Source organism: Rhodoferax sp., from assembly GCF_012927445.1.
In the GTDB taxonomy this organism is placed as follows: Bacteria; Pseudomonadota; Gammaproteobacteria; order Burkholderiales; family Burkholderiaceae_C; genus Rhodoferax.
This window is the reverse complement of the sequence record NZ_JABBPD010000010.1, coordinates 1-52,420: the sequence shown is the minus strand read 5'-3', so window position 1 is coordinate 52,420 and position 52,420 is coordinate 1. Positions and strand designations below refer to the sequence as shown.

42 protein-coding genes are annotated in these 52,420 nt (G+C 56.1%); 26 read left to right on the top strand and 16 right to left on the bottom strand.

Annotation, left to right across the window (positions count from 1 at the left end; translation table 11 throughout):
- Positions 1-144: 144 nt before the first annotated feature.
- Complete coding sequence (locus HHJ17_RS18760; RefSeq protein WP_296502334.1) at positions 145-1,818, bottom strand: asparagine synthase-related protein; 1,674 nt, start codon at positions 1,816-1,818, stop codon at positions 145-147.
- Between the two features lie 67 nt (positions 1,819-1,885).
- A complete protein-coding gene (locus HHJ17_RS18755; protein WP_296502331.1) occupies positions 1,886-4,444 on the bottom strand; it encodes a hypothetical protein in 2,559 nt (852 codons plus the stop codon).
- 98 nt (positions 4,445-4,542) lie between these two features.
- Between HHJ17_RS18755 and HHJ17_RS18750 the strand changes: the two genes are divergently transcribed.
- From HHJ17_RS18750 to HHJ17_RS18680, 15 genes are all read left to right on the top strand, one after another.
- Positions 4,543-5,823, top strand: a complete 1,281-nt coding sequence (locus HHJ17_RS18750; protein WP_296502328.1) for a glycosyltransferase — start codon at positions 4,543-4,545, stop codon at positions 5,821-5,823.
- Between the two features lie 328 nt (positions 5,824-6,151).
- Positions 6,152-7,138 carry a glycosyltransferase gene (locus HHJ17_RS18745; protein WP_296506877.1) on the top strand — a complete coding sequence of 329 codons (987 nt, stop codon included), beginning with the start codon at positions 6,152-6,154 and terminating at the stop codon, positions 7,136-7,138.
- Positions 7,135-8,085: an NAD(P)-dependent oxidoreductase gene (locus HHJ17_RS18740; protein ID WP_296502322.1), complete on the top strand. Its 951-nt coding sequence runs from the start codon at positions 7,135-7,137 to the stop codon at positions 8,083-8,085. The genes HHJ17_RS18745 and HHJ17_RS18740 overlap by 4 nt, the downstream gene beginning before the upstream one ends.
- Positions 8,086-8,106: 21 nt before the next feature.
- On the top strand, positions 8,107-8,943 hold the full coding sequence (locus tag HHJ17_RS18735) for a glycosyltransferase (protein WP_296502319.1): 837 nt from the start codon (positions 8,107-8,109) through the stop codon (positions 8,941-8,943).
- Between the two features lie 2 nt (positions 8,944-8,945).
- Positions 8,946-9,566 (top strand): class I SAM-dependent methyltransferase, encoded by a 621-nt coding sequence (locus tag HHJ17_RS18730; RefSeq protein WP_296502316.1) that lies wholly within the window; start codon positions 8,946-8,948, stop codon positions 9,564-9,566.
- Positions 9,563-9,982: a GtrA family protein gene (locus HHJ17_RS18725; RefSeq protein ID WP_296502312.1), complete on the top strand. Its 420-nt coding sequence runs from the start codon at positions 9,563-9,565 to the stop codon at positions 9,980-9,982. The genes HHJ17_RS18730 and HHJ17_RS18725 overlap by 4 nt, the downstream gene beginning before the upstream one ends.
- Positions 9,979-11,658 carry a glycosyltransferase family 39 protein gene (locus tag HHJ17_RS18720; protein ID WP_296502309.1) on the top strand — a complete coding sequence of 560 codons (1,680 nt, stop codon included), beginning with the start codon at positions 9,979-9,981 and terminating at the stop codon, positions 11,656-11,658. The genes HHJ17_RS18725 and HHJ17_RS18720 overlap by 4 nt, the downstream gene beginning before the upstream one ends.
- Complete coding sequence (locus HHJ17_RS18715) at positions 11,655-12,503, top strand: AAC(3) family N-acetyltransferase (protein ID WP_296502306.1); 849 nt, start codon at positions 11,655-11,657, stop codon at positions 12,501-12,503. The genes HHJ17_RS18720 and HHJ17_RS18715 overlap by 4 nt, the downstream gene beginning before the upstream one ends.
- Positions 12,496-14,403, top strand: coding sequence for an HAD family hydrolase (locus HHJ17_RS18710; RefSeq protein ID WP_296502304.1), 1,908 nt, complete (start codon positions 12,496-12,498; stop codon positions 14,401-14,403). The genes HHJ17_RS18715 and HHJ17_RS18710 overlap by 8 nt, the downstream gene beginning before the upstream one ends.
- A gap of 20 nt (positions 14,404-14,423) precedes the next feature.
- Positions 14,424-14,660, top strand: coding sequence for an acyl carrier protein (locus HHJ17_RS18705; protein WP_296502301.1), 237 nt, complete (start codon positions 14,424-14,426; stop codon positions 14,658-14,660).
- Between the two features lie 29 nt (positions 14,661-14,689).
- Positions 14,690-15,922, top strand: a complete 1,233-nt coding sequence (locus HHJ17_RS18700; protein ID WP_296502298.1) for an SDR family oxidoreductase — start codon at positions 14,690-14,692, stop codon at positions 15,920-15,922.
- Between the two features lie 9 nt (positions 15,923-15,931).
- Positions 15,932-17,218: a hypothetical protein gene (locus HHJ17_RS18695; RefSeq protein ID WP_296502295.1), complete on the top strand. Its 1,287-nt coding sequence runs from the start codon at positions 15,932-15,934 to the stop codon at positions 17,216-17,218.
- Entirely contained in the window at positions 17,215-18,687 is a 1,473-nt protein-coding gene (locus HHJ17_RS18690) for a lipopolysaccharide biosynthesis protein (protein ID WP_296502292.1), read from the top strand. The genes HHJ17_RS18695 and HHJ17_RS18690 overlap by 4 nt, the downstream gene beginning before the upstream one ends.
- Positions 18,688-20,592 (top strand): aminoacyl-tRNA hydrolase, encoded by a 1,905-nt coding sequence (gene pth / locus HHJ17_RS18685; RefSeq protein ID WP_296502290.1) that lies wholly within the window; start codon positions 18,688-18,690, stop codon positions 20,590-20,592.
- 82 nt (positions 20,593-20,674) lie between these two features.
- On the top strand, positions 20,675-22,459 hold the full coding sequence (locus HHJ17_RS18680; RefSeq protein ID WP_296502286.1) for an asparagine synthetase B family protein: 1,785 nt from the start codon (positions 20,675-20,677) through the stop codon (positions 22,457-22,459).
- A gap of 81 nt (positions 22,460-22,540) precedes the next feature.
- Here the strand turns inward: HHJ17_RS18680 and HHJ17_RS18675 are convergent, their stop codons facing one another.
- The 6 genes from HHJ17_RS18675 to HHJ17_RS18650 all read right to left on the bottom strand — a co-directional run bounded on the left by HHJ17_RS18675 (position 22,541) and on the right by HHJ17_RS18650 (position 28,509).
- Positions 22,541-23,293, bottom strand: coding sequence for an ABC transporter permease (locus HHJ17_RS18675; RefSeq protein ID WP_296502283.1), 753 nt, complete (start codon positions 23,291-23,293; stop codon positions 22,541-22,543).
- A gap of 99 nt (positions 23,294-23,392) precedes the next feature.
- The gene (locus tag HHJ17_RS18670) at positions 23,393-25,717 is read right to left on the bottom strand and encodes a GNAT family N-acetyltransferase (protein WP_296502281.1); all 2,325 of its coding nucleotides are present in this window, start codon (positions 25,715-25,717) and stop codon (positions 23,393-23,395) included.
- Positions 25,660-26,367, bottom strand: a complete 708-nt coding sequence (locus HHJ17_RS18665) for a hypothetical protein (protein ID WP_296502279.1) — start codon at positions 26,365-26,367, stop codon at positions 25,660-25,662. The genes HHJ17_RS18670 and HHJ17_RS18665 overlap by 58 nt, the downstream gene beginning before the upstream one ends.
- Positions 26,368-26,479: 112 nt before the next feature.
- Entirely contained in the window at positions 26,480-27,364 is an 885-nt protein-coding gene (locus HHJ17_RS18660) for a hydrolase 1, exosortase A system-associated (RefSeq protein WP_296502277.1), read from the bottom strand.
- Positions 27,361-28,251, bottom strand: coding sequence for a hydrolase 2, exosortase A system-associated (locus HHJ17_RS18655; RefSeq protein ID WP_296502276.1), 891 nt, complete (start codon positions 28,249-28,251; stop codon positions 27,361-27,363). The genes HHJ17_RS18660 and HHJ17_RS18655 overlap by 4 nt, the downstream gene beginning before the upstream one ends.
- Positions 28,252-28,257: 6 nt before the next feature.
- Positions 28,258-28,509 carry a phosphopantetheine-binding protein gene (locus tag HHJ17_RS18650; RefSeq protein ID WP_296502275.1) on the bottom strand — a complete coding sequence of 84 codons (252 nt, stop codon included), beginning with the start codon at positions 28,507-28,509 and terminating at the stop codon, positions 28,258-28,260.
- 123 nt (positions 28,510-28,632) lie between these two features.
- On the opposite strand from HHJ17_RS18650, the gene HHJ17_RS18645 reads away from it, so the two are divergent.
- The 11 genes from HHJ17_RS18645 (at position 28,633) to HHJ17_RS18595 (ending at position 43,427) form a co-directional block, all read left to right on the top strand.
- Positions 28,633-30,249, top strand: coding sequence for an acyl-CoA ligase (AMP-forming), exosortase A system-associated (locus tag HHJ17_RS18645; RefSeq protein WP_296502273.1), 1,617 nt, complete (start codon positions 28,633-28,635; stop codon positions 30,247-30,249).
- 41 nt (positions 30,250-30,290) lie between these two features.
- On the top strand, positions 30,291-31,535 hold the full coding sequence (locus HHJ17_RS18640; RefSeq protein ID WP_296502272.1) for a pyridoxal-dependent decarboxylase, exosortase A system-associated: 1,245 nt from the start codon (positions 30,291-30,293) through the stop codon (positions 31,533-31,535).
- Between the two features lie 233 nt (positions 31,536-31,768).
- Positions 31,769-33,148 carry a TIGR03013 family XrtA/PEP-CTERM system glycosyltransferase gene (locus HHJ17_RS18635; protein ID WP_296502270.1) on the top strand — a complete coding sequence of 460 codons (1,380 nt, stop codon included), beginning with the start codon at positions 31,769-31,771 and terminating at the stop codon, positions 33,146-33,148.
- 55 nt (positions 33,149-33,203) lie between these two features.
- The gene (prsK, locus tag HHJ17_RS18630; RefSeq protein ID WP_296502268.1) at positions 33,204-35,315 is read left to right on the top strand and encodes an XrtA/PEP-CTERM system histidine kinase PrsK; all 2,112 of its coding nucleotides are present in this window, start codon (positions 33,204-33,206) and stop codon (positions 35,313-35,315) included.
- A complete protein-coding gene (prsR, locus tag HHJ17_RS18625) occupies positions 35,312-36,673 on the top strand; it encodes a PEP-CTERM-box response regulator transcription factor (protein ID WP_296502267.1) in 1,362 nt (453 codons plus the stop codon). Before prsK ends, prsR begins: the two co-directional genes overlap by 4 nt.
- A gap of 37 nt (positions 36,674-36,710) precedes the next feature.
- Positions 36,711-39,485, top strand: coding sequence for an XrtA/PEP-CTERM system TPR-repeat protein PrsT (gene prsT, locus HHJ17_RS18620; RefSeq protein WP_296502265.1), 2,775 nt, complete (start codon positions 36,711-36,713; stop codon positions 39,483-39,485).
- 533 nt (positions 39,486-40,018) lie between these two features.
- Entirely contained in the window at positions 40,019-40,315 is a 297-nt protein-coding gene (locus HHJ17_RS18615; protein ID WP_296502263.1) for a hypothetical protein, read from the top strand.
- 21 nt (positions 40,316-40,336) lie between these two features.
- Positions 40,337-40,609 carry a hypothetical protein gene (locus HHJ17_RS18610; protein ID WP_296502261.1) on the top strand — a complete coding sequence of 91 codons (273 nt, stop codon included), beginning with the start codon at positions 40,337-40,339 and terminating at the stop codon, positions 40,607-40,609.
- Positions 40,609-41,520: an HprK-related kinase A gene (locus tag HHJ17_RS18605; RefSeq protein ID WP_296502259.1), complete on the top strand. Its 912-nt coding sequence runs from the start codon at positions 40,609-40,611 to the stop codon at positions 41,518-41,520. Before HHJ17_RS18610 ends, HHJ17_RS18605 begins: the two co-directional genes overlap by 1 nt.
- The gene (locus HHJ17_RS18600; protein ID WP_296502257.1) at positions 41,513-42,580 is read left to right on the top strand and encodes a nucleotidyltransferase family protein; all 1,068 of its coding nucleotides are present in this window, start codon (positions 41,513-41,515) and stop codon (positions 42,578-42,580) included. Before HHJ17_RS18605 ends, HHJ17_RS18600 begins: the two co-directional genes overlap by 8 nt.
- 61 nt (positions 42,581-42,641) lie before the next feature.
- Positions 42,642-43,427 carry a serine protease gene (locus HHJ17_RS18595; protein ID WP_296502254.1) on the top strand — a complete coding sequence of 262 codons (786 nt, stop codon included), beginning with the start codon at positions 42,642-42,644 and terminating at the stop codon, positions 43,425-43,427.
- Positions 43,428-43,435: 8 nt separating this feature from the next.
- On the opposite strand, the gene HHJ17_RS18590 is transcribed toward HHJ17_RS18595, so the two are convergent.
- From HHJ17_RS18590 to HHJ17_RS18555, 8 genes are all read right to left on the bottom strand, one after another.
- Positions 43,436-44,914 carry a mannose-1-phosphate guanylyltransferase/mannose-6-phosphate isomerase gene (locus HHJ17_RS18590; protein WP_296506875.1) on the bottom strand — a complete coding sequence of 493 codons (1,479 nt, stop codon included), beginning with the start codon at positions 44,912-44,914 and terminating at the stop codon, positions 43,436-43,438.
- Between the two features lie 20 nt (positions 44,915-44,934).
- Positions 44,935-46,038 (bottom strand): NDP-sugar synthase, encoded by a 1,104-nt coding sequence (locus tag HHJ17_RS18585; RefSeq protein ID WP_296502251.1) that lies wholly within the window; start codon positions 46,036-46,038, stop codon positions 44,935-44,937.
- A 52-nt stretch (positions 46,039-46,090) separates the two neighbouring features.
- Positions 46,091-47,110 carry a UDP-glucose 4-epimerase GalE gene (gene galE, locus HHJ17_RS18580; protein ID WP_296502248.1) on the bottom strand — a complete coding sequence of 340 codons (1,020 nt, stop codon included), beginning with the start codon at positions 47,108-47,110 and terminating at the stop codon, positions 46,091-46,093.
- A gap of 27 nt (positions 47,111-47,137) precedes the next feature.
- On the bottom strand, positions 47,138-47,683 hold the full coding sequence (gene rfbC, locus HHJ17_RS18575) for a dTDP-4-dehydrorhamnose 3,5-epimerase (protein ID WP_296502246.1): 546 nt from the start codon (positions 47,681-47,683) through the stop codon (positions 47,138-47,140).
- Positions 47,683-48,594, bottom strand: coding sequence for a glucose-1-phosphate thymidylyltransferase RfbA (gene rfbA / locus HHJ17_RS18570; protein WP_296502245.1), 912 nt, complete (start codon positions 48,592-48,594; stop codon positions 47,683-47,685). The genes rfbC and rfbA overlap by 1 nt, the downstream gene beginning before the upstream one ends.
- 2 nt (positions 48,595-48,596) lie before the next feature.
- Positions 48,597-49,505, bottom strand: a complete 909-nt coding sequence (rfbD, locus tag HHJ17_RS18565; RefSeq protein ID WP_296502244.1) for a dTDP-4-dehydrorhamnose reductase — start codon at positions 49,503-49,505, stop codon at positions 48,597-48,599.
- Entirely contained in the window at positions 49,502-50,575 is a 1,074-nt protein-coding gene (rfbB, locus tag HHJ17_RS18560) for a dTDP-glucose 4,6-dehydratase (RefSeq protein ID WP_296506873.1), read from the bottom strand. Before rfbB ends, rfbD begins: the two co-directional genes overlap by 4 nt.
- A gap of 291 nt (positions 50,576-50,866) precedes the next feature.
- The gene (locus HHJ17_RS18555; protein WP_296502242.1) at positions 50,867-52,162 is read right to left on the bottom strand and encodes an acetyl-CoA hydrolase/transferase C-terminal domain-containing protein; all 1,296 of its coding nucleotides are present in this window, start codon (positions 52,160-52,162) and stop codon (positions 50,867-50,869) included.
- Between the last annotated feature and the right edge of the window lie 258 nt (positions 52,163-52,420).

Genomic DNA, 52,420 nt, shown 5'->3' with positions numbered 1-52,420 from the left:
TGGTGCGGGCGATGGGCTTTGAGTATTTGGCGATTGGACGGTGAGCGCCGTGTGCGAATCCCGGGCTGAACCCGGGTTTCCAAGCTTTTAGCCCTCTAGCCCCCGTCTAGACTTCCTAAGCAGCTATAAAAACAGTAGCTTATCTCAGCTGCTCAGGCTGAACTGCGGTGCCTTGGCCCCGAGCCACTGCTCCAGCATCATCAAAATCCATACCATCTCGCCGTAGTAGCCGGGGTGCTCCGACAACCGCTGCGTCAGCAGGACCTGAACAAAGTCAGTGCGTACCACGCCGCGCCTGGCCAGACTGTGCAGCGAGTCGGTGGCCAGCGTCTTGAGGGCGGGATGGGTGTTGACCCAGACGCCAAATGGCAGACCAAAGCCCTGCTTCTTCTTGGCAAGGATCTCGTCCGGTAAAAAACCGCGCAGTGCCTCCTTGAAGAACCAGCGCAGCTTTTGCCCCTTGAGCTTGTACGCCGTCGGCAGCTTTTCAGAGAACGCCAGCAACCGGTCGTCCAGCATCGGAAAGCCGACCCCCACCCCGACCAGGCCGGTGGTGCCCAGCACCTTGGGCAGGTCACTCTCGGCCAGGGTAAAGCGCCAGTCGAAGGCCAGTTCCTGATTCAAGTGGCTGCAGCCCTGGGGGCTTTGCCACACCGCGCGTTCCAGCCGCAATGGGCCAGTGGTGTCGATTTGTGCCAGCAATTGGGGCGTCAGCACCTCGCTCACGCCCAGGCGGGTGATCAGGTTGTACATCTGCAGCCGGTCGGGCATCGGCACACGGGCCTGCTCCACATAGCTGCCCGCCTTGCGGGTCAGGGCAAAGGCCGCTGCGGCGCCTGTTCCCAGCAGTGGCTCCAGCAGGCCGTTCTTAATCAGGCCGGGGACATGGTCATACCAGCCAAACATCCTTTGCTTGGCATAGCGGGTGTTGCCACCAAACAGTTCATCGCCACCGTCGCCCGCCAGCAGTTTGCTCACGCCATCCTCGCGCGCCATCTTCGCGCAGTAGTAGGCGGGCAGGGCGGACGAATTGCCAAACGGTTGGTCGTAATGCGCCGCCACGGTCGGGATGCTGCGCACCAGGTCATCGGGCGTGACGTAGTACTCATGGTGCTCGGTCTTGAAGTGCTTGGCCGCGAAACGGGCAAATTCCATCTCGTCATAGCCCTGCGCGTCAAAGCCGATCGAGTAGGTGGCGGCTGTTTTTCCACTGGCCTGTGCCACCATCCCGGCGATGGTGGAACTGTCGGTGCCGCCACTCAAAAAGCAGGCCGGTTTGCTGCCGTCGAGTTGTGTCGCCACGGCATCGCGCAGCAGGTGTCTGAACTCATCTTTGAGCGTGTCGAACGAAACGCCGCGCTGCTCCTCAAACGTCGGCACCCAATACGGTGCCACGGTGAGTTCGCCATTTTCGAACAAGGCATAGTGGCCAGGCGGCAGCCGGTAAATACCCTTGTAGATGGTGCGCGGTGACGGGATGACATGGAAGTACAGATAGTCAAAAATCGCCTGCGGGTCAATTTCTGTATCGGTGCCGGCCAATTCATCGGCACCAGAAGCAAAGCGCAGTTGACCGTTGTCCACGCGATAACACAGCGTCCGAATGGCAAAACGGTCCACCGCCAGGAAGGTGCGGCCACCGGGCTCGCGCAGGCCCACCGCAAAGTCGCCGCTAACGCCTTGTGCCGCGGTCTTTGGCGTGCTTTGGAGCGCGGCATGCCAGGCGGCTGCAGGACCCTCTGTCAACGCCAGGGCGGCCAGTTTGCCGTCTGAAAATCGGGGGGAGCCACTAAGCAAAACGGTGTTGTTGTTTGGCATTTGGAGTGTCGTGTGGTTGTGAGATCAGAGGTGGTGGGCGGGTTGCGTGCTTGGGGCCGCTTCCGGATTATGCAAGCTGCCCTTGAGCGCCAGCGTGTTCGCTGGGGGATACATAGCCAGCCAGTGGCTGCAGACGGATGCCGTTGGCACGCATGACCCAAGTGGCCGGGTCCCGCAGTGTCAAAGCCAGCAGCAGCAGCAGGTAAAAAAGCCAACCCAGCCGCGGCACATCCAGCAAGCTGTCAAACAAGCCCACGACCGCAAACGCCGTCAGGCTGGCGGCCAGCGCGGGGGCCAGAGGGTGGCGGCGGGCCGTGCCCAGGCTGGTGCGCCACAAGGCGCCGGCCAGCAGCAGGCCCCAGAGCGTTGCGCCAAGCAGGCCCTGGTCAAACAACACATTCATGAACATGCTCTTGATATGCCAGGGCATGTGGTAGCGGTCGCTGGAAAAAAACCAGTGCGCCATGCCTTCGGAAAAGTTGCCGTTGGCCAGCAGCGAACGCCCGTCAGCGCCGGTCAAGGCCAGGTCGTCCAGGTCGGCTATGCCGCCGCGCGACTCCATGGCCATCGAGAAGGCCAGCAGCCGGGGGGCGTACCAGTCACCGCGGCTGGCACCGTCGCCCCGCAGCTCCAGGCGCACCAGCTGCCACACCCCAGGGGCACCCTTGACGACGGTTTGTCTGACGACACAGCCCTGGTTGTAGAGCAGGTGCTTTTCACACACTTCAAAATGCAGACTCACCTCTTTCTCGGCGCGCACCCGTGCGGTCACGATCGCTTGCTTGCCGGGCTCTGCGACGCGTTGTGTGACCCGGAACATTTCGCCCCAGCCGTTGGCGTGTAAACCTCCCGTCAAGGTCAGGTAAGTGTTGCCCGATTCCTGCTTGAGGCGGTAGTCACCCGGATGCGCCTGCGGGTTGCCTGTCAAGAAGTAGTTGGCCGGGAAGCGTCCTGATCCCTTGCCCAGCAACCAGTCGGCTGGGGTGCGCAGCATGTCGCGTCCCAGTTGCCAATGTGCCAGCCGAACGCTAAAGTCCTGCCCGCCAGTTGAAAACCGGTCACTCATGAAACTGCCGCCGCCAAAAATTCCTATAACGGCTGCCACTACGCCCATGAGGCCCGCCGTTGTGGCTTGCCAGCGCAATGAGTCGGGCCACAGTGGCCTCCGGGACGAACCAGCCGCCACGCACACCCCCAGCAAAACCAGTAACACGGGTGCAGCGTGCCGCCATCCTGCCGTTTCGCCCCAGTGATTTGCCACCAGGGCGACGCCCGCCACGGTTGCTGCAAAGCTGGCAAATGCCAGCGGGCCTGAGAGTGGCGAAGGCTTGATGCACTGCCGTAAAAGAAGCAGCATCGCTACGGTCAGGACCGCCGCTGAGCCCCAGGCCAGATAGGCTCCTTTGGGTAGCAGCCAGGCCATGGTGCCGGCTAGCAGAATCCCTGCTGTGCTTAGCACCACACCCCGTAACCACTGGCTGAAATTGAAACCCCGAAGCACCTGCGCCAGCGGCAGCATCAGCGCCACCGTGCCCAGCAGTGCCGCCATACCCCGGTAACCACTGGACTGAAATACCCAGGCTGCGCCCATACCAAACCCTGCAACCAGCAACAGTGTGGTGATCAGATGGATGGCGGTGCCTGTTTCCTCCGGGCGGCGTGTTGTTGCTGGCGAGCGCTGCTTTTTCTGCCATGCGTACAAGCCCAAAAAAACCGATGTGCCCACCGGAATTGCCAGATAGACCCCGCGTGAAAACGTGGTCAAGCAGGCATAAACTGCCAGCATGAGAACGATCGCGGCGGCGCTCCAGCGTGCGGGTGTTCGTGCAAGCAAAAACTCACGCAGTGCAAAGGGCACCGTCAACGCCAAAAAACCATCCAAAGCCGCACCGCCCACATGCATCTCCCAAAACAAGCCTGTGGTGCGGTAGTCGGAAGAAAAATTCAACAAATCGGTGAACGCCGCACGCTCCCACACGGTGCTCAGGGCGGCTGTCGCCAAGCCCAGCATCAGTCCCTGCGATAGTAAGTTCTGTGCCCGCTCAGGGTTTTGCCTGACTGCCGCCTGCCAAAGCGGAACCAGCAATAAAGCCTCGAAAAAGCTCTTGGCCAGCCGCACGCTATTCATCGGTTCGTGATAGCCCTGAAACCATCCAAAACTGAATCCCCCCGCATCCGCAAAGCCTCGGAACATTGACACGGCAGTAGAAAGCGCAAACAGCGCCACGAGCAGCCACACCAAAACAGGTCGACCATGCGGGGGATGACGAAGGGGGTCGATCTGCCTATTGGTCTGCCATTGCCACGCCATTCGCGTGTAGCCGCTAACCGCAGCGGCCAGAATGAGAATGTCTTGTTCCTCAAAAGTGATCCAGCCCGTCCAAGGGGCGAGGCCAATGACCGGCAGTAAAGCAGGAAGCAACAGCAGCCACAAGTGAGGCCATGCCCCAAAAGCAGCCCAGCACACAAGAACCATAGCGGTCACTATGGCAGGCGCCACCGGGTGGTGCACGGCCAGCGCCAAATCGGCAGCGCCCGAAATCAGCGCCAGGATGGCAGGCCGCCAAATAAATTTTATGGCGTTGCGTTGAGGTAAACGCGTGCTGTGTTGTGCATACTCTGCCATAAAATTATTTCCTAATTTTCTTGACTGCGCCGGTAGATGGCTGGCCAGCGCAGTTTGTACCACGCGTGAATCTAGAAAACGCAAAACCTGGAGCAGGCGTGAAACGAATCTTGATGATTGCCTACCATTTCCCGCCTTTAGCTGGCAGCAGCGGCATACAACGCACCTTGCGCTTTGTACAGCATTTGCCAGCACTCGGGTGGCAGCCCCTGGTGCTGAGTACCGACCCCCGTGCCTATGAAAAAACGAGTGATGATCTGCTGGCCGAGGTGCCGGTCGGGACGGTGGTGCGCCGGGCCTTTGCGCTGGACACGGCCCGCCACCTCCAGTTGGCCGGGCGCTACCTGGGCTGGATGGCCCGGCCCGACCGGTGGATCAGCTGGAAGTTCGACGCTGTCCGCGAGGGGCTCAAGCTGATCGAGGAATTCAAGCCGAACGCCATTTGGTCTACCTACCCCATCGCTACCGCGCATGTCATTGCTTCCGCGCTGCACCGCAAGACCGGAATTCCCTGGATTGCAGATTTTCGTGATCCGATGGCGCAGCATGATTACCCGGTCGACCCGCGTACCAAGCAGCGCTACCTGGACATAGAAGCCGATGCCGTTAGGCAGGCGCGCTATTGTGTGTTTACAACGCCCAGCGCGGCACGCATGTACCAACAGCGCTACCCGGCGGCGGCCGGCCGGATGGTGGTCTTGGAAAATGGCTATGACGAAGAAAGTTTTTCGCCTGCTGCGCTAGCGCCACACGAAGCCAGCGGCCCGGCAGCCGGCACGCAGCCGCTTCTCATGCTGCACAGCGGCATTGTTTACCCGTTGGAGCGTGATCCAACCCAGCTGTTTATTGCGCTTGCTCGTTTGAGGAGCGAGGGCACGCTGGGTCCAGCTGAGCTGCGCATCCGCTTTCGCGCGTCGGTGCACGACGACCTGCTGCGCCAGTTGGCCCAAACCCATGGTGCGCAGGATTTCATCGAGTTGAGTCCGGCAATTCCTTACCGCGAGGCGCTGGCAGAAATGATGGCGGCTGATGTCTTGCTGGTCATGCAGGCCAGCAATTGCAATGCCCAGATTCCCGCCAAAATTTACGAATACCTGCGGGCTGGAAAACCCATTCTGGCGCTGACCGATCCCGAGGGTGACACCGCCGGCGTACTGCGAAGCGCTGGGTTGAATGACGTGGCGCGTCTGGATTCCGTGGAAGAGATTGCCGCGCTATTACCTGCGCTGGTGCGTGACTGGCGTGAAGGTAAGGCCGTGCTGCCGCAAACACTGGCCGTGCAACAGGCATCCCGGCACGGGCGATCACAGGCTCTGGTGGCTTTGCTGGAGCAAGCGACAACTGCAGGTATCGTTGCCGCCAGCCAGCGCCAAGATTGAAAACGACGTTGTATTGAATCAGTCCAGTTTGATATGTCATGGCTGGATTGATATTGATCAACTAACGACCGAGCCTCCTCGCCAACAATGACCAGCAGTGGCGATTTGCCGTAACTGGCTTTTACTTTGGCCTTGGAGGTTCCTGGTGGAAAGACGCTTGAGTGTGGGGGTAAGACATGGGCTGACCACCGAGCTGCCGTTGAGCTTCCTATCCTTCATGTCATTACCCGCATGATTCTTCGCGAAATTGCGGCGTGCACGATCTTTCAAGTGCTGCACTGCATTCCGTGTGCTGGTAATTCTTGTTGTTTTGTAAAGATGCAGGGCTATGTTTATGGATAACCGTTCCATGCACCGAGTTTCCATTGTTATTCCCGTTTACCAAGGCGCACATACGCTTCCGACCTTGGTTAAAGAAATTGCTCCGTTGACTCAGCCGCAGCTCACCCCCGATGGCAACTCCTTCATGGTCTGCGAGGTCTTGCTGGTGCATGACTGCGGCCCGGACCGCTCCGATACAACCATGGAAGACATGCATGCGCAATATTCGTTTGTTCAGCCCGTGTGGCTTTCTCGGAATTACGGTCAACATGCCGCAACATTGGCTGGCATGGCAAGCGCCACGGGTGATTGGGTTGTCAGCATAGACGAAGACGGGCAGCAAGACCCTGCAGACATTGGTCGCATGCTTGACAGCGCCTTGGCATCATCACTGCAGCTGGTCTATGCGCAACCCATGAACCCGCCGCCACACGGCTGGCTTAGAAATTTATTTAGTCGAACTGCCAAGACGATCAGCACCAAACTGTTGGGGAACAGTGCGATTGGACGGTTTAACAGCTTTCGGCTGGTGGACGGCGAGATTGCCAGGACACTGGCGGCGTACTGTGGCAACGGTGTCTATCTCGATGTCGGACTATTCTGGGTGACCGGACGCATCGGTCATTGCCCGGTTCGACTCAGAAATGAACTGGCCCGTCCCTCGGGGTATTCGTATTTCAAACTGTTCGGGCACTTCTGGAACCTGATCCTGACAACTGGCACGCGTCCACTGAGATTGATTACGGTGGTGGGCTTTGGTTCGATGATTCTGGCTTTCGCCATCGCAGCCTATGCGCTGTATGGAAAACTATACGGCCAAGTGCCTGTCCAAGGATGGGCATCGATCCTGATCGTGGTTGCTTTTTTTTCCGGCAGCATCTTGACCGCACTCGGCGTGATTGCCGAGTACCTCGCGGTCACGATGGGTATCGTCATGGGTAAGCCTCTGTATGTTGTCAGCACCAAGCCGACGCGGCCGGCTGTTCGCTTATGACAATTGCCTGGGTCATCGGGAGCGGGGGGCTTTTGGGTACGGCGTTGCTTCGTGCGTTACGCCGCAACGGCACCGAGTTGTTTTCTCCTGTCGAACGATTTTGTTGGGATAGTGGACCTGCGCTTGAGTCTCAGATTGCGGCCGCAGTTCAGGCCTTCGCGTGTAAAGCCGGTGCGACCGATCGATGGGAAATCTACTGGGCTGCGGGCGTGGGTACCATGAGCAGTGCGCAAGATGTTCTGGCACCGGAAACACATGCGTTGGCGTTGCTTCTGCAGCTGCTCGAATCTGATCCGGGGCTCATGGCCAAATCCGGCGCCATGGCTTTCGCCAGTTCGGCCGGTGCCATCTATGCTGGATCACGCGATGACATCATTACCGAGAATACGTCGCCCGCCCCGACGACTTTCTATGCCCGAGAGAAACTGAGACAAGAAGACTTGGTCAGTGCATTCGCGCTTAAGAATTGCGGCACAACAGCGCTCATGGCCCGGATTTCCACTCTATACGGTCCAGGGCAAGCCGCGGGCAAGCAGCAGGGTCTCCTGACCCATATGGCGCGCCGCATCCTTCGGAATCAGCCGATACAGATTTACGTTCCGTACGATACGATTCGCGACTATATCGTTGCCGACGATGCCGCCGTCGCGATGGTCAACACGTTAGAAAGAGCAAGCGAAAAACCGCTCGCGCTGACCAAGATAATTGCATCGGAACATCCCACGACGATTGCAGAGATCATCTCGATTTTCAAGAGAATTGCGCGTCGCGCGCCGCGGATCGTAACCAGCGCGAGCCAATTATCTTGCCTTTATTCCCGGCGTGTGCAGTTTCGTTCGATCGTGGCACCAGAAAGCGCAAGGCTGACAGCCACGAGCCTCCCGGTTGGCATCGCCCAACTCATGATGGAAGAGCGAGCCAATTTCGTGCGGAGTTGCGCGAAATGAGCTGTTTCAATTAGTTAGGCCATGATGTTAAATCCGCTTGTCTCTGTCTGCATCCCAACGTACCGGGGTGCCGCTTTTTTGGCTAAGACGATCGATTCGGTACTGAGCCAGACCTATCCCCACTTTGAGGTCTGGATCCTTGATGACAATTCACCAGACAACACACAGACTCTTGTCGCGCACTATTCCGACTCCCGCATCAAATACATACGAAATACACAAAATCTCGGTCCGGAAGCAAATTGGAACCGATGCCTGGAACTGGCCCAAGGAAAGTATTTCAAGCTGCTCCCTCATGATGACCTGCTTGCTGCAGATTGCCTTAAGGAGCAGGTGGCCGTGTTAGAGAAAGACAGGACGGGCGAGATCGCGCTGGTATTTGGTTCGCGGCAAATCATTGATCCGGATGGTCGGGTATTAATGACGCGTGGTCTGACCCGGATGCAGCCAGGCCGAATTGAAAGACGCATGTTGATTAAACGCTGCATCCGAGCCGGAACCAACCTGATTGGCGAGCCGGGAAACGGGCTGTTTCGCCACGAACTCATCAAAAGAGTTGGCAGCTATGACGCAAGCCATCCTTACCTTGTTGATCTTGACTACTGGTTCAGAATTCTGGTGCATGGCGATGCCTACTACACCTCGACGCAAACGTCTGCGTTTCGTGTCAGTCCGGGGTCGTGGAGCGTTGAAATTGGTGACAAGCAGCATCGGGACTTCAAAGGTTTTATCGATAAATTTCAATCGGATAAAAGATTTCAAATATCACGAATTGACCGAATGATTGGCCTTGCCAAGGCTCGTTTGAATACTTTGGCCCGAGCACTTTTTTATCGTTATCTATTTTTTGGAAAATAAAAATGGCGCATGAGGAAGAGTTTGGATATGACTATGCTTGCAGGCAAATTGCCCGGCAGCGAAATCCATTTAGAAAACTAATAAAATCGTTTTATGTCTCCCGCGTCCTGCGTCATGTCAAGGGGCCCAGCATTGATTTAGGATGTGGCGCAGGTCAGATTCTTGAGTATTTGCCTAAGGGCTCTGTCGGTGTTGAGGTCAATCCCTACCTTGTTGAGGATCTTACGCAGCGTGGATTTCAGGTCTTGTCTGCGGCGGAAAGCGAAGCGGGTTTTAACCTGCGGGCGTTGAGCCAAAACAAGTTCTGCACATTGGTCCTCTCGCATGTCCTTGAACATTTCGGAAATGCAGATCAAGTTCTTCGTGGTCTGTTACAGGAATGTGCCCGCCTGGGGGTCTCGACGGTGATCATCGTGATTCCAGGTGCCACGGGCTATCGGTCGGACCCGACGCACAAAACGTTTGTCAATATGGACTATTTGCAGTCACATGAACTAGTGGACTGCGAGGGTTTCAAGATAGCTCACCATTCGTACTTTCCCGGAAATCTGAAGTTCATTGAGAATTTTTTTATCTACCATGAATTGATGGTTGTATATCAGAAGAGTAATCCAAACGTATGAGCTTTTTTGTTCCTGTTATAGCCAAGGTCAAGGCAAATAGTGCCGTTCGATTCGTCCTGGTCGGTGGGCTAAATACAACTTTCAGTTACCTGGTTTACGCGGGGCTGCTTTTCATCGGACTCGACTATAAACTGGCCAATTTGCTGACCCTGCTGGTTGGCATTTTGTTCAGCTTCAAGACGCAGGGCCATCTGGTTTTTAACAACCCGGATAACCGCTTGCTCGGTCGTTTTGTCTTGAGTTGGGCGTTGATCTATGTTTGTGTCATCACTTTGATTGGTCAGCTCATGGCTTTGGGTTTCAATGCCTACGCGGCAGGCGCGCTTGCCCTTCCGATGAGCGTGGTGTTGTCGTACCTGACCCAGAAATATTTTGTTTTCCGTCGGTCGGCCATAGACAAGACGAGGCTGTTATGACGAGCGCCACCCAACCCGCCCGTATGTCAGGTCTTTCGCTGAGGCGGACTGAATTTGCCTGGCGTCAATGGGGTGACTGGTGGTGGCTCGGGGCGCTGCTCCTTGTTGCGATCGTTATCCGCCTGTGGCTGTTCCGCGGTTTTATGGGATCAGACGACGTGATCTACGCAACCCGCGGGCTGGAGGTGCTGGCTGGGCTGTGGTCCCCTTCTGATTACAACGGCGCGCTGCGATACGGCATCAATCTCCCGATTGCCGCTGCGGTGGGTTTGCTGGGCCGGAGCGAAGGTGCCCTTGCGGCGTGGGGGTTGATCTGTTCGCTAGGGGAAATTGCGGTCATTTATGTTTACGCATTGAGAATCTGGGGCACGCGAGTGGCAGTCTCTGCAAGCCTGGTATTGGCGACAATTCCGCAGCACATTGATTCCGCGACCAACATCACGGCAGACGCTCCGTTTGCCGCCCTGCTGACGCTGTCAATGGTGCTCCTCCATTTCGGTGTTAGTAGCGGCAAGGCTGTTCTGCTCGTTGGAGCGGGGCTTGCTGTGGGCTTTGCCGGTTGGATAAAGCCTGAGGCGGCGATCGTATTCAGTATCCCTTTCGGAATCCTGGCGCTCGCATTCACGGCCAATCGACGCAAAATTCTTTGGCTTGTCTTCGGCGCCGCCGCCGCCGCCAGTCTGAATCTCATTCTGTTCACCTGGGCCTTTGCTGATCCTTTTTATTATGCGCACGTCTTGGCGCGGCAGATCAAGGCAGGATCGGCGAACCCAGCTTCCTGGCAGAGCTATGACGCTAATTTCTATTTCAGGCTGCTTTTTTTAGATGGAAGAACGTTGTGGCTTGCGCCGATTCTGGCGGTGCTGGGGGCCTGGTTTGCCGTCCATGCGCAAGGACGGGCGAAACGGCGAACGGGACTCTTCACGGTTCTTTGGGCCATCTTCCTGCTTGTTTTCTTTTCATTCTTTGTCTACTCGCTGTCGCCATTACGGTTGATTCCAAAGCAGACGAACTATGCGATCATTTTTGCGGCGCCGATCGCGGTACTCGCAGGCGTCGCGTTAGCAAGGATGAGAGCGGAGGTGTCAATCGCCCTGATGGCTGTGCTCTGCATCGGGGGCGTGTTACTGGCCGCCCTGGATGGCTATGGGCACAATTTGCATGCCGCTAGCCACCGCGACACGATCCGTTTCGCGCAGGCAAACAGGTCGTCGGTCGTTTATGCATCAGGTCAAACCTTGAACCTGAATCATGTACTGGGGCTCATGGGTCAAGAGAATGCGGGCAATCTTTTACCGTTGAAAGAAATGACAGAGGTGATCGCGGTGCCGCGTTCCTTGCCAGAGGGTTCCCCGATTATCGCGGCCTACCATCCCGCATGGCCTGAATGGCGTGGCGAGATGGCCGGCTTGTTGCCGGGGGCCGGCGCTCATTGCGTCCGACAGATCGCCCAAGCGGTCGGCGCGCCCAGTGTGACCGATCTTCTTGTTACAAGGATTGTCAGGGCGGTCCGGGCTTCTCTGCCATCGTGGGCAGACCGGCAGATGAGGTTTACCGACAAGCTGTTGTTGCCGGAGTCCGTGCAGTTTTATTCCGTCGACAGGGGCTGTCTCGCGCAGATTCGGAAAACGGCTTTGCTAAGCTCAAAAGCCAGTGGCGGGCTAGAGCCAAAATGACGTCTTGGACGCATGCGAAGACCCGTGCAAAAAAGCACATGAAGGCATTCCGGCGGCTCTTTGCGAACACCTTCAGATCATTTACGCCTGAGGATCTTCAACGTACGCTCCGAGGACTCGGCATTGTCCATGGCGATACCGTGCTGGTACACAGTTCATTTGACGCTTTTGAAGGGTTCCAAGGGAAACCGACCGACGTCATCTCGATGCTGCAAAGCGTTGTCGGTGACGAAGGCATCCTGATGATGCCGACCATGATGTTTTCCGGTACTGCAGTGGCCTTTGCAAAAACCAACCCTTTGTTTGATGTGGCGCGCACGCCGTCGCGCATGGGCCTTCTGACCGAACTGTTCAGAAGATCCCCCGGGGTCGTTCGCAGCATTCATCCGACCCATCCCGTGGCGATCTGGGGTCATGATGCCGAGGTGGTCGCTGCCGGACATCACCTCGCCGGCACACCCTGTGGTGCGGGTACGCCATTTGAAGCCCTACTCCAACGGCGGGGCAAGATCGTCTTGTTGGGTACCGACATTAGTGTGTTGACCTTCTTTCACACGCTGGAGGAAATTCTTGAACAAGAACTGCCCGTCTCACCGTTCACTGACGAGGTATTTCACTTGCGGTCAAAAACCCGTGATGGCCAAATTCTCGACACGAATTGCCGCCTTTTCGAGCCCGCGGTATCACGGCGCCGAAACTTGTACAAGTTGGTCCCTCACTTGAAGAAGTTCGGGGCGTGGCGCGAAGCGCAGGTTGGCGGGTTAAAAATTAACGTCCTGGCGGCGGCCGATGTGAATGCGGTTGCGCGCAGCATGAACAAACAGGGAATTAATTGTTATGACTGAACCCCACAATCAGCCTGTGCAACCGAGCAAGGAAGCGGATCACCCCGATCGGCGCGCCACCGTCCGCGCAAGCCTTGACGGTGGCGCGGTAGAGTCGGCAATGCAGTCCGCACGTCAACTTTTGCAGGAGCAGCCGAGTCTGATGAATTTCAGATTTTTGCGCCAACTTGTTGATGGCCTGAAGCCAGATGAGATAGGCCTCAAATCCTACAAAATCGCTTTGCTTTCGTCTTTCTCGATCGAGTTTATTCACGATTCATTGATCGCCTTGGGCTTTATCAATGGTCTGCGCATAGAGATCTACCAGCCCGGTTTCGGCTTGATTAACCAGGAAATAAGAGACGTTAAGAGCGGTCTGTATGCCTTTGCACCGGATGTCACGATTCTGGCCATTGAAGGCGAGGATTGGTTTCCTGAAATTTATACAGAATTTATGGACGCAGAACCGTCCGGCGGCAGTCTCGGGGCGGTCATCGATAGATGCAAGCAAGAGATTGGCTCGCTCGTGCGGGCATTCCGCAGCACGCTGACAACGCCGTTGCTCGTGCATAATTTTGCGCTGCCGCGCTTGCGGCGAGCGGGTATCGCCGATTTTCGTTTGCCCATCGGGCAAGCGAAACTTGTTGCGAATCTCAATCGCTCTCTTGATGAAGCGGTTGCTGATATCGTCGACGCTCACATCGTGGACTATGCCGCATTGGTCCATCATTTTGGTGCGCAAAACTGGTATGACGCAAGAATGAGACTGTATGCCAAGGCGCCCATCGCGAATGGCATGTTGGGGTACCTGTCGCAGGAATACATGCGGTATTGCAGGGCATTTGGCGGTTTGGCAAAGAAGTGTCTGGTCGTTGATCTCGACAACACACTATGGGGCGGCGTCATTGGTGAAGATGGAATTGAGGGTATTCAACTCGGCCCCAATTACCCTGGTAGTGCCTTCGTCGAGTTCCAGCGGGTGGTTCTGGACCTTCATCGACGCGGTGTCATATTGGCCATTGCCAGCAAGAACAATCCAGCCGATGTCGATGCCGTGTTTCTCAGCCACCGTTTCATGATGATTCGCAAAGAGCATGTTGCCGAAATGGAAATACACTGGAATCCGAAAAGCGATTCACTGAAGCGGATCGCCAAACGACTCAATATTGGTTTGGATCACATGGTGTTTGTAGATGACAATCCGGCTGAATGTGAACAGGTTCGCCGCGAATTGCCGATGGTCACTGTGATTCATCTGCCGCGCCGTCCCGAGTTGTATGTTGAAACGCTTTGCGCGGAGGGGCTGTTTGATGTTCTCGGTCTGTCGGATGAAGATCGTCATCGGGGACAGTTGTACCAACAGCGCGCACAGGCGGAAACGATGCGTTCTGCGAGTGGCAATATTGAAGACTATTACCGGGATCTCGATATGCAGCTCAGTATCGCCCGCGTCGATCAGGCATCACGCGCGCGTGCCGCCCAACTCACACAAAAAACCAATCAATTCAATCTCACCACCGTTCGCTATTCCGAGGCTGAGCTTGCGGGACGCATGGCCGATCCTAACTGGCTGGCGATCAGCGTCGGCGTTCGAGATCGGTTCGGAGACAACGGGATTGTCGGCATCATGTTGGCGCACATTGTTGAAGACCGGCTTGATGTTGATACCTTTCTTCTCAGCTGCCGCGTGATCGGTCGTACGGTCGAAACGGCGATGCTGGCATTCCTTTGTGACACGGCACAAGAGCGTGGGTTGAAGAAAATATGCGGGCTAGTGGTCCCAACTGAGAAAAATCTACCGGCGCGTGACTTGTACAAGAGACATGGCTTTTCCCTGCAGAGTGAAGACGTGTCTGGCATCACGCGATGGGTGTTGGATATGGAGTTCGAACTTGTGCAACGCCCCGCCTGGTTCGGTTAAATTCAATTTGGAGTTGTTAAATGCTAAAAAATGTTGAGCAGACCATCAAAGAGTTGATGTCGATTATCCTGAATGTTGATGTCGAAAAGATCGATGACAGCACGTCCATGGACAACATCCCGGGATGGGATTCGGCCAACCAAATCAACATTATTTTGGCGCTTGAAGAGGAATTTTCGATTTCATTCGAAGTTTCTGAATTCGAATTGATGGTCTCCTATTTCGATATCGTCCAGATCGTCGGGGCGAAAATTTAGCCTGCCTGCGCAATACAAGAAAGATGTGCATGAATGATGGTTTTCCGGCTGCCGCAGAACTCAAGTTCGACGATATTTCTCTCGGACAAACTTATGAAATAACCCGCTCGTTTTCGGTCCAGGATGTACTTGCATTCGCAGCGTTGAGTGGTGATTACAGCCCCTTGCATGTCGACCGCGAGTTCGCCGCCGGTACTGAATTCGGGGCGCAGGTCGTTCATGGCGTATTGCTGGCATCCCTGTTTTCCCAGTTGGTTGGCATGCGCGTGCCTGGCAAGCATGCCCTCTACCTTGGGCAAGACCTCACCTTTCGCCGCCCTGTAATGATCGACGAGACCGTTCGGGCTGTGGCCAAGGTCGTCGGCAAGAGTGATGCCACCCGGACCTTGGTGCTGAATACGGAAATACGCAGTATTGATGACAAAGTCATTGTTATTGGGACTGCAAAGGTCAAAGTGCGAGACGATTCACCGGTGGGGCAACGCGTCAGTTTGGCGGCAAGCATTCCGTTTGATTCAGGTCGCCGCGTGGCCATTGTTACGGGTGCATCAAGAGGTATGGGTGCGCAGATCGCCAAGACCCTGGCATTAAGAGGATTTGCAGTTGCCGTGAATTATTTTCGCAATGAGGAGCGTGCGCTGAGCGTGGTTCGGGAAATTGAACTTGGCGGTGGAGTTGCCTTTGCCGTACAGGCCGATGTGCGGGACGTCGAATCGGTTTCGGCTTTGATCACGCAGGTGGTTAAGACCCTAGGGGCGCCACGGGTGCTTGTCAATGCCGCCGTGGGGGAGTTCGTCAATCGCCCGATCAACGACCTGCGCTGGACCGATTTTGAAGCGCACATGGCTTATCAGGTCAAGGCCGTTCTTCAGCTTTGCCAAGGTGTGTATCCGCATATGAAATCTATGGGGGGTGGCGCAATCATCAACATTCTGTCGCAAGTTACGGCGGGGGTCCCGGCGACAGGCATGGCTGACTATGTGTGCGCCAAGAATGCGCTCATGGGTTTGTCGAAAGCGATGGCCGCAGAATGGGCCGAGGACATGATTCGGGTGAACATGGTGTCCCCAGGGCTGACGAGAACTGAATTAACGGAACACTATCAAGAACGCGTCTTCAAGATGGAGGCGGCAAGGACGCCACTGAAACGAATTGCCACCCCCGCTGATGTTGCGAGCGCTGTCGCCTATTTCGCGGGTGAGGACGCCGCGTTCCTGACGGGCGTCAATCTCTCCGTGACCGGTGGCCAGGTCATGCTTTAGGGGCACACGTTGAAACCAGGCACCATTGCTCGAACCATTCAGAATAATTACTTTAGGGACTCCCTGCGCGTCACCTACTGGGGTGCGGCAGCCTTTGCGGCTGAGGTTCGCGCGCTCTTTCGGCCCGATAACGGCGCCTTCCGGGGGGAAGTCATTAGAAGCCAGCTGCGCTTTATCTTTTCAACGGTATCTCCTGTGAGCGGCGAAACCAGTGAGCGCGCACGGGCGGGAGTGAATTGGATCATGCGTGCACAGGCTGCAAGCCATGATGACGGCGTTTCGCTCGGCTATTTCCCCTGCAATATCGGTGGCAATGGATGGCATCCGTCGTATCCCGAGACAACCGGTTACATCATCTCCTCGTTCCTGGCGTTCGCCAAGAGATTTGACGACCCTGCTGTGGCGGCGGCTGCCATGCGCATGGCGGCGTGGGAGGCCGCGGTGCAGATGCCCTCTGGGGCTGTGCAAGGCGGTCCGGTCTGCGCGTCAGCGCACCAGACCGCCGCCGCTTTTAATACCGGCATGGTCCTTGACGGATGGTGCTCGGCCTACAGCGACTCGGGCGACCCAAAACTGCTTTCTGCAGCGCGACGCGCGGCTGATTTTCTGGTGGGTGATCTGGACGACCAGGGGTACTTCAAAACCAACGGTGCTTTCGTTAGCGCTGGCGAGGTAAAAACTTATACCTGCCTTTGTGCTTGGGCCATCTATCGTTTTGGCGAACTTGTCCAAGAAGATCGCTACAAGATTGCCGCCGTCGCGGTCATCGAAGCCGCTCTACGCCAACAGCAGCCCAATGGCTGGTTTGCCCACAATTGTTTGTCACATTCCGACATGCCACTCACCCATACGATCGGATACACCCTGCAGGGCGTGCTGGAGGTCGGTCTTCTCGCGGGGCGAGCGGACTTTATTGATGCCGTTCGCCGCACTGCGGATGCCGTCCTGCCGCGTATGTCAAGTGACGGCTACCTGCCCGGTCGTTTTTCTGCCGACTGGGAGCCCGCCGGGTTTTCCTCTTGTCTGACCGGATCGGCGCAGATGGCTATTGTTGGCTATCGCTTGTTTGAACAGACCGGTGAGGCCAAGTACCGCGCGCAAGCCGACAAGCTGGTGAATTATCTGAAGGCGCTTCAGTTGCTTCAGTCGGATGATGCCGCCCTGATTGGCGCTATCGCCGGCTCGTTCCCGCTATTGGGTTCGTACATGAGGGCGGGTTATCCGAACTGGGCAACCAAATACTTTATCGATGCTTTGTTGCTGCAGCATCGGCATGAACCGTTGAGCGAGAAATGAGCCTCCGATCGCAAGCCCTCTCGGGCTTTCGCTGGACCGCGAGCATGAGGCTGGCAAGTCAGCTTGTCACTTGGGCGATCACCATCATCGTGATTCGCCTTCTGTCGCCAGCGGACTATGGGCTACTCGCGATGGCCACCGTCTTTGTTTCATTCCTTGCGATGTTTTCCGAGTTGGGTCTTGGGGCCGCGGTGGTGCAGATGGTCGACTTGGACGAGCGCCTTCTGCGACGCGTATTTGGTGTGATCCTTGCCATTCATTTTTCGTTGGCGGCCCTGCTGGTGCTTATGGCGCCACTTATTGCCGTCTTTTATGACGAGCCACGGGTGACTCCGGTTATCCGTGTCTTGGCCATTCAATTTGTTCTTGCCGGTTTCGCCGTCATCCCGGACGCCCAGTTACAGCGCAGGATGGAGTTTCGCAACCGCTCCCTGCTGGATCTGTCCGGTGCGATCGTCGCCAGTTGCACCACGCTGGTAATGGCGTTCTCCGGTGCTGGTGTCTGGGCGCTTGTGGCCGGGTCTATTCTCAGTCAAATATGGAAAACGGCCGGAATCAACTGGCTCTCACCTTTCATGCACCGGCCGGAATTTTCGCTGCAAGGTTTACGATCGCTGCTCCGTTTCGGTGGACACATTAGCGCTGCTCAGGTGTTCTGGATGTTCTATTCCCAGGTCGATCTCCTGATTTGCGCCAAGTTGTTAGGTAAAGAAGTTCTAGGCTTCTACTCAGTGGCCATGCACCTCGCTTCGCTACCGAGTCAGCGCATCTCGGGTCTCGTCAATCAAGTGGCGTTTCCGACCTTTTCCCGCATGCAAAACGATTTGCACAGCGTCAGTACGAACGTGTTGCTGGGCGTCCGAATCTTGAGTTTCTTTGCCTTTCCTGTGTTGTGGGGGATGTCCAGCATTGCCTCTGAAATGGTTGAAGTGATCCTCGGTGACAACTGGAGTCCTTCCGTCGTGCCCTTGCAGGTACTGGCGCTGATCATCCCGCTGCGCCTGGTTGCAAACTTTGTGCAAGTCGCCATTCAGGGCGTTGGGCGCTCTGATATCGTGATGCGTAACGCCATCTGGGCATCGCTGATTGCCCCCGCCGTTTTTTTTATTGGTGCGAACTGGGGCGGGCTGCTTGGGCTGAGTCTCGCTTGGCTCGTGGTGTCACCCCTTGTAGTTCTTCAAGGCTTGGTGCGCGGCTTGCCAGTGCTCGGTCTGCGGCTGGGTACGCTTGCCACATCCATGATGCCTGCGGCAGGTGCGGGTCTCATCATGTATGGCGCCGTTGCGGCGACGCGGTATTTTTGGTTGATCGAGCAAGGTGCTGTCCTTCGCCTGTGTGTGCTGATCGCGGTCGGCGCACTGGCCTATTCCGCCGTGTCGTTTGGGCTCAACCGCAAGAATGCGCAAGAAGTGCTTGAGATGCTGCGGAGCATCACGACCACCACGCGACAAAAATCAACGGAGGGATGAATGGTGCGACTTACCAAAAGAATGGCCGGGTTGGGGGCAAAGGTTTTCCAGCGGACGCTCGGCAAGCTTGCACATGGTATTGAGTGGCGCTGGCGACAGCTTTACGATCAAGGGCTGTATCAACTTACCTACATGCATCGTCGTCGACTGAAAAATACTGTATTTATCGGGGTAACGGGGAGCGCCGGCAAGACCACGACCAAGGACCTGATCGCGAGCATTCTGGAGCGACATTTTTCCAAAGGGAAAAAAAATCCGGGCTCTTTGAATTGGCCGGAGGACATGGTCCGCGTCGTGCGGAGTACCCGGAAGTCGGACGCTTATTGCGTGACAGAAATTTCTACACACGGGCCGGGGATGATGGACTTGCCTTTGGCGCTTGTTCGGCCCACCGTGGGTGTGGTGACCAATATTGGTGCTGACCATTTTTCGGCATTCAAGAGTCGCGAGGCGATCGCCCAGGAGAAGGGCAAGCTGATTCGGTCGCTGCCCACAGATGGTATTGCTATCCTGAATGCCGATGATCCCCGTGTGCTGGCGATGCAATCGGAATGCGCAGGACGCACTATTACCTTCGGCCTGGCTGGGGACGCCATGCTTCGCGGCGAAGCAATCCAGTCGGTCTGGCCAGAGCGCCTTTCCCTCACTGCCACCTGGAATGGCGAATCGGTGCACGTTCAAACACAGCTCTGTGGCACGCACTGGGCTCCAACCGTGCTAGCCGCGCTGGCAACCGGCGTTGCACTAGGCGTGCCGCTTGCCGTTGCGGCGGCGGCGGTCGCAACTGTGGAACCGTTCGAAGGACGCATGGCCCCGTTTGCCATGAACGGCATAACGTTCATTCGCGATGACTGGAAGGCTCCGCTATCGACTATCGAGCCGGCCTTTGACTTCATGCGACAAGCTAGAGCCGTTCGCAAGGTCATTGTGATAGGAACCATCTCAGACTATCAAGGAGACTCCACCCGCCGATACGTTGAAATCGGACAGTTGGCGTTGGCGGTAGCTGACTGTGTTTTGTTCGTCGGCCCGCGGGCATCGGCTTCCCTGCGCGCCAAACGTGATGCAAACGATGAATTACTGGCCTTTGCTTCGCTCCGCGATGCCTCGACGTATCTTTCCGGCTATCTGCGGCCCGGTGACCTCGTGCTGTTGAAAGGATCGCATAAAGCCGATCACATGCAGCGTCTGATCGTTGCCCTGACAACCGAGGTGCAATGTTGGCGGTCAGACTGCGGTCGCCTTCAGTCCTGTGAAACATGTGACCTTCTTCATGTACCGTCAGGCCCGAATGCCGCGGAGGAGCTTATCCCGGTGCTACCGATGGTTGTCGAATCGATACCAATCGCAGTCGATTCGTCCGAGGCCGATCGATCAACGGTAGTCATCATCGGACTCGGCAATCCGGAGGCTGGCCGCGTCGATACACCCCATAATGTTGGCTATCGGGCGGTCGACATTTTGGCGCATCGTCTTGCTCAAGATTGGGTGGCCGAAGGCGACCTGGCCATGGTAGTGCGAGGTGAGTTGCAAGGTGTGCCTGTCTGCCTGATCAAGCCGTTTGCTCCGATGAATGATATTGGTCCGGCCCTTGTCAGGATGGCCAAAGATTTCTCCTTCGATGTGCATCAATGCATTCTGGTTCATGACGATCTGGCTCTGCCGCTTGGGGCCGTGCGTGCACGTATCCGTGGCAGTGACGGAGGGCATCGCGGTGTCCGTTCTATTCTCCAGGCATTTCAGGACGATAAATTCCGTCGGGTAAAAATTGGCGTCGGCCAACCGCGAGAGGGACAATCGGTCATCGATTACGTGCTGACGCCATTTCCCGTGGAGCAGCATGCTGTCGTTGCGGCCGCAAACCACACCGCAGCGGACCGAATTGTCGAGTTGATGCAGCAGTAGACGGCTTCGTGATGAACCTCAATAGCATTCAGTTCGTACCGTCCGATCTCGATAACATTCTTTTCTGACAGGGGAAGCATCTATGACAATTCTTGCCGGCGTCTTTAGTTGTAATCCTTCGGTACACATTCCGGATTCGGTTTGCGACTCCCTGAAAAGAAACATTTCCCGCGATCCCACGGATCACCCCATCGAGTTCCGTGATGCCCAGGCATTTTTCGTGAAGGTCGACATAGGTGCATTCGACCGCCCGGCGCATCGTGTTTCACCTACGGGTTCTATCGCAATCCTCGCAGGGGAGCCGCTTCTCATCTGCGAAGGACCGGCTGGTCCGGACCGCGACGCTCACCTGACGTATCTGCAAACCAAGTGGGATGACGGTGATTTCCAGAGCCTGCGCAGCGCCAGCGGGACATTTTGTGCCGCCTACTATGACCCTTGCATGGGCATTGCACACCTCGTTGCTGATCGACTGGGGTTGCGGCCAATTTACTACACCGTGGTCGGTGACTATGTTTACTTCGCCAGCGCACTGCGTATTCTGGAGGCGCTCTCGGAAATACCCAAGAAGCTGGATGTGCTTGCCGTAGCGGAGATCACTGGTTTTGGCTATCCCTTCGGTGGTAGCACCCCCTATGCGGGCATCAAGATGCTTTTGCCTTGCGAGGTCGTCACTATTCATCAAGGTGAATTCAAGTCACAGCGTTATTTTCAGTGGGACTCGATTGCACCGGTGCAGGCCACCGCAGAAGAGGCGCTGAAAGAGACCCACCGGCTGTTTCAGTCAGCCGTACGCCGACGACTGCGCGGCGACCGGACGACCTTTGCCTATCTCAGCGGCGGCCTCGATTCCCGCTGCACGGTTGCGGCGCTTCGTGCCGAAAATTCCCGGGTCTACACCTTCAATTTTTCACTGGCCAATACACAGGACCAGGCCTTCGCGCTGGCGTACGCAAACAAGAGCGGTGCCATTCACCATGAGTTGCCCACAGAACCTGGGCCGAACTGGTCGGCCGTCATGGCCGATGCCTGGCGCGCCTCACCCCGCCGACAGGAACAGATGCCCGAGCACCCTAACGTGGTTTGGACCGGTGAGGGTGGAAGCGTTGGACTTGGTTATGTGTATGTCAGTCCGGAGATCGTGAGCCTGCTGCGTTCGGGTGATTTGGACGGCGCCATCGACGTTTACTTGCGCCAACAGAACAAGATAATTCTGACCAGAATTTTGGATCCCGAACTTGCGAAACAATTCTATGGTCACCTGCATGCGCGGCTGCGCAGCGAGCTTGAAGCGATTCGTCATCCGGATCCGGTACGTGCGTTTTACATTTTCCTGAACCTGAACGGTCCGCGCCGGCACTTGGTCAACCACTTTGACTCCATTGATAAACATCGCCTTGAGTTTCAGGTGCCGTTTTACGATAGTGAATTTCTCGAGTACCTGACGGCGATCGCAGTAGACCCTTGCTTGTATCACCAGTTCTATGTCAAGTGGCTGACGCTTTTCGACTCGGCGGTTAGCGAGGTTCCTTGGCAAGCTTATCCCGGCCATGTTCCGAGTCCCATTCCCATTCCTGAAGACCTGCCGGACCAGTGGAACGCGCTCGCATCGGGAGCGCACCAAGCAGCGCTGGACCGTGACCTTCTTAAACAAAGTGCCGTTATGTTGTCAGACACAAATTTTCCACGCCGTGTACTGCGCAAACGGTATTTGAAATTAATGCGGCTGGCCTGGCGGCTCAGGCTTGGTAACTATGGTTATGCCCTGAAGGCCGCGCTGGCGTACTACCACTACCTGGGAATTTCCAGCGGCAGATACGAACTGCCAGTGACGCGATCTGCAAACCAGGGTCAGACTGGCCTGTAACTCCAGGTGTGACTTACTTCTCGTTGTGCCGGCTTCTCTTGCCCTTGTTGCGCACAAGCGCGCAGTAAAGCAGGGTGGCCGTTACTGTGAATCTTTAACGGGTTCGACAGGAGGTACCTCTGCCGGTTCAGACCATTTTCCGACGCTTTTTAAACGCTCTCTCAAGGTCGGTATGCCCAGTCCAAGTGCATAGGCTTTGTGCGCGTGAACGAGTGCTTTCTCATAGTTCTTCATGCCGAAATATAGCAAGCCGATATTATTGTGTGTATACGCGTTATCTCCGGCTTGGTTAGCGGCGACGCTCAGTTGATTCTCGGCTTCACTTACACGCATTGCCTTGGAAAGATAGTTGGCATATAGCATCCTGACGATATTGTCGTCTGGGCGCCATGTGACGGCGCGACGGAAGTAGCATTCAACTGAATAGCGTGCACCAATGACTTTGCTCGCCTTCTCTTTTTCGCCAAGGGCAGCCATTGCCAGCAGTGCGCGGTGATGATTTGGAAAAACGCCCAACGTGTAGGAGAGGTCACCTCCCGGCGTTGTACTGGTTTTGCCGCGTATCAAGGCTTCGATCTCGGGTGTGAAGTGGATGTCTTCTACGATCCCTAGCAGGGCCCGGTGTGAGTGGTAGGTATTCTCGGGTATGTATCTGTCGGGACGATAGTCAAAAGGCCCCCATCCTTGACTTAGCGATCCGCAGCCTCCTTGAACTTCCTGCGCAAAGGCTAGGATGGGAGAACTGAGCAGCAGCAAGATGCCAAGAAAAATAGCACTTCCGGCCTGTGCAGAGGCGGGTCCCCGGTAGGACTTACTAAATATTTTGAGATTCATTATTAATCCTTCTGCATGAAGCTTAAATAAACTACGGTACTATTTTTATAGTCATTGTGAGTGGTTAACGTGCCTGCTCTTGATGAGATGAAAAACGCCTCATTCAGCAGGGGGCAGGCGTTTCATCATGCGACGGTGGACCGTGGTAAAGAGTTCTGATCGATATGCATTTGCATGATAAATCGTTCGGCGTCCTGTGATCCACATGTGTTGGGATTGGTTCAGCGGCCCATAGAATTCAATGCGCTTGATCCGCATAGTTTGTTCATAGCTGTGAAGCGTTATGTAGTATTGAAGCATGATGTCCGGCCCCAGGTTCATCAGGTCGGGCTCGTACGTTGTTTTTAGTAAATAAAGAACATCATCTTCAGCAATCGCTATTTGCGCTGCCACTGCCCGCTCCCCCATTTTCAATATATACATGCGGGCGCGACCATGCGCTGCGAATCGTCTTAACAGCGCGCTATAAAATTTAGATTGTTGGTCATTAGGTGTAAGCGCCGTGCCAGCCGAGTCTTTCCAACTGCGACGCTCCATGGATGCGTAAATATTGATGAAATTATCGACGGCATCCGTTTCGACCTGCGTGGTCAGGGTGATAGGCCCCATCTCTTTTTCCGCCTTTCTCAAGCGGCGCATTACTCCGCTAAGGGGCTTTGATGGCAGTGATCTCCAGTAATCTTCGGAAGTTTCTGGCAAGTCGATTTTCCCCGTTGTGATGGAGTCGAGCGTGAGCAGCGTCGACGCGTCAGGCCTTGGGAAAAACTGACTGTCAAGCTGGGCAACGCCGAGCATCATTATTGGCAGAGGAAGCGCGCGCATGAGAGATTTCAAGACGGTTGAAAATTCTAATTTTGGGAGCTGCAACCAGGGTCCAAGTGGCATTTGGTTCGTCTGAAAAGTCTCCCAGACGACGCCATTTTTTCGCTGCAAGATCGTGGCAGCGATAGGCCCTGTTGGTGTTTCGGCAAAGCAGATCATTTCGTCACCGCGTCCAAAATGCTGCAATGAAAGTGCAATAAAATCAGCGGAGAGAAGTGGGCTTCGTATGCTTCGATCGCACAGGCTTTGCCACTTGTCGGAGATGCTGGCAAATTCAGTCGCAGGTAAAAATTCCCAGTGGTAGCCAATATTGGCATTGTGCACGGTCAGTTGGCTTGTATTCTTATCTTTGGGCATCGGTGTTGCAAAGCGACTAACCCATGGTTTGAGCGATCTGCCCAGGACTTCTCGTCCCAGCCCCAATAATCCGCTGATTGATTTGGGGTTGTACGCCACAATTCCCCATCGTTCGCGACGATGGCTCATCCAGGATTGTTTATAAGGGTCGTCCCCGATCAGATAGTCGACCTCCGTCACTTGATCACTTTCAAAAGTATGTTGCATCAGCATGGCCGTCAAGAGTGTTCCGGGCGCGTATTTTTTATGCTTTTCGTCGTACGCCAGTTTGTAGATGCTTGCTTTGTGATTGGCGACTATCCATATCTGGGCGGCAATGGCTTCGCCGTTCAACCACGCGATTCCCAGTCGCAGCCAGCCTCGCTTCGCACAAGCGCGCATGAGACCGGGGACGAAATTGGGGTAAGGCTCCGGTTGTTTCCAGCTTGTGGCGTAGACATGTTCATAGCCTTGTATTCCCTGTTCAAGTTCTGCCCCTTCCTGCACAAGTTTCAGCGTTCCTCCTGCTGCTGAAAAACCATTCCCCATTCGTTTAATGGTGTTTCGAAGTATTCCTTCCCGATTTTTAAAGTAGGTGGTCCAGTCGCCGGTAACGGGCAAGTACCAGTTGCCAAAACAGAAGAAACGAAAGGAGGGGAGTCCGGCCATTTTCAGGGCGCTAAGCAAGAGGTGGTACGCCGATGAGGCGGGGTCCATCGGGGAGAACTGCAGCGAACCCAAGGCTGAATGGGCCTTGAGCACCGCCTTGACAAGCGGAACCACATCATTCGCAGTGACATCGATTTCGAAAAATGGAGCGTAAATCGCGGTGTAAAAGTTACTGAGAGATGCAATACGTTGCCCCAGGAACTTGTTCTGAACGATCACTGGAAGTACAGCGACAGGACGCCCATTTTTCCGCAGAACGTAGAGGCGAAAATCGCCATTGTTTGGGTACACAGCGCACACAAGATTTCTATACCAGGAAAGACCAAACTCGACGTTTTCTTGTTCTGCTTTTGAAAAAAGTTGCTGAACATCAAGGGGGAGGTCGTCCAGATCCAGAAAGACGTCAACACGATGTCCGCCATCCGCAACATGACTGTCCAGCATGGGCTGGGGATTGAACTGGCGTCGGTTCAACAAATCCCGTGCCGGAGCGTGATCACTCAAGCTCGCCAATGACGGTTTTACCTTTGAGTAGGGCATCATTTGTTTCCTGGTGACAGCGTCAGCATCGCCTTGTTGACCACGGTCGTCATCCACGCCATCTGTTTCTCTGTTAATTCTTGATGGCAGGGTAAATGGACCATTTTCAGGCGATAGTCTGAAGCGATATGACAGCCTGAACCCGCCATTTCATCCCAGCGCCACATGGGCATCCCAAGCCGTTTCAATGCAAAAAAATGAAGTTCAGGATGCTTTAACCTGAGTGGAAACATGTAGGGAACACAATCAACGGGCAGGCGTGGGAACAGTGGCGCGCAATGGGGCAGGTGGGCGACGGTGTTTCCCCAGCGCTGGTAATTCTCGCGTCGCCGAGCGGCAAGGCGAACCAGGTTGGTGTGGCGCATGATCCAACGGGACCACCGCAGGCTCTCAAGGTGATCTTCACTGACGTCATAGTGTTCTGACGTGTGGAGGTCTTGTTTTCGTACGTCGCATCCTGGGGCGGTGAGCGTGTTCGTGAAGGTTTGAATTTCGTTGTCTACCGCGTTGACCTCGAGCGGCTGCTTCTGGTTGTGGGCGCTCATCAAAGAACGCAACACCCCCTTGGCTTCCTGTGCGAGCGTTGGGGTGGACTGCCGGGTGTCATGCGGCAATACCGCATCCTCATTGCGCCATAGAAGGCCGCCGTCTTCGCAGGGAAAGAATTCGTACGGGCTGGCAACACAGAAGCGCCCGGTCTGGCCCATGGTCCTTTTTATTTTGGACGTGTTAGTTTCTGACCTGGTAAGCGGGGCAAGAATGGGTACCCTGGGTCTGGGGAAGCCACAGCCGGTGGGGTCAAAGCGCTGATATTCCATGTCAGACCGCAGCGCTGTCAGCGACAGGTTGGGTTGGTGTGAGTTGCTGTGTGAGCCAGTTGAGGGTCAAGTTTTCTGCCAGCTTGCGAGACTCCGCGCTGGAAAATGTGTGATCGGCGCCAATTAAGTCATTGCATTGGAGGTTGGCACGTTCCATGGCGCCAATCCAGGCCGCGTCGTTACGAGCATGATCGAGAAACTCCTTGGCTACGTAATCTTCGCCGCTCAAGATCAACAAAATTTGTCCGGAGAAGCAGTTCCAGGCCGAGGCCATGCTGTGCTGAAAGGGTTGATCTTCCGTCTTCAGCCAGCCGGAGCCAGATGCCGACAAACGAATATTTTGGGCTAGACCACTTAAAGCCGTCAACGTCATTTTCCCATTCAGAAGTTTCAGCCAAAACTCTTTTTGCATCAAGCGCTGCGTGTAGTAATGCTTGACCTGGGTCCGTGCCAGACTGGTCTCGGATCGGACCCACGGATTGAGAAGACACAAGCCACTTACCCGTAAGTCATGGGTTTCAAAACAGTACAGCAGGGCGGCAGATGCGCCATCGCATAGGCCCCATAAAACCACGTTTTTGACGGCAGGAACGCGTTGTTGCATGGCATTAATCGCCGTGGCAATGTCAGCGCTCACGCTCTGAAAATCCCGCTGCAGGCCTTCGCTGTCGCCCATGCCGCGGTAATCAAACCGTAGTGTCGCGTAGCCTGCCGTGGCCAGCGTGCGCGACAGAAGGACGAACTGGCGGTGGCTGCCGACTCGGTATTGGGGGCCGCCCACAATCACGATGACGCCGGTATCCGTCGGTGTTTCCGGTTTGGCCAGAATGCCGAGCTGTGAATCACCCGAACATGCAAATAGTGTTGCCTCTTCGGTGTAGTTCATGCGCAGACCTCGTCGTGCATGGCGACTGGCAAAGAAGCAGAGATAGCGGCAATGCTTGCTTCTATTAAGGCCGGGACTTCTTCAATTTCACTGGTTTGCCAGAAAGCGGGACCGGGCACGGTATGGCTGCGAACGGCAAAGCCAGCTTGCTGCCACTGGGCAATTGTGTTGGATGAGACGGGACTCAAGCAGGCCTCTTCTCGCGGGGATACCTCGAACCACTCCAGCCGCTGCGCTTGTCCCTGATGGGCAGGTGGCAAAAGGGCCGCTTGCTCAAGTCCGATTGCGAGCTCAGACGAAAGCCGGTACCCGGAAATCTCCACGGCCGAGCCACTCGCCAACTGCTGGCGCATACCCTCCATAAGGCTTTTGGCTTGGCCGCCCATCATGTCGCCGGCGACTTTGAGGCGCAAAAATTGTTGTAGCAGCAGCTTGCCGGATGCAGGGGGTTGCCAGAACAAAAAGTTGCAGGCTTCGTTGACTTGGCTGGCCGCCTCCACGGCCAGCAGGCACCCGACGCGAACGCCCCACAGCCATAGCGGCGCGTTGCTTGGGTTCCTGTTTTGCGTCGCATATTTTTGCTGTAGCCATTGGCATCCTTGCACCACATCGCTGACCCAGTTTTTCCAGGTGGCCTCGCCAAAGTCGCCAGAACTGTCGCCGCAACCCAGCAGGTCGATCTGCAACACGGCGTAGCCGGCTTGGGCCAGCGCACGCGCCTGCAACGCCGCCATACGACGAACTTTGTTCATCTCTTCGGCAAAGGGATGGATGTAGAGAACCAGGCCGCGAATTGAATGCCCTTGGGCCGGATAGAACAGGCAAAACCGCTGGCCATCCATGGCGGTTTCCGCAGGCAGAAAAAAAACCTCTTGTTGCACGGACATGAGGGCTCAAGCCGCCAATTTGCTACTGACAAAGTCTGCTAGCGAGCCAACGGTGGCAAAGGTCGCACCATTGATATCGTCATCATCCACCACCAGCCCAAACTGTTCTTCAAGTGTCGTGATCAACGAAACGACGGCCATCGAGTCCAACTCAGGAATTGCGCCCAGCAACACGGTATCGCGTGTGAATGTGGCTGATCGTCCATTCAAACTTAGAGATTCATCAAGAACACGAACTACTGTTTGTGTGATATTCAATCTAAACTCCCTTGGAGGCAAATTGCCTGCTCAAAAATATTTTAGAGTCCAAACGCCTTTAGGGGCTTCGGCGCACTGTTCATCTGCTTGCGTTTTCGCAAGCACTGTTGCTTTATTATTTTCATGAGTGAATCCACACTTTTGCCTGAGTTGATCGCCTTGGCTGCCGAGCGCACGCCGCAGGCGATTGCGCTAACCAGTGGCGCATCCTCCTGGAATTACGGTGATCTGAACGCGGGCGTCCAGCAGTTTGCCGCTGGCTTGATGGGCTTGGGCTTGGAGCGTGGTGCGCGGGTCGCCATTTATCTTGACAAGCGGTTTGAGACGGTCATTGCCAGTTTTGGCGCCCCCGCAGCTGGCGCCGTGTTTGTGCCGGTCAATCCACTGCTCAAACCGGAGCAGGTGGCGTTTATCTTGCGCGACTGCAATGTTCGCGTACTGGTGACTTCGCCCGAGCGGTTCACCTTGATGAGAGACGCCTTAATCGAGTGTCCTGACATGCGCCATGTGGTGGTGACTGCGCCGGTGGCAAACTCGGTCGCGACCGACGTGACCGTTGCAAGCCCATTTGGGGTGACCTTCTGGAGCGACTTGCTCGGCAGCCCACTTCGCTCCGGGCACCGGGTGATTGATACCGACATGGCCGCCATCCTTTACACCTCGGGCAGCACCGGCAAGCCGAAAGGCGTGGTGCTATCGCACCGCAACATGGTGGCCGGCGCCAAGAGCGTGGCTTCTTACCTGGAGAACAACGCGCAAGACACGCTGCTGGCTGCATTGCCTTTGTCGTTTGATGCCGGCTTTAGCCAGCTGACAACAGCATTTCATGCGGGCGGGCGGGTGGTGTTACTGAACTACTTGATGCCGCGTGATGTGCTCCAGACGATGGAGCGGGAACACGTCACGGGCCTGACGGTCGTGCCGCCTTTGTATATTCAGCTGTCGCAACTGCAGTGGCCGGCCGCCATTGGTGAGCACCTGCGCTATTTCGCCAACACCGGAGGGCGCATGCCGCGTGAAACGCTCACCTTGCTGCGGCAGCGGGTACCCCAAGCCAAACCCTTCCTGATGTATGGCCTGACCGAGGCATTCCGGTCCACCTACCTGCCGCCAGCGGAGGTTGACCGGCGTCCAGACTCCATCGGCAAGGCCATACCCAATGCTGAAATCCTGGTGCTGCGGGAGGATGGTTCTCCTTGTGGACCGGATGAGCCGGGAGAACTGGTTCATCGCGGCGCGCTGGTCGGTATGGGGTACTGGAACGACCCCGACAAGACGGCGGAGCGCTACAAGCTATTAGCCGTTGGCACACCAGGTCGGCCGTCGGGCTTGCCGTTGCCTGAGTACGCAGTTTTTTCGGGCGATACGGTGCGCAGGGATGCCGAAGGATTTTTTTACTTCATTGGCCGCCGGGATGAAATGATGAAGACCTCCGGTTATCGCGTAAGCCCGACTGAGGTGGAAGAGGTGTTGTACGCCACCCAGTTGGTGGGCGAGTGTGTGGCCTTTGGCGTGGATCACCCAACGCTGGGGCATGCTATACATGTAATAGCTACTCCGGCAGCAGTGACGGGGGCTATAGACCTAAATGCCTTGATGTCTGAATGCCGGGTGCGCATGCCGGCGTACATGGTTCCCGCTGTTATTGAGGTCGTTGCAGGGCCGCTGCCGCGCAATCCCAATGGCAAGATCGACCGCAAATTGTTGTCAACCGAGCGGCTGGAGCGGCAGGCTGCCTGAGTGCGGCTTGCCAATCTGGACGTCAAAGCCATATCCAAATCATGTCACTTACCGAACGTCAATTGCCAGTGCATGCCGCCATGAACCAGTTTTCTGTGCGTGAGGGGGAGTTGGTGGTTGGCGGCGATCGTTTGTCACTGCTTGCAGAGCGGGTCGGTCAAACGCCTTTTTATGCCTATGACCGTGCGCTGCTACGTGGACGGGTGGCCACTGTGCGCGCCGCACTCCCGGCGGGGGTCAAGCTGCACTACGCGATGAAGGCCAACCCGATGCCCGCCGTGGTGGGTTTGATGGCCGGCTTGGTGGACGGCATTGATGTGGCCTCGGCCGGGGAGTTGAAGGTTGCACTGGACGCCGGAGCCAACCCGCAGGAGGTCAGCTTTGCCGGACCGGGCAAGCGCCGCGCCGAGTTGCGCCAGGCGGTGGCGTCGCGTGTGTTGATCAATATTGAATCATTCCGTGAAGTCGTGGCACTGGAGGCCATCTCCAGCGAACTGGGCTTGCCGGCCCGTGTGGCGGTGCGCGTCAACCCGGACTTTGAACTCAAAGGTTCGGGCATGAAGATGGGCGGTGGTCCCAAGCAGTTCGGGGTGGATGTGGAACAGATGCCCGAGTTGCTGGCGGACATTGGTCGCGCCGGACTGGCTTTTGAAGGTTTCCATTTGTTTGCTGGTTCGCAGAATTTACGATCCGAATCGATCTGTGAAGCGCAGCAAAAATCCTACGAGCTGGCGCTTCGATTGGCGCAGGACGCCCCCTTGCCGGTGCGCTTTCTGAATCTGGGCGGTGGCTTTGGCATTCCTTATTTTCCAGGTGAGCAAAGGTTGGATTTAGGGCCTATCGGTGACAACTTGGCCCGCCTTGCCCAGCGCGCTCAGACCGAGTTGCCGGAATCTTCGCTGGTGATTGAGTTGGGCCGTTACCTGGTGGGTGAGGCCGGTGTTTACGTGACCCGCATTGTGGACCGCAAGATCTCGCGTGGTCAGGTGTATTTGGTGGCGGACGGAGGCCTGCATCACCACTTGTCCGCCTCCGGCAACTTTGGTCAGGTGGTGCGGAAAAATTACCCCGTCGCGATTGGCACCAGGATGGACGCGCTGGCCAAAGAGACTTGCTCCGTGGTAGGGCCTTTGTGCACGCCCTTGGATCTGCTAGCCGACCGTATGTCTTTGTCCGTGGCACAGGTAGGCGACCTTGCGGTGGTGTTCCAGTCGGGGGCTTACGGTGCCAGTGCCAGCCCGCAAGGATTCCTGGGCCATCCCGCATGTGTTGAGGTGATCGTTTAAGGCCAAACCCGGCTGGGCTGTTCGGCCACATGATGCGGATGACTGGCGTCGCTCCTCGGTACATCGCGTGCCTTCATTGTTGGTTTTGGAGGCCGCATCAATTCACTTTTTTATAGCGTCATTGCCTGCACAAATCCAGCGCCGGGTCTTTCTCAATTCCTTGAGAAAAATCAAGAGCGTACCTGCCGCTCAGCGCAGACTCAAAGCTGAGTAAGGAAATGTGGAGATTGACCGTGATAAAAATTTTCAATCATTATTTTCACAAGCGAACGCTATTACAAATATTCTTTGATTTGGGTTTTGTGGTTGTCACCGTGATGGTGGCCATCTTGATGCAGGTGGCTGATCCTTCGTCCGTTTCGTCGCTGGTCGTGACCACGACTTTGTTGTTGGCCGTCGGTATTCTGGTCATTAACGCGGGACTAGGTTTTTATCAGCGAGTTCATCACCGTACCGTGGGTCAGACACGCGCTCGTGCGGTACTGTCCTTGTGTTTATCGATGTCGTTAGCGTACGGAATCTTTCGGCTGTCGCCTCTTCCACTGGCAGATGCGAGTGCATTTGTCTTGGCGCTGGTGGCCGCCGTGGCCCTTATGCTGGTCCATCGGATTTATGTTGCGCACGCTATGCCACGAGCCATGATGCGTCAACGGGTGCTCATCTTTGGCTCGGGAGACCGTGCCCGATTGGTTGGCAGAACGCTTAAGAATTCCGATCCTAATGTTGATCTAGTAGGCTACTACGCCAGCCCGAATGAGACGACGTCAGATATTTCAGGCTGGGGACTTTTGTCGCCTAAAAAATCGTTAACAGACATTGTGATTGAAGAGCAGGTCGACGAAATTGTGGTGGCCTTGAGCGAACGCCGAGGCGGCAGTATGCCTTTGCGGGAATTGCTGGATTGCAAGTTGCACGGTGTCCGGGTTGTCGATATTGCCACCCACTTTGAAAAAACAATGGGGCAGATTCGGCGTGATTCTGTGTCAGCGGGATGGCTCATCTTTGGCGATGGATTTGAACAGGGTCTGATACGCACCATGGTCAAACGTCTATTTGATATTGTGTGCGCCACGCTGTTGATTGTGCTGGCATTGCCGGTCATGGTAATGACGAGCATTTTGATCTTGCTGGAGAGTGCTGGCTCCATTTTTTATCTGCAAGAACGAGTGGGCCTTAATGGACGACTTTTTAATGTCGTGAAGTTTCGCAGCATGCGTACGGATGCCGAGAAAGACGGCCAGCCGCGTTGGGCTTCCACAGCGGACGAGCGGATTACGCGTGTCGGACGGGTGATCCGAAAGTTGCGGATTGATGAATTGCCGCAGTTGTTCAGTGTGTTGGGTGGCGATATGAGTCTGGTAGGACCGCGGCCAGAACGGCCCTATTTTGTGGACAAGCTGACACAAGAGCTACCTTATTACGCCGTCCGCCAAAGCGTCAAGCCGGGCATCACGGGCTGGGCTCAAGTGCGGTATCACTACGGGGCTTCTGTTGAAGACTCGGCGGAGAAACTTCAGTACGACCTCTACTACGTAAAAAACCATACTTTGTTTCTTGATCTGATCGTTCTTTTTGAAACGGTGGGTGTTGTTCTCATGGGTAAAGGTGCTTAGTCATATGGATCTCGCGTGGGTTGGTGAGTTGTTCCGGTACCGCGCTTGTTAAGCCATGGACAGTCGTAATCTTGTGTTAACCGCGTGGAGTTATGGCTTGGTCGGCCTAGTTTATTCGGCGTTTTCTCTGCGCCTGATTCAACTCGGCTATTGGCGCTCGGCACGCGAAATGTCCAAGATCATGGTGTTTGCGGCGGTGACCTGGAGCGCACTGTGGGGTTGGTTTGGGCTAACGCTTTTGTTTACCGGCCAAGCGCTGTTTTTGTTGTTCAGCGCCGTGTCTGACTTGCTGCGGTACGGGTTCTGGTGTTTTTTCTTATTGATCCTGTTGCGGCCGAATCGGGCTGAAAACAAGCCTGCGGGCATGGCCTGGATGGCGCCCGTCATTGTCGGCGTATTGCTTTTTGGTTTGCTGGCGCTTGCATTCGCTGCACTGGGCCTGCGCCTCTTGGGGGATCCTTCCCGATTGATTATGCTCAGTTCGATGGCTTCACCCGTTTTAGGTCTGGTTTTGCTAGAGCAGGTTTTTCGAAATGCGACAGAAGACGCCAGATGGAACATCAAGCCTTTGTGTCTTGGTTTAGCCGGTGCGTTCTTGTTTGATTTGTATTTGTTTTCGCAGGCTGTTTTGTTCAATCGCCTTGATGGTGACGCCTTCAGCATTCGGGGCGTTGTGCATACCTTGGTGGTACCGCTGTTATTGCTTTCAATGACGCGGCGCAGCGACTGGATTTCAAAAATAAAACTTTCACCTAAAGCCGCTTTCCATTCGGCCACGCTGCTGATTGCCGGCCTGTATTTGGTTTTCATCTCGAGTGTTGGCTACTACGTTCGCTACTTCGGTGGCGAGTGGGGGCGTGCCCTGCAGTTGGGACTGGTATTTATTGCCTTGGTATTCTTGATGGTGCTGGTGCTTTCTGGCGCAGTACGCGCCAAGCTCCGTGTATTTCTAGGCAAGCATTTTTTTCGCTATCGCTTTGATTACCGTGAGGAATGGCTCAAGTTCACGCACACCTTGTCTGCCAGAAATTCCCCACAGGAAATGGGACAGCAGGTGATTCGGGGCTTGGCGGACATGTTGGAGAGCCCGGCTGGCGGACTCTGGCTGAAAACAAAGGGTGAGGCAGCCTTCAGTCAAACGGCGCGCTGGAATCTGGCGCAAACGCTGGAAAAAGAAGACGTCCATTCACCGCTGTGCCAATTCATGACCACCAGCGGCTGGGTCATCAATCTGGAGGAGTACCGTTCTTTCCCCCGACGCTACGGGCAATTGAAGCTGCCGCTCTGGTTGCAGGAGCTGGCGCAAGCGTGGTTGATTGTGCCGCTGATGGTCAGTGACGAACTGATTGGCTTCTGTGTACTGGCCCGTGCCCGTACGCGTGTCGATGTGAACTGGGAGGTGAATGATCTGTTGAAAACGGCAAGTCAGCAGGCCGCCAGCTTTTTAGCGCAGATGCAGGCCACCGAAGCCCTGCTGGAGGTGCGCAAGTTTGATGCCTTCAATCGCATGTCGGCCTTTGTTGTGCATGATTTGAAAAACATCGTGACACAGCTCTCATTGATGATGAAAAATGCCAAACGATTAAGTGACAACCCGGAATTTCAGCAAGACATGCTGATGACGGTCGAGAACTCACTCGACAGAATGCGGCAGCTGATGTTGCAATTGCGTGAAGGAGCCACGCCACCTGGAACCGCATTCGGGGTCAATTTGGGTGGCATCATTCAGCGCATTGAGGCTGTTGCGGCAGGCCGGGGAAGAACGCTTGAAGTTCAGTTGTCGGAGGCAGTCGTTGCGCGTGGCCACGAGGAGCGCTTGGAGCGGATCATCGGACATGTTGTTCAGAATGCTTTTGATGCAACAGAACTCGATGGGCGCGTCTGGCTCAATCTGGATCGCTCAAGGGGGCAGGCCAGAGTCGTGGTGGGGGATACCGGCCAAGGCATGTCTGCCGAATTTGTCAGAGATCGCCTGTTCAAGCCGTTTCAGAGCACGAAACAGGCGGGGATGGGAATTGGTGCGTATGAAAGCTTTCAGTATGTGCAGGAATTGGGCGGAAAAATTGAAGTCGATAGCGAGCCAGGGCAGGGCACGACGGTCAAGATGCTTTTCCCCTTGTTTGAAATTCAGAAGGAATCAGACCTTCACTCGTTGGAGGCCTCATGACAACTGATAAAACGCGCCCATTGCTGATTGTGGAAGACGATCTGGCATTGCAAAAGCAAATCAAGTGGTCGCTTGACCGGTTCGACTCAGTGACGGCACATGATCGGGAAAGTGCGTTGCTGCAATTGCGAAAAAGCGTGCCAGCGGTCGTTACGATGGATTTGGGACTGCCGCCAGATGCGGATTCGGTCACCGAAGGATTTCGCCTTCTATCGCAAATATTGGCTTTTGACCCCGATATCAAGGTGATTGTCCTGACCGGGCAAAACGATCAGGCTAACGCTTTGCGTGCCGTTGCCATGGGGGCCTATGATTTTTTTGCAAAACCGTTCGAGCCTGAATTGCTAAACCTGACGGTGGAGCGCGCCTTCCGGCTGTTTGAACTGCAAAGTGAAAATCGACGGCTACAGTCCATGCATCAACCGGATGCTTTGTCAGAGTTGATAACGCGCGACCCAGAGATGCTGCGCATCTGCCGCACGATCGAAAAGGTAGCGAGCAGCAATGTCACAGTGATGTTGCTGGGAGAAAGTGGCACCGGTAAAGAGGTCCTGGCCCGTGGTCTGCACCAGTCTTCCCCGCGGCGCGCGGAGAAATTTGTGGCCATCAACTGTGCGGCTATCCCTGAGAATCTTCTGGAAAGTGAATTATTCGGTTTTGAAAAAGGGGCATTTACCGGGGCCGTCAAAACGACGCTGGGAAAAATAGAGACAGCCAATGGCGGGACCTTGATGTTGGATGAGATTGGAGATTTGCCTTTCCCATTGCAGGCCAAGCTGCTACGTTTTTTGCAGGAGCGAACCATAGAACGCATTGGTGGTCGACAAGAAATTCCGGTGGATGTCCGAATCGTTTGCGCCACGCATCAGGATTTGAATACGCTTAGCAAAGAAGGCCGGTTTCGGGAGGACCTGTATTACCGGTTGGCTGAAATCGTGGTCAATATTCCGCCACTGCGTGCCCGCGTGGGGGACCCCGCTTTGTTGGCGCATGCGTTCATGCGGCGCTTTGCACAAGAACAAAACAGAGCCTCCATGTCACTCAGTGAAGATGCGGTCAAAGCCGTTGAAAACCACCCCTGGCCAGGCAATATCCGGGAACTTGAAAATTGCATCAAGCGCGCCACCATCATGACAGACGGCAGCCAGATTTCGAGTGAGGACTTGGGTTTCAAAAGTTCTGCGCTGGATGAAATTGACAGTTCACTCGATCTGCGGGTGATTCGAGACAACGCCGAAAAGCGTGCGGTTATTGCGGCGCTGGGACGCGTCAATGGAAATATGGTCAAGACAGCTGAATTGCTTGGGGTGAGTCGGCCCACGCTTTACGATTTGATGTACCGGCTGGGTTTGAAGTAGTTTTCTTCGTGTTGAAATTTAATTTCAGGGTATAGATATGAATTCAAAAAAAGCAAATACGCGTGTGGCTCTTTCGGCCTTGCTGCTTTCTCTTCTATTCGTGGCTTGTGGCGAAAAACCTGATGCCATGCTCATTTCTGCCAAAGACTATTTGGCAAAAAATGATAATAAATCAGCGGTCATTCAAATCAAAAATGTGTTGCAGAGTAATCCCGATCAGCCCGAAGCGCGCTATTTGCTAGGTTCCGCACTCTTGAATAGTGGCGATCCCGTGGGGGCTGAAACTGAACTGCGCAAGGCGCTTGATTTGAAACAACCCCAGGATATGGTCGTTCCTCAATTGGCTAAAGCCCTGCTGGCGCAAGGGCATGCCAAGAAGCTGATCGATGAATTGGCGAGAATCGAGTTAAGTCAGCCTTCCGCCAAAGCGAGTCTGCAGATGTCGCTCACCTCGGCCTATGCCATGCAGGGCAAACCGGAGCTCTCGCAGACCGCTTTGAACGCAGCCTTGCAGGCAGAGCCTGGCAATGCGTCGGCCCTGATTACGCAGGCACGGCAAAAGGCTGGGCTGCGTGACTTTGATGGGGCGATGGCGATAACAGAGAGTGTGATTGCCAAATCTCCTGCCAGCTATGAGGCCTGGAAGCTCAAAGGCGATATCTTGTTGTATGCAAAAAATCTGCCTAACGATGCTTTGGCGGCCTATCGAAAAACGATTGAAATCAAGCCGGATTATTTGGCGGGTCATGCGGCTGCCATCACTTTGTTAATGCAACAAGGTAATCTGGCAGAAGCGGATAAACAAATCGGGAAATTAAAGAAATCAGCCCCTAATCATCCGCAAACTCTGTACCTGGAAGCCCAGTCAGCCTTCCAGAAAAAAGAGTTCAAATTGGCAAGAGAGCTCGTGCAGCAGGTTCTGAAAGCGGCGCCCTCTAACGTACTTGGCTTGCAGTTGGCTGGCGTTGTTGAGTTTCAACTCAATTCACTGCCGCAGGCGGAGATCTATTTAAGTCAGGCTATGCAGGCGGCGCCCGATCTGATCCTGGCGCGTCGGGCCCTGGTTCTGACCCATCTGCGCTTGGGGCAACCGGCGAAGGCGATGGCGTCCTTGCTCCCTGGCCTGAGCCGGGCCACAGTGGATCCTGAGTTGCTGTCGGTGGCAGGTGAGGTCTATCTTCAAAATGGCGATGCAAAGAAAGCAGAAGAGTACTTCACGAAAGCGGCCCAGCAGAATCCTAAAGATGCGGGCAAGCAAACCGCCTTGGCACTGAGTCATTTGATGAGTGGATCGTCGGACACGGCTTTTGAGGAGCTGCAGGGCATTGCCGGTTCTGACGCCGGCACAACGGCTGACATGGCGCTGATCAGCGTCAACTTGAGGCGTCAAGATTTTGACAAGGCATTAAAAGCGATTGATGGGCTGGAGAAGAAGCAACCGGACAAGCCGTTGGCCGCTCAATTGAGGGGCAGAACCCTGCTGGCTAAAAAAGACATCGCCGGCGCAAGAAAGAACTTTGAACGAGCTTTGGCGATTGATCCCAGCTATTTTCCGGCTGTGGCCAGTCTGGCTGGCCTGGACATGGCTGACAACAAACCGGACGAAGCCAAAAAACGATTTGAGGCCGTGTTGACCCGGGAGCCTAAAAATAGTCAAGCCTTGTTGGCGCTTGCCGAACTCGCGGCCCGCTCTGGGGCCGGCAAAGAGGAGGTCAGCAAACTTATTGGCAAAGCGGTGTCGGCCAGTCCGACGGATGTGCTGCCACACTTGTTGCTGATTGACTTCAATTTGCGTAACCAGGATGTCAAAGCTGCCTCGTCCGCGGCCCAAAATGCATTGGCGGCATTGCCAGGTAGCCCCGAATTGCTGGACGCGCTGGGCCGCACACAACAGGCTTCAGGCGACTATAACCAGGCCATTGCTTCTTACAACAAGTTGGCCGGTCTGCAGCCGCTGTTACCGCAACCGCATCTGCGTTTGGCAGAAGTTCATATGGCTGAAAAAAATAAGGATGCGGCAGTTGGTAGCCTTCGCAAAGCGCTGGAGCTCAAGCCCGACCTGCTGGAAGCGCAGCGTGCCTTGGTGATGCTTGACCTGGAGGGAAAGAACTTTCAGGGGGCACTGACAATGGCTCGCACGGTGCAGAAGCAACGGCCTGCGGAGGCGGTTGGCTATGTGCTGGAGGGCGATATCAACGCACTGCAGAAGAAGTGGGACGCTGCTGAAGCGGCCTATCGGACAGGCCTGAAAAATGCGAACGCTTCCGAGTTGGCCGTTAAGTTCCACTCTGTCTTGATAAGCACGGGCAAAGGGGTTGAGGCAGACAAGTTCTCCGCCAGTTGGCAAAAAGACCATCCCAAAGATGCCGTCTTCCTGTCTTATCTGGGCGACGTTGCCATTGCGCGGAGCGACTATGCTACGGCCGAGAAAAAATATGCGGCAGTGGTGAAGCTGCAAGCCAATAACGCGGTCGCTTACAACAATCTGGCTTGGGTGAGCGCAAAACTTAACAAAGAGGGTGCCATTGCTTTTGCTGAAAAAGCCAATGCCTTGGCGCCCAATCAGCCAGCTTTTATGGACACCCTGGCCATGTTGTTGTCTGACAAAGGTGATTATGCAAAGGCCGTAGAACTCCAAACTAAAGCACTGGCGCTGCAGCCAAAAAATGCTTTTTTCCAACTCAACCTGGCCAAAATCTATGTCAAAGGGGGTGAAAAAAATCTAGCCCGTAAAGAGTTGGAGGAACTTAAAAAACTTGGCGACAAGTTCTCGGCTCAAGCAGATGTCGCACTCCTCTTGACAGGCATATAGCGATGTCGGTGTTTTTTACACTGGGTGTTCAATTTTGAAATCTAAACAAGCTATGTCAATATGAATCAACGGCTTAAGCTGGATGGCACAAATTATGCTGTTATCCAACATTGATTTGCCATGCCAGGCGTCGCAGCCGTTTTGAAAGATTCCGGCATCCAGGAACTGCAATGGCCGGAGCTGTTGCTCACGCGTGTAATTGCAGGTGGCTGGTTAAATATGAATTAGCCAATATGAATCAGTGAGGTGATTTGATGCATGAAGTAAATTCTCGGATTGAGCAAGCCAAAGAAAACGCAGGGACCCATGGGGTTGGCAGTCGGCGCCACTTCGTGCGGGGTGCGTGCGCGGTCGTACCCGTCGTGCTAACGGTGGGCTCGCGCTCAGCCTTGGCCAATGGGGGGTGTCTTTCGCCTTCAGCCAGTGCCTCGATAAATCTATTGCACAGTCGGCCCAATCGCACAGACGGCAGTTGCGCACTAGGCCGTTCCCCAGGGTATTGGCAGAGTGCAGCCGATACGCAAAATAATTTATTGGCCAGAAATACGCTGTTCAGTACGCCGTTTCCTGGTGGATTTTTGGGGAAAACTATTGAGCAGGTCATTATTGAAAATGGTACCCAGGATCCTCAGCAGTTGGGCGCGCATCTGGGGGCCGCCTGGTGCAATCTACAGATGGGTTGGGTCGATGCATCGGTACTGAGTCTGGAGGTCCTTGAGAAAATGTGGGCGGGACGAATCAGTGGTTACTACCCCATCGATGGGGCACTGCTTCCCGTATGGGGTCCCACAGATATCGTCACTTATTTGAAGACGACGATGCCTCTGTGATCTCTGAGATTGCATGCTGTGATGCCCCTTGTTTTGACTGATCGTTTGCTGCTGGCCAGCCGGGGGCTGGTATTGCGTACGTGTGATGAAGGGGTTCTTGTTTTTGATGAAAAAAATGGAAAAACAAGCTTGTTAAATCATCAAGCTGGGTTGGTGTTAGCTGCCCTGTCCGCGGGAGATGGTGTTGAAGAGGCCGCGCTGCAGCGCGCTTTTTTCATGAAAAATGAAAGTGATGTTTCTATGTTCAATACCGTGATTTCTTCCCTTCAGGATGCTGGATTTGTGACCAATTAATGCGTTTAGAAAACTTTACTGCTGGCGAAATCAGTAGCGCAGTTCGATGTGGTGAGTTACGCCTGCACATTGGCCGATTTACATTGAAAATCTCCAGCTTTCTTCCCGAGTTTGAGGCGGCTTTTCGGCAGTTGTATGCGCACTATCCCTCGTCAATCAACGGGGGGGCTTATGACTATGACATTGATATGTCGCCGCCCACCTTTTTTCGACGCTGGTTTCACCGGAATTCATTATTTCGCCTGTCCGGGGATGCGCCCTTCCTTCCCATGGAGGTGGGGCATGCGCTCGCCCTTTTCGAGTGGGGGCTTAATTGGGCCATCGGGACTTATGCGCATAACTTCCTGATACTGCACTCGGCCGTGGTCGAGTTGCAGGGCTGCGGTGTGTTATTGGCCGCAACGTCCGGCAGTGGGAAGAGCACCTTGGCGGCGGAACTGTCGCTACAGGGCTGGCGCTTGCTGTCTGATGAATTGGCTTTGATCGATAGCGATCTGCGTCTGGTACCTTGTGCACGGCCGATTAGTCTCAAAAATCAGTCAATTGAGGTCATCCGGGCCCGACACCCCGCTGCGGGTTTTGGACAGTTTGCGCGTGACACGCACAAAGGAACCATTGCCCATATTCCTGCGCCCAAATCATCTGTGGATCGTAACCTTGAGACTTGTCCGCCGAGGTTGATCGTATTTCCCAAGTGGACTGCTTACGCTGCCTTGCGTGTCGAGCCCGTGGGTTCGGGTCAGGCTGCATTGCGTCTGATCGATCAGTCTTTCAACTACCCGCTTCTTGGTCAGCGCGGCTTTGAGCGTATGGCTGACTTGGTTGAATCCACCGAGGCTTGGGAGCTCGAATATTCCTCCCTGGATGAAGCAAGAGACGCCTTGGCGCAATTGGTGAGTGAACGTGGCTGATACCTCCCCTTTATTAGACTTTTTAGCTGGCAATTTTTCGGCGGAACGATTGCCGGCTGAGGCCTTCAGTTTGCTGCTGGCTGAAGCGCGGGCCTGTGGTTTGTTGGGCCGGGTGACGAAAATATTATCCGAGTCCCCATTGGCCGACTCACTTCCGCCACCTCTTCAAGACCAATTGCTGGCGGCATCGATTTATTCCAATGCTTTCAGACAGGATGTTTGGCGTGAGCTGGCGCATATAGAGCAGGCCTTGTCTTCTTTGAATACCCCGGTGATCTTGCTGAAAGGCGCTTCCTACGTGCTTCTGGATTTGCCGGCCGCGGAAGGACGAGTTTTCAGCGATGTTGATATCCTTGTTCCAAGAAACCAGATTGCCGCTGTAGAGGCCGCCTTGATGTTGGGGAGCTGGGCGACCGGAAAACTGGATGCCTACGATCAACGCTACTACCGGCAGTGGTCTCACGAGATTCCGCCCATGACGCATCTTTACCGGGGCACCACGATTGATCTGCATCATTCGTTGCTGATGACCACCTGTCGGGTGCCGGTGGATTCGTGCCGGATGATTTCGGCAGCGGTACCGGTACGTGATAACGAATTTTGGTGGCGGCTCAAGGATGAGGATATGGTTCTGCATGCCGCGAGTCACCTGATGTTGAACTCCATGTTCGATCGCGGATTGAGGGATCTATGGGACATTGACCTGTTGTATCGGCACTTCACCTCTTTGTCGGCCGATTTTCCCGAACGCTTGTTGTCTCGGGCGCGAGAAGTGGGCCTGGAAGCCATCCTCACGCAGGCGTTATGGCTTTCTTTCATGTTTTTTAGAACACCATTGCCGGATTTTTTGCTTCCGCTGGAGAAAAGTTTTTCTCTCCGGTTGGTGGCGCTTGCCGCAACGACGCGTCATCCCGACACCCGACCTCGGGGGCAGGCGTGGGCGGATGTGGCGCTGATGCTGCGAGAGATGTATCTCCGACTGCCCAACAACTTGTTGCTCGTCCATTTGTGGCACAAGATTTCGGTACTTTGTGCAGGTCCGCCCAAAGCCGCCGTTTGATGTCGGTACGCCGCAGATGGCAATCAGGTTTATTGAGAAAAATTAATGAAGGGTCAGGAAAATGAAATCCAGGTTCGCTTTTCTCGTTCTTGTCAGTGTCTTTTTTGCCGGACCTCTGCGGGCCGACATGTCGAGCGTGATTGTCAAAGTCAAACCGTCAGTGGTCATTGTGGGCACTTTCAAGAATACAAACAGTCCGCGGTTTGGTTTGCGCGGCGCCGGCTTTATTGTGAGCAATGGCAGCCTGGGCGGCAGCAATCTGGTCATCACCAACGCGCATGTGCTTCAACAGCCCGCAGAAGAGGACCTGGAAGCCTCCTTGGTCGTCCAGATCAGGGTGGGCCAAAATGAATGGCAGATGCGACCGGTGTCGGTGCTCGAAGTCGATAAAGTTCACGACCTGGCTTTGCTGCGTTTTGAAGGGCCTGCGGCACCCGGCTTAAGCGTGCGTGATTCGGCCTCGGTGCAAGAAGGACAAGCCATTGCCTTCATGGGGTTTCCGATTGGGGGCGCTCTTGGTTTCTCGCCCGTCACGCACCGTGGCATGGTTTCGTCCATTACGGCGGCAGCTTTGCCGACGCCCACAGCCCACCAGCTCAATGAAAAAACCATCCGCAGTCTGCGAGAGAGGGGCAGCTTTGACATCTTTCAACTGGATGGCACCGCTTATCCCGGCAACAGCGGGGGGCCCCTCTTTGATCCAGACACCGGCGAGGTGCTCGGGGTGGTCAATATGGTGTTCATCAAAGGCACCAAAGAATCGGCTTTGACAAACCCATCGGGAATCAGCTATGCCATTCCCTCTGGGTTTGTTCTTCAGTTGTTGCGCCGGGGCAAAGTCAACTGACCCCCTGGCTAACGTCCGTAGACATCTTCAAACCGGACAATGTCGTCTTCGCCCAAATAGGAGCCGGATTGAACTTCGATCATCTCCAGCGCTACGCAGCCGGGGTTTTCCAGGCGGTGGGTCGTGCCCAATGGGATGAAGGTGGATTCATTTTCGGATAACAAAAACGTCGTCTCGCCCCGCGTTACCTTGGCGGTCCCGCTGACCACAATCCAGTGTTCAGCGCGGTGATGGTGCATTTGCAGGGACAGGGTGCCGCCCGGTTTCACCACAATGCGCTTGACTTGAAAGCGTTCGCCCGCGTCCACGCTGTCGTACGAGCCCCAGGGACGGAACACCTTGCGATGGATCGAGCCCTCGACCCGGCCTTGTTGCTTGAGGCTGTCTACAATTTTCTTGACGTCCTGAGTCTTGTCCTTGTGTACGACCAAAATGGCATCGGCGGTTTCCACCACCACCAGATCGCTCACGCCGACACAGGCCACCAGGCGGCCTTCTGACAGCGCCAGCGTGTTGTTGCAGTCATGCAGCAGGACATCGCCTTGGGTGACATTGCCGCTGTCGTCTTTGGGCAGCACTTGCCACAGCGCGTCCCAGGCGCCGACGTCTGACCAACCGGCCGAGAGGGGGATGACCACTCCGGGCGGCAGGGCGCCTGCCGCGGCGTTCAGACTTGAAGCGTTGGCGGCCATGCGCTCCATGACCGCGTAATCGATGGAATCAGCGGGGCACTGGGCGAAGGCGTCCTTGTCAACCCGGACAAACTCACCGTCGGCAGAGCCCTGGTCCCAAGCCGTTTGGCAGGCCACCAGGATGTCAGGCCGGCAGATGTTGATGGCGGCCAGCCAGACCGAGGCCCGCATCATGAACAGGCCGCTGTTCCAAAGGTAGGAGCCCTCGTCCAGATAAGCCTGCGCCGTGGACAAGTCCGGTTTCTCGACAAAGCGGGCAATGAGGCTGGCGGGGGTCGGCACGGTCAGGGTTGCTTTACCGGGAAACGGCGCACCAGACTGGATGTAGCCATAGCCGGTCTCCGGCGCATCGGGGGTGATGCCAAAGGTGACGATGGCGCCATCGGCGGCCAGCAGGGCCCCCTGGCCGACCACACGCTGGAATGCCGGGATGTCGAGGATGACGTGGTCTGCCGGCATCACCAGTAACACTGGGTCTGCTTCGTCTTTGATAGCTGCCAAGGCAGCCAGCGTGAGGGCTGGAGCCGTATTTCGTCCTGTTGGTTCAAGCACGATGATGCCGGGCTTGCCCAGCAGGCGCAGTTGCTCGGCAATGACAAAGCGGTATTCCTCACCGCACACCACCATGGGCGGGGCCAGTTCGGCGCCGGCAATGCCCTCAACCCGCCGGACCGTTGCTTGCAGCAGGGAGTCGTCGCCAATCAAGGGCAACAGCTGCTTCGGGTATTTTTCGCGGGACAGGGGCCACAGGCGGGTGCCGGAGCCGCCCGACAGGACAACGGGTTGAATCAACATGGAGTTTGCAATTTCTTTTTTCATGCCCGGGCATCGCCCCAGCGCAGTTGGGAGGTGTCGTCACCCCGGTACAAGGTATCGCCGTGACGGTCGACGCAGTATTCACGCGAGACAATCATCTCACTGAATCGCATGTCGGCAGCAATGCGGGTGTACTTGAACAAAATGCTGCGAACCACCTTGGCCCCGGTGCGGATGTGGCTGCCATGACCGATCCAGGCGGGGCCCGTGATGGTGGCACCGGGCTCAATGCGCACGCTCGAGCCAATGTACACCGGCCCTTCAATCGTGACCTTGTCCCACGGAATGGAGGTATTGAGACCCACCCAGATACCGGGCTTGACTTCACGCCCCGGCATGTTCATGTGGGCCACTTCACCCCGCAACACGCGTTGCAAGACCGACCAGTAGTCGCTTACCCGGCCGATATCGATCCAGTTGAAGGGGCGGCTTTGGGTATAAAACGGCAGGTCTTTTTCGACCAGTTGCGGAAATAACTGCGAGCCAATGTCATAGACCGTGTCTGGCGGCACCATGGCCAGCACCTCGGGCTCGAAAATATAGATGCCGGTACTGGCCAAGGTGGATTTGGCCTCAGCGGGTTTCGGTTTTTCCTGAAACGACAGAATGCGCCCGTCCGGCGCTGCCACCACCACGCCGTAGTTCTGTACGTCTGCCAGCGGCACGTCCAGGGCCACCAAACTGGCGATGGCACCTTTGGCCTTGTGTTCCGCCAAGGCGGCTGTGATGTCCAGATCAATCAGGGCATCGCCACACAGCACCAGCGTGGTTTCATCAAAGAAACCGCTGAAGTCCTGGATGCGCCGCATGCCGCCGGCAGAGCCCATGGGGCGGGGCAAGATGTCGCCGTGTTCGCGAATGCCCTCGTAGGAGTAGCCAATTTGCACGCCCCAACGTCGGCCATCGCCAAAATACTCTTCAATTTTGTGATGGTGGTAGGCCACGTTGATCATGATCTCGGTGATGCCGTGGCGGGCGAGATGCTCAATCAGATATTCCATCAACGGCTTGCCCAAAATGGGCACCATCGGTTTGGGCAAATCTTTCGTTAGGGGGCGAACCCGCGTGCCTTGTCCGGCCGCCAAAATCATTCCCTTAGCCATGCTGGACTCCATTCCTGTTGTTCATATTGATCACTCCCTGTGTTGATAAAATTCAAACCTGCGCATACCCGTTGGGGTTGCTGCTTTGCCAGCGCCAGGCGTCGGCACACATGGTTGCCAGCCCGCGTTCGGCACGCCAGCCCAGCAACGCCAAGGCCAGGGCCGGGTCGGCATAGCACGAGGCGATGTCACCCGGTCGGCGCGGTCCTACTTTGAACGGGACGGGCTTGCCGCTGGCTTGCTCGAAGGCCCGCACCATGTCCAGCACGCTGTAGCCAACGCCCGTGCCCAGGTTGACGGCCCGGCATTCGGCATGTGTTTGCAGTCGCTCCAGCGCCTTGAGGTGCCCCAGCGCCAGGTCCACCACATGGATGTAATCGCGCACTCCCGTGCCATCGGGCGTAGCGTAGTCATTGCCCCATACATTCAAAAACTCACGGCGGCCGACCGCCACCTGGGCCACAAACGGCAGCAAGTTGTTGGGGGGGCCTTGCGGGTCTTCCCCGATCAGGCCGCTGGCGTGGGCCCCGACCGGGTTGAAGTAGCGCAGGATGGCGATTCGCCAGGTGGGGTCGCTGCGGTAAAGGTCGCGCAGCATTTCTTCAATCACCAGCTTGGTCTGGCCATAAGGATTGGTGGCCGACAGCGGATGGTCTTCGGTCAGCGGCAGCTGTTGGGGGTCGCCATACACCGTGGCCGAGGAGCTGAATACCAGTGTGTTAACGCTGCAAGCCGTCATGGCCTCCAGCAGTTTCACGGTGCCCACCACATTGTTGTCGTAATAGGCCAGCGGGTTTTGCACCGACTCGCCGACCGCCTTGAGGCCCGCGAAATGGACCACGGCGGTGGCGTCGCTCTGGCGCAAGGCGGCCACCAGGGCGGCCGAGTCGCGAATGTCGCCCTGCACGAGGGCAAGTTTCTTGCCCGTGATGCGTTCGACGCGGGCCAGCGCTTCGGGCTGGCTGTTGCAGAAGTTGTCAAACACGGTGACGTCATGTCCCGCGTTGAGCAACTCGACACAGGTGTGGGAGCCGATATAACCGGCGCCGCCCGTCACAAGAATTTTGCTCATGGCGTTTGCTCCTGAGGTGAAACCAGGCTAGTCAGGGCAGGCTTCCAGAAAGGAGGCGCCCGCCGCGTCTTTGGCCGAGAGCTGGGGCAAGCCATTCAACGCGGGCCACTGGATGGCCAATGTCGGGTCGTTCCAGGCGATACAGCGCTCATTTTCCGGCGCGTAGTAGTCGGTGGTTTTGTACAAAAACTCGGCGCTGTCCGACAGCACCACAAAACCGTGCGCCAGACCGGGTGGCAACCACAACTGGCGCTTGTTGTCACCGGAAAGAATTTGTCCTACCCACTGGCCAAAAGTGGGCGAATCGCGGCGAATGTCCACCGCCACGTCAAAGACTTCACCGGCGACCACCCGCACCAACTTGCCTTGCGGTCGGTGCAACTGGTAGTGCAGGCCGCGCAACACGTTGCGTGCGGACTTGGAGTGGTTGTCCTGCACAAACGGCAGGCTGACCCCGGTGGCCGCGTGAAAGGCCCGCTGGTTAAAACTCTCGTAGAAAAAGCCGCGCTCGTCCCCGAACACACGGGGTTCAATCAGCAGCACATCGGTAATGGCGCAGGGCGTTACTTTCATCAATACACCTTCTCTTTCACCAAACGCAGCAGGTATTGGCCATAGCCCGATTTGGCCAGCGGCAGAGCCAGTTTGTGCAACTGGACGTCGTCAATCCAGCCGTTGCGCCAGACAATTTCTTCCGGTGCCGCCACCTTGAGGCCCTGGCGTTTTTCGATGGTGTAGATGAACTGACTGGCTTCCAGCATCGACTCATGCGTGCCGGTGTCGAGCCAGGCGTAACCGCGTCCCATGGTCTGTACATCCAGCGAGCCCTGCTCCAAATACATTTTGTTCAGGTCGGTGATTTCCAGTTCGCCGCGCGCCGATGGTTTGACGCGTTTGGCCAACTCCACCACCTGGCTGTCGTAAAAATACAGGCCGGTCACGGCGTAGCGTGACTTGGGGCTTTGCGGCTTTTCTTCCAGGCTGATGGCGTGGCCCTGGTCGTTGAACTCCACCACGCCATAGCGCTCGGGATCTTGCACGGCGTAGGCAAACACGGTGGCACCCTGCGTCTGGCGGTTGGCGCTGTCCAGCAAGCCGGCAATGTCGTGGCCATAAAAAATGTTGTCGCCCAGCACCAGGGCACTCGGTGCGCCGTCCAGAAACGCTTCGCCAATCAAAAAGGCCTGCGCCAAGCCATCGGGGGAGGGCTGCACGGCGTAGCTGATCTGAATGCCCCACTGGCTGCCATCACCCAGCAACTGGGTAAAACGTGGCGTGTCTTGCGGGGTGGAGATCACCAGCACTTCGCGAATACCCGCCAGCAGCAGCACGCTCAGCGGGTAATAGATCATCGGTTTGTCGTAAATCGGCAGCAGTTGCTTGCTCACCACCTGCGTGGCCGGGTACAGGCGCGTGCCCGAGCCGCCCGCCAGAATAATGCCTTTGCGCTGCACGGGTGTGCTGGCCAGTTGTGTTGTAGTCATGTTCATTTTCCCCCTGTGATTTCTTGCAGCATGCGCTTGACCTGGACCTGCCAGGGCGGCAGCACCAGCCCAAAGGCCGCTTGTAGCCGGGTCGTGTCCAGGCGCGAGTTCAAAGGCCGCTGGGCCGGTGTTGGGTAGCTGGCGGTGGCCGTGGGGGCCACTTGCGCGGGCCCGGCCTTGAGTGGCCAGCCCAGGGCCTGGGCTTCGGCCAGCACATAGCTGGCGTAGCCGTGCCAGCTGGTCTCGCCAGCCGCGACGCAGTGGTACAAGCCCGCCAACGCAGGTTGCTTCATGGCGGCCACCAGCGCATGGGCGGTCACATCGGCCAGCAGCTCGGCCGACGTGGGGGCGCCCATCTGGTCATTGATCACGGTCAGTGCTTCGCGTTCGCCGGCCAGGCGCAGCATAGTCTTGGCAAAGTTGCCGCCGCGGGCCGCGTAGACCCAGCTGGTTCGGAAGATCAGATGCTTGGGGCAAGTTGCCACCGCTTGCTCACCTTCCAGTTTGGTCTGGCCGTACACACTCAAAGGTCCGGTGGCATCGGTTTCGCGCCACGGCTGGTTGCCACTGCCGTCAAACACATAGTCGGTGGAGTAGTGCACCAGCCAGGCGCCCAGCTTATTCGCTTCGGCTGCCAGCACGCCGGGTGCCAGTGCGTTGAGGGTGCGGGCCAGTGCGGGTTCCGCTTCGGCCTTGTCCACCGCCGTGTGCGCCACCGCATTCACGATCACATCCGGTTTGACCCGGCGCACGGTATCGGCCAAGCCGGTCAGATTATTGAAGTCACCGCACAACTGGTCGGGGTTGCCTGCGGGGTCATGGCCCAGTGTCACCAACTCACCCAGCACGCTTAAGGAACGCTGCAATTCCCAGCCCACCTGACCGCTACGGCCAAACAACAAAATCTTCATGCGGTGGTGCCTGCGCCGTACTGCTTGGCTATCCAGTCACGGTAAGCGCCGCTTTGCACATTGGCCACCCAGGCCTGGTTGTCCAGGTACCATTGCACCGTTTTACGGATGCCGCTCTCAAACGTTTCAGCCGGTTTCCAGCCCAGTTGCTGTTCGATCTTGTGGGCGTCGATGGCGTAGCGGCGGTCATGGCCGGGGCGGTCCGTCACGTAAGTAATTTGATCTTTGTAGGGCTTGCCATCGGCACGGGGCTTGAGCTCGTCGAGCAGGGCGCACACGGTGTACACGATGTCGAGGTTGGGCTTTTCGTTCCAGCCGCCGATGTTGTAGGTTTCGCCCAACTGGCCCGCTTCCAGCACGCGGCGGATGGCGCTGCAATGGTCGGTGACATACAGCCAGTCGCGGATCTGCTGGCCATCGCCATAGACGGGCAACGGCTTGCCGGCCAGGGCGTTCACGATCATCAGCGGGATCAGCTTTTCAGGAAAATGAAACGGCCCGTAGTTGTTGGAGCAGTTGGTAGTGAGTACCGGCAGCCCATAGGTGTGGTGGTAGGCCCGCACCAAATGGTCGCTGGCCGCCTTGGAGGCCGAATACGGGCTGTTGGGCTCGTAGCGATGGGTTTCGGTAAAGGCTGGCTCGGTCTTGGTCAGCGACCCATAGACCTCGTCGGTAGAGACATGCAGTAACCGGAAAGCAGTCTGGTCAGCGGGCGCCAGTCCGGCCCAATAAGCCCGCACCGACTCCAGCAAATTGAAGGTGCCCACAATATTGGTCTGAATGAATTCGCCCGGGCCGGTGATGGAGCGGTCGACATGCGACTCGGCGGCGAAGTTCACGACCGCACGCGGTTGATGCTGTGCCAGCAAGCCCGCCAGCAGCGCCACATCGCCAAAGTCGCCTTGCACAAAGACATGGCGCGCATCGTTGGCGAGCGAGGCCAGGTTTTGCAGGTTGCCGGCGTAGGTGAGTTTGTCGAGGTTGATGAGCGGCTCGTCCGAGGCGCGGAGCCAGTCGAGTACGAAGTTGCTGCCAATAAAGCCGGCGCCGCCGGTTACAAGAATTGTCATATTTTTGCGTCCCTTAAAACATAAAAGCTGATTCAATTATCGTCACGGCGGCTCAGTTTGAGCCCTCGGTGACGTTGTTCAACCGATTGTTCAGCTGAGGCCGTTAACCCCGACTAACCTGAACAATGAACGGCACTTTTAAATTGCAAAACCTAAGCGGGACACCTGGCTGAATTCCAGCCCGGTGTCCCGCGATCTCGGAAGGCCGTGGGCCACTGCGGAGATCGAGGACGACAGCCTTGATTTTCGCGTAGCTTTGCGGCCCATGCGTGTTAGAAAGTCAATCAGTGGTTACAGGATGTGCATCAATTTGGCCGCTGCGGTCAATTCCGCGCGGAAATCCGGATGCGCAATGGAGATCAATTCCTGGGCGCGTTGTTTCGCCGTTTTGCCGCGCAACTGCGCGACGCCGAATTCTGTAACGACGTAATTGATGTCGTTCTTGCTGGTGCTGACATGGGTGCCGGGCGTGAGCGTCGGCACGATGCGGGTGATGGTGTCGTCCTTGGCGGTGGCCGGCAACACGATGAACGCCTTGCCGCCACGCGAGCGGTTGGCGGCGCGCACGAAATCGGTCTGGCCACCCGTACCGGAATAGGGCAGGTGGCCCAGGCTCTCGGAGCCACACTGGCCCAGCAAGTCGATCTGCAGCGTGGCATTGATCGCCATCAGCTTGTCATTTTTTGCCGCGAGGTAAGGGTCGTTGGTGAAGTCGACCGGGTGAATTTCCAGGGCTGGATTGCGTTCCATGAACTGGTACAGCTTTTTCGAGCCGAGGGCAAAGGTGGCGACCATTTTCCCCGGGAGATACGTCTTTTTGCGGTTGGTAACGGCGCCGCTTTCGACCAGCGTCAGTATGCCGTCGCCGATCATTTCGGTGTGAATCCCCAGATCGTGTTTGGAGGTCAGTTGCATCACCACCGCATCCGGGATGCCGCCGTAGCCAATCTGCAGCGTCGAGCCATCGTCAATCATGTCGGCCACATACTTGCCGATCGCCACTTGCACCGGGCCGATTTTGGGTAGACCCACTTCCAGCACCGGCTCGCTGCTCTCAATCAGGGCCGTGACTTGTGAAATATGCACATGGCAATTGCCGTTGGCAAACGGCACGTTCGGGTTCACCTCCAGCACCACTGCACGCGCCTTGGCCACGGCGGCCATCGTGTAATCAGCGCCGAGGCTGAGCGAAAAATAACCGTGCGAGTCCATCGGTGACGCCATTGAAAACACGACGTCGGCCGGAATCTGGTTGCGCTCGATCAGGCTGGGCATTTCCGAGAAATAGCTGGGAATGAAATCAATCCAGCCCTGCTGGCCGCCCGCGCGGGAGGCGCCGCCGAAAAAAAACGCCACATGGCGCACATGGTCGACCGTTTCCGGGTCGATGTAGCCATATTTGCGTACCGCCAGGATCTGTCCGACTTTCACGCCGTGGAAGCGGCGGCGCTGTTCTGACAGCGCGGTTAACAGCGTGGGCGGCTCGCCGACACCGGTAGGGACAATGATGAAGTCGCCGTTTTTAACCTGATCGATGGCATCTTCGACCGTGCCGCGTTTTTTTTGGTACTGATCCTGAACTGACATGGTGCGCTACGTTCCCTATTTGGTTGTTTGGTGGTGTGCATTTTGCATCCCGCTGGGCTAGTTTAAGCAGCCGTGGACAAGCCACGGGCTGCCCTGAAAGCCGAGCGCTGCGGGCACACCCGCAAGGGGGTGGGTTTGATTTAAGTCATTTAAGCCGCTAGCCCCCGTCCAACCTGCGCAAGTAGCTATGTTTTATATAGCGAATGGAGCGAATCTAGCGTCCAATCGCCAAATACTCAAAGCCCAGGCTGCGGACCT

Bases quoted from the DNA above. Each gene is read 5' to 3' on its own strand.
- HHJ17_RS18760 (WP_296502334.1), bottom strand. From the start codon at position 1,818: ATGCCAAACAACAACACCGTTTTGCTTAGTGGCTCCCCCCGATTTTCA.
- HHJ17_RS18755 (WP_296502331.1), bottom strand. From the start codon at position 4,444: ATGGCAGAGTATGCACAACACAGCACGCGTTTACCTCAACGCAACGCC.
- HHJ17_RS18745 (WP_296506877.1), top strand. From the start codon at position 6,152: ATGTTTATGGATAACCGTTCCATGCACCGAGTTTCCATTGTTATTCCC.
- HHJ17_RS18740 (WP_296502322.1), top strand. From the start codon at position 7,135: ATGACAATTGCCTGGGTCATCGGGAGCGGGGGGCTTTTGGGTACGGCG.
- HHJ17_RS18735 (WP_296502319.1), top strand. From the start codon at position 8,107: ATGATGTTAAATCCGCTTGTCTCTGTCTGCATCCCAACGTACCGGGGT.
- HHJ17_RS18730 (WP_296502316.1), top strand. From the start codon at position 8,946: ATGGCGCATGAGGAAGAGTTTGGATATGACTATGCTTGCAGGCAAATT.
- HHJ17_RS18725 (WP_296502312.1), top strand. From the start codon at position 9,563: ATGAGCTTTTTTGTTCCTGTTATAGCCAAGGTCAAGGCAAATAGTGCC.
- HHJ17_RS18720 (WP_296502309.1), top strand. From the start codon at position 9,979: ATGACGAGCGCCACCCAACCCGCCCGTATGTCAGGTCTTTCGCTGAGG.
- HHJ17_RS18715 (WP_296502306.1), top strand. From the start codon at position 11,655: ATGACGTCTTGGACGCATGCGAAGACCCGTGCAAAAAAGCACATGAAG.
- HHJ17_RS18710 (WP_296502304.1), top strand. From the start codon at position 12,496: ATGACTGAACCCCACAATCAGCCTGTGCAACCGAGCAAGGAAGCGGAT.
- HHJ17_RS18705 (WP_296502301.1), top strand. From the start codon at position 14,424: ATGCTAAAAAATGTTGAGCAGACCATCAAAGAGTTGATGTCGATTATC.
- HHJ17_RS18700 (WP_296502298.1), top strand. From the start codon at position 14,690: ATGAATGATGGTTTTCCGGCTGCCGCAGAACTCAAGTTCGACGATATT.
- HHJ17_RS18690 (WP_296502292.1), top strand. From the start codon at position 17,215: ATGAGCCTCCGATCGCAAGCCCTCTCGGGCTTTCGCTGGACCGCGAGC.
- pth (WP_296502290.1), top strand. From the start codon at position 18,688: ATGGTGCGACTTACCAAAAGAATGGCCGGGTTGGGGGCAAAGGTTTTC.
- HHJ17_RS18680 (WP_296502286.1), top strand. From the start codon at position 20,675: ATGACAATTCTTGCCGGCGTCTTTAGTTGTAATCCTTCGGTACACATT.
- HHJ17_RS18675 (WP_296502283.1), bottom strand. From the start codon at position 23,293: ATGAATCTCAAAATATTTAGTAAGTCCTACCGGGGACCCGCCTCTGCA.
- HHJ17_RS18665 (WP_296502279.1), bottom strand. From the start codon at position 26,367: ATGGGCCAGACCGGGCGCTTCTGTGTTGCCAGCCCGTACGAATTCTTT.
- HHJ17_RS18660 (WP_296502277.1), bottom strand. From the start codon at position 27,364: ATGAACTACACCGAAGAGGCAACACTATTTGCATGTTCGGGTGATTCA.
- HHJ17_RS18655 (WP_296502276.1), bottom strand. From the start codon at position 28,251: ATGTCCGTGCAACAAGAGGTTTTTTTTCTGCCTGCGGAAACCGCCATG.
- HHJ17_RS18645 (WP_296502273.1), top strand. From the start codon at position 28,633: ATGAGTGAATCCACACTTTTGCCTGAGTTGATCGCCTTGGCTGCCGAG.
- HHJ17_RS18640 (WP_296502272.1), top strand. From the start codon at position 30,291: ATGTCACTTACCGAACGTCAATTGCCAGTGCATGCCGCCATGAACCAG.
- prsK (WP_296502268.1), top strand. From the start codon at position 33,204: ATGGACAGTCGTAATCTTGTGTTAACCGCGTGGAGTTATGGCTTGGTC.
- prsR (WP_296502267.1), top strand. From the start codon at position 35,312: ATGACAACTGATAAAACGCGCCCATTGCTGATTGTGGAAGACGATCTG.
- prsT (WP_296502265.1), top strand. From the start codon at position 36,711: ATGAATTCAAAAAAAGCAAATACGCGTGTGGCTCTTTCGGCCTTGCTG.
- HHJ17_RS18610 (WP_296502261.1), top strand. From the start codon at position 40,337: ATGCCCCTTGTTTTGACTGATCGTTTGCTGCTGGCCAGCCGGGGGCTG.
- HHJ17_RS18605 (WP_296502259.1), top strand. From the start codon at position 40,609: ATGCGTTTAGAAAACTTTACTGCTGGCGAAATCAGTAGCGCAGTTCGA.
- HHJ17_RS18595 (WP_296502254.1), top strand. From the start codon at position 42,642: ATGAAATCCAGGTTCGCTTTTCTCGTTCTTGTCAGTGTCTTTTTTGCC.
- HHJ17_RS18590 (WP_296506875.1), bottom strand. From the start codon at position 44,914: ATGTTGATTCAACCCGTTGTCCTGTCGGGCGGCTCCGGCACCCGCCTG.
- HHJ17_RS18585 (WP_296502251.1), bottom strand. From the start codon at position 46,038: ATGGCTAAGGGAATGATTTTGGCGGCCGGACAAGGCACGCGGGTTCGC.
- galE (WP_296502248.1), bottom strand. From the start codon at position 47,110: ATGAGCAAAATTCTTGTGACGGGCGGCGCCGGTTATATCGGCTCCCAC.
- rfbC (WP_296502246.1), bottom strand. From the start codon at position 47,683: ATGAAAGTAACGCCCTGCGCCATTACCGATGTGCTGCTGATTGAACCC.
- rfbA (WP_296502245.1), bottom strand. From the start codon at position 48,594: ATGACTACAACACAACTGGCCAGCACACCCGTGCAGCGCAAAGGCATT.
- rfbD (WP_296502244.1), bottom strand. From the start codon at position 49,505: ATGAAGATTTTGTTGTTTGGCCGTAGCGGTCAGGTGGGCTGGGAATTG.
- rfbB (WP_296506873.1), bottom strand. From the start codon at position 50,575: ATGACAATTCTTGTAACCGGCGGCGCCGGCTTTATTGGCAGCAACTTC.
- HHJ17_RS18555 (WP_296502242.1), bottom strand. From the start codon at position 52,162: ATGTCAGTTCAGGATCAGTACCAAAAAAAACGCGGCACGGTCGAAGAT.